Source organism: Pseudomonas sp. IT-P253, assembly GCF_949768125.1.
Taxonomy (GTDB): domain Bacteria; phylum Pseudomonadota; class Gammaproteobacteria; order Pseudomonadales; family Pseudomonadaceae; genus Aquipseudomonas.
In genome coordinates, this window is the sequence record NZ_CATKPT010000022.1 from 287,539 (window position 1) to 344,504 (window position 56,966).

Annotated in this window: 52 protein-coding genes and 2 pseudogenes (2 of these 54 only partly in view); 31 read left to right on the forward strand and 23 right to left on the reverse strand. The window is 54.7% G+C overall.

The features are described 5' to 3' along the window. From ACM6IR_RS14045 to ACM6IR_RS14055, 3 genes are all read left to right on the forward strand, one after another. Positions 1-474: the end of an aldehyde dehydrogenase family protein gene (locus ACM6IR_RS14045; protein ID WP_414908265.1), read on the forward strand. The gene continues 1,008 nt to the left of window position 1, outside the view; 474 of the gene's 1,482 nt are visible here — the last part of the coding sequence; the start codon falls outside the window, past its left edge; the stop codon is at positions 472-474. Positions 475-485: 11 nt separating this feature from the next. Beyond that, positions 486-1,508: a proline racemase family protein gene (locus tag ACM6IR_RS14050; RefSeq protein WP_414908266.1), complete on the forward strand. Its 1,023-nt coding sequence runs from the start codon at positions 486-488 to the stop codon at positions 1,506-1,508. Between the two features lie 72 nt (positions 1,509-1,580). Beyond that, positions 1,581-2,291, forward strand: a complete 711-nt coding sequence (locus ACM6IR_RS14055) for a GntR family transcriptional regulator (protein ID WP_414908267.1) — start codon at positions 1,581-1,583, stop codon at positions 2,289-2,291. A 110-nt stretch (positions 2,292-2,401) separates the two neighbouring features. Here the strand turns inward: ACM6IR_RS14055 and ACM6IR_RS14060 are convergent, their stop codons facing one another. The 4 genes from ACM6IR_RS14060 to potE all read right to left on the reverse strand — a co-directional run bounded on the left by ACM6IR_RS14060 (position 2,402) and on the right by potE (position 7,391). After that, positions 2,402-3,190: an SDR family oxidoreductase gene (locus tag ACM6IR_RS14060; protein WP_414908268.1), complete on the reverse strand. Its 789-nt coding sequence runs from the start codon at positions 3,188-3,190 to the stop codon at positions 2,402-2,404. A 341-nt stretch (positions 3,191-3,531) separates the two neighbouring features. Further along, positions 3,532-5,055: a DUF2252 domain-containing protein gene (locus tag ACM6IR_RS14065; RefSeq protein ID WP_414908269.1), complete on the reverse strand. Its 1,524-nt coding sequence runs from the start codon at positions 5,053-5,055 to the stop codon at positions 3,532-3,534. A 41-nt stretch (positions 5,056-5,096) separates the two neighbouring features. Then, positions 5,097-6,002 carry an amino acid ABC transporter substrate-binding protein gene (locus tag ACM6IR_RS14070; protein ID WP_414908270.1) on the reverse strand — a complete coding sequence of 302 codons (906 nt, stop codon included), beginning with the start codon at positions 6,000-6,002 and terminating at the stop codon, positions 5,097-5,099. A gap of 48 nt (positions 6,003-6,050) precedes the next feature. Continuing rightward, a complete protein-coding gene (gene potE, locus ACM6IR_RS14075) occupies positions 6,051-7,391 on the reverse strand; it encodes a putrescine-ornithine antiporter (RefSeq protein ID WP_414908271.1) in 1,341 nt (446 codons plus the stop codon). Between the two features lie 578 nt (positions 7,392-7,969). On the opposite strand from potE, the gene ACM6IR_RS14080 reads away from it, so the two are divergent. From ACM6IR_RS14080 to ACM6IR_RS14090, 3 genes are all read left to right on the forward strand, one after another. After that, positions 7,970-9,439, forward strand: a complete 1,470-nt coding sequence (locus ACM6IR_RS14080) for a DUF3300 domain-containing protein (RefSeq protein WP_414908272.1) — start codon at positions 7,970-7,972, stop codon at positions 9,437-9,439. A 26-nt stretch (positions 9,440-9,465) separates the two neighbouring features. Continuing rightward, complete coding sequence (locus ACM6IR_RS14085; RefSeq protein ID WP_414908273.1) at positions 9,466-10,359, forward strand: DUF2950 domain-containing protein; 894 nt, start codon at positions 9,466-9,468, stop codon at positions 10,357-10,359. A gap of 182 nt (positions 10,360-10,541) precedes the next feature. Further along, positions 10,542-11,216, forward strand: coding sequence for a MarC family NAAT transporter (locus ACM6IR_RS14090; protein ID WP_414908274.1), 675 nt, complete (start codon positions 10,542-10,544; stop codon positions 11,214-11,216). A 305-nt stretch (positions 11,217-11,521) separates the two neighbouring features. On the opposite strand, the gene ACM6IR_RS14095 is transcribed toward ACM6IR_RS14090, so the two are convergent. The 5 genes from ACM6IR_RS14095 to ACM6IR_RS14115 form a co-directional block, all read right to left on the reverse strand. After that, on the reverse strand, positions 11,522-12,313 hold the full coding sequence (locus tag ACM6IR_RS14095; protein WP_414908275.1) for an ABC transporter ATP-binding protein: 792 nt from the start codon (positions 12,311-12,313) through the stop codon (positions 11,522-11,524). A gap of 18 nt (positions 12,314-12,331) precedes the next feature. Next, positions 12,332-13,069 (reverse strand): ABC transporter permease, encoded by a 738-nt coding sequence (locus tag ACM6IR_RS14100; protein WP_414908276.1) that lies wholly within the window; start codon positions 13,067-13,069, stop codon positions 12,332-12,334. 21 nt (positions 13,070-13,090) lie between these two features. Beyond that, the gene (locus ACM6IR_RS14105; RefSeq protein ID WP_414908277.1) at positions 13,091-13,807 is read right to left on the reverse strand and encodes an ABC transporter permease; all 717 of its coding nucleotides are present in this window, start codon (positions 13,805-13,807) and stop codon (positions 13,091-13,093) included. 68 nt (positions 13,808-13,875) lie between these two features. Further along, positions 13,876-14,640 carry a transporter substrate-binding domain-containing protein gene (locus ACM6IR_RS14110; protein WP_414908364.1) on the reverse strand — a complete coding sequence of 255 codons (765 nt, stop codon included), beginning with the start codon at positions 14,638-14,640 and terminating at the stop codon, positions 13,876-13,878. Between the two features lie 862 nt (positions 14,641-15,502). Next, entirely contained in the window at positions 15,503-17,044 is a 1,542-nt protein-coding gene (locus ACM6IR_RS14115; RefSeq protein ID WP_414908278.1) for an HAL/PAL/TAL family ammonia-lyase, read from the reverse strand. 170 nt (positions 17,045-17,214) lie between these two features. Between ACM6IR_RS14115 and ACM6IR_RS14120 the strand changes: the two genes are divergently transcribed. The 9 genes and pseudogenes from ACM6IR_RS14120 (at position 17,215) to ACM6IR_RS14160 (ending at position 24,909) form a co-directional block, all read left to right on the forward strand. After that, positions 17,215-18,162, forward strand: a complete 948-nt coding sequence (locus ACM6IR_RS14120) for a LysR substrate-binding domain-containing protein (protein ID WP_414908279.1) — start codon at positions 17,215-17,217, stop codon at positions 18,160-18,162. A 260-nt stretch (positions 18,163-18,422) separates the two neighbouring features. Continuing rightward, a complete protein-coding gene (locus ACM6IR_RS14125) occupies positions 18,423-18,881 on the forward strand; it encodes a hemerythrin domain-containing protein (RefSeq protein ID WP_414908280.1) in 459 nt (152 codons plus the stop codon). A gap of 459 nt (positions 18,882-19,340) precedes the next feature. Continuing rightward, a complete protein-coding gene (wrbA, locus tag ACM6IR_RS14130; RefSeq protein WP_414908281.1) occupies positions 19,341-19,943 on the forward strand; it encodes an NAD(P)H:quinone oxidoreductase in 603 nt (200 codons plus the stop codon). Between the two features lie 600 nt (positions 19,944-20,543). After that, positions 20,544-21,272 carry a metallophosphoesterase family protein gene (locus ACM6IR_RS14135; RefSeq protein ID WP_414908282.1) on the forward strand — a complete coding sequence of 243 codons (729 nt, stop codon included), beginning with the start codon at positions 20,544-20,546 and terminating at the stop codon, positions 21,270-21,272. A 211-nt stretch (positions 21,273-21,483) separates the two neighbouring features. Beyond that, positions 21,484-22,617 (forward strand): alpha/beta hydrolase, encoded by a 1,134-nt coding sequence (locus ACM6IR_RS14140; RefSeq protein WP_414908283.1) that lies wholly within the window; start codon positions 21,484-21,486, stop codon positions 22,615-22,617. 124 nt (positions 22,618-22,741) lie between these two features. Continuing rightward, positions 22,742-22,957: a hypothetical protein gene (locus ACM6IR_RS14145; protein WP_414908284.1), complete on the forward strand. Its 216-nt coding sequence runs from the start codon at positions 22,742-22,744 to the stop codon at positions 22,955-22,957. A 60-nt stretch (positions 22,958-23,017) separates the two neighbouring features. Beyond that, positions 23,018-23,476, forward strand: coding sequence for a metallophosphoesterase family protein (locus ACM6IR_RS14150; RefSeq protein WP_414908285.1), 459 nt, complete (start codon positions 23,018-23,020; stop codon positions 23,474-23,476). 697 nt (positions 23,477-24,173) lie between these two features. Further along, positions 24,174-24,254: pseudogene (locus ACM6IR_RS14155) on the forward strand (hypothetical protein); the annotation flags it as partial. Positions 24,255-24,276: 22 nt separating this feature from the next. Continuing rightward, entirely contained in the window at positions 24,277-24,909 is a 633-nt protein-coding gene (locus ACM6IR_RS14160; protein ID WP_414908286.1) for a dTMP kinase, read from the forward strand. Positions 24,910-25,243: 334 nt separating this feature from the next. Here the strand turns inward: ACM6IR_RS14160 and ACM6IR_RS14165 are convergent, their stop codons facing one another. From ACM6IR_RS14165 to ACM6IR_RS14180, 4 genes are all read right to left on the reverse strand, one after another. Further along, entirely contained in the window at positions 25,244-26,242 is a 999-nt protein-coding gene (locus ACM6IR_RS14165) for an NADP-dependent oxidoreductase (RefSeq protein ID WP_414908287.1), read from the reverse strand. An 80-nt stretch (positions 26,243-26,322) separates the two neighbouring features. After that, the gene (locus tag ACM6IR_RS14170; protein WP_414908288.1) at positions 26,323-27,192 is read right to left on the reverse strand and encodes an alpha/beta fold hydrolase; all 870 of its coding nucleotides are present in this window, start codon (positions 27,190-27,192) and stop codon (positions 26,323-26,325) included. Between the two features lie 105 nt (positions 27,193-27,297). Next, complete coding sequence (locus ACM6IR_RS14175; RefSeq protein ID WP_414908289.1) at positions 27,298-28,086, reverse strand: SDR family NAD(P)-dependent oxidoreductase; 789 nt, start codon at positions 28,084-28,086, stop codon at positions 27,298-27,300. Between the two features lie 74 nt (positions 28,087-28,160). Then, complete coding sequence (locus ACM6IR_RS14180; protein WP_414908365.1) at positions 28,161-29,261, reverse strand: alkene reductase; 1,101 nt, start codon at positions 29,259-29,261, stop codon at positions 28,161-28,163. A gap of 167 nt (positions 29,262-29,428) precedes the next feature. On the opposite strand from ACM6IR_RS14180, the gene ACM6IR_RS14185 reads away from it, so the two are divergent. Next, complete coding sequence (locus ACM6IR_RS14185) at positions 29,429-30,028, forward strand: TetR/AcrR family transcriptional regulator (RefSeq protein WP_414908290.1); 600 nt, start codon at positions 29,429-29,431, stop codon at positions 30,026-30,028. Between the two features lie 319 nt (positions 30,029-30,347). Here the strand turns inward: ACM6IR_RS14185 and ACM6IR_RS14190 are convergent, their stop codons facing one another. From ACM6IR_RS14190 to ACM6IR_RS14220, 7 genes are all read right to left on the reverse strand, one after another. Further along, positions 30,348-30,935, reverse strand: coding sequence for a dimethylsulfonioproprionate lyase family protein (locus ACM6IR_RS14190; RefSeq protein WP_414908291.1), 588 nt, complete (start codon positions 30,933-30,935; stop codon positions 30,348-30,350). A 193-nt stretch (positions 30,936-31,128) separates the two neighbouring features. Beyond that, positions 31,129-32,280 carry an MFS transporter gene (locus ACM6IR_RS14195; protein WP_414908292.1) on the reverse strand — a complete coding sequence of 384 codons (1,152 nt, stop codon included), beginning with the start codon at positions 32,278-32,280 and terminating at the stop codon, positions 31,129-31,131. Positions 32,281-32,378: 98 nt separating this feature from the next. Beyond that, positions 32,379-33,413, reverse strand: coding sequence for a GlxA family transcriptional regulator (locus ACM6IR_RS14200; RefSeq protein WP_414908293.1), 1,035 nt, complete (start codon positions 33,411-33,413; stop codon positions 32,379-32,381). Positions 33,414-33,461: 48 nt separating this feature from the next. Then, positions 33,462-34,811 carry an MmgE/PrpD family protein gene (locus ACM6IR_RS14205; protein ID WP_414908366.1) on the reverse strand — a complete coding sequence of 450 codons (1,350 nt, stop codon included), beginning with the start codon at positions 34,809-34,811 and terminating at the stop codon, positions 33,462-33,464. Positions 34,812-34,898: 87 nt separating this feature from the next. Beyond that, positions 34,899-35,942, reverse strand: coding sequence for a glycine betaine/L-proline ABC transporter substrate-binding protein ProX (proX, locus tag ACM6IR_RS14210; RefSeq protein ID WP_414908294.1), 1,044 nt, complete (start codon positions 35,940-35,942; stop codon positions 34,899-34,901). A 69-nt stretch (positions 35,943-36,011) separates the two neighbouring features. Next, positions 36,012-36,977, reverse strand: a complete 966-nt coding sequence (proW, locus tag ACM6IR_RS14215) for a glycine betaine/L-proline ABC transporter permease ProW (RefSeq protein WP_414908295.1) — start codon at positions 36,975-36,977, stop codon at positions 36,012-36,014. 47 nt (positions 36,978-37,024) lie between these two features. Next, on the reverse strand, positions 37,025-38,062 hold the full coding sequence (locus ACM6IR_RS14220; protein WP_414908296.1) for a quaternary amine ABC transporter ATP-binding protein: 1,038 nt from the start codon (positions 38,060-38,062) through the stop codon (positions 37,025-37,027). 448 nt (positions 38,063-38,510) lie between these two features. On the opposite strand from ACM6IR_RS14220, the gene ACM6IR_RS14225 reads away from it, so the two are divergent. Beyond that, positions 38,511-39,464: a LysR family transcriptional regulator gene (locus tag ACM6IR_RS14225; protein ID WP_414908297.1), complete on the forward strand. Its 954-nt coding sequence runs from the start codon at positions 38,511-38,513 to the stop codon at positions 39,462-39,464. Positions 39,465-39,578: 114 nt separating this feature from the next. Here ACM6IR_RS14225 and ACM6IR_RS14230 read toward each other — a convergent pair whose 3' ends face one another. Further along, positions 39,579-40,814 carry an aromatic ring-hydroxylating oxygenase subunit alpha gene (locus tag ACM6IR_RS14230; RefSeq protein ID WP_414908298.1) on the reverse strand — a complete coding sequence of 412 codons (1,236 nt, stop codon included), beginning with the start codon at positions 40,812-40,814 and terminating at the stop codon, positions 39,579-39,581. Positions 40,815-41,458: 644 nt separating this feature from the next. Here ACM6IR_RS14230 and ACM6IR_RS14235 point away from each other — a divergent pair. From ACM6IR_RS14235 to ACM6IR_RS14300, 14 genes and pseudogenes are all read left to right on the forward strand, one after another. Next, positions 41,459-42,172 (forward strand): GntR family transcriptional regulator, encoded by a 714-nt coding sequence (locus tag ACM6IR_RS14235; RefSeq protein ID WP_414908299.1) that lies wholly within the window; start codon positions 41,459-41,461, stop codon positions 42,170-42,172. Next, the gene (locus ACM6IR_RS14240) at positions 42,169-43,080 is read left to right on the forward strand and encodes a dihydrodipicolinate synthase family protein (protein WP_414908300.1); all 912 of its coding nucleotides are present in this window, start codon (positions 42,169-42,171) and stop codon (positions 43,078-43,080) included. Before ACM6IR_RS14235 ends, ACM6IR_RS14240 begins: the two co-directional genes overlap by 4 nt. Then, positions 43,073-44,590 carry an aldehyde dehydrogenase gene (locus ACM6IR_RS14245; protein WP_414908301.1) on the forward strand — a complete coding sequence of 506 codons (1,518 nt, stop codon included), beginning with the start codon at positions 43,073-43,075 and terminating at the stop codon, positions 44,588-44,590. The genes ACM6IR_RS14240 and ACM6IR_RS14245 overlap by 8 nt, the downstream gene beginning before the upstream one ends. Next, positions 44,587-45,933, forward strand: a complete 1,347-nt coding sequence (locus tag ACM6IR_RS14250; RefSeq protein WP_414908302.1) for an NAD(P)/FAD-dependent oxidoreductase — start codon at positions 44,587-44,589, stop codon at positions 45,931-45,933. Before ACM6IR_RS14245 ends, ACM6IR_RS14250 begins: the two co-directional genes overlap by 4 nt. 68 nt (positions 45,934-46,001) lie before the next feature. Next, on the forward strand, positions 46,002-46,853 hold the full coding sequence (locus ACM6IR_RS14255) for a glycine betaine ABC transporter substrate-binding protein (RefSeq protein WP_414908303.1): 852 nt from the start codon (positions 46,002-46,004) through the stop codon (positions 46,851-46,853). 75 nt (positions 46,854-46,928) lie between these two features. After that, positions 46,929-48,047 (forward strand): quaternary amine ABC transporter ATP-binding protein, encoded by a 1,119-nt coding sequence (locus tag ACM6IR_RS14260; protein ID WP_414908304.1) that lies wholly within the window; start codon positions 46,929-46,931, stop codon positions 48,045-48,047. Beyond that, positions 48,044-48,892 carry an ABC transporter permease gene (locus ACM6IR_RS14265; RefSeq protein ID WP_414908305.1) on the forward strand — a complete coding sequence of 283 codons (849 nt, stop codon included), beginning with the start codon at positions 48,044-48,046 and terminating at the stop codon, positions 48,890-48,892. Before ACM6IR_RS14260 ends, ACM6IR_RS14265 begins: the two co-directional genes overlap by 4 nt. Further along, positions 48,889-49,737, forward strand: a complete 849-nt coding sequence (locus ACM6IR_RS14270) for an ABC transporter permease (protein WP_414908306.1) — start codon at positions 48,889-48,891, stop codon at positions 49,735-49,737. Before ACM6IR_RS14265 ends, ACM6IR_RS14270 begins: the two co-directional genes overlap by 4 nt. Before the next feature lie 12 nt (positions 49,738-49,749). Beyond that, on the forward strand, positions 49,750-50,748 hold the full coding sequence (locus ACM6IR_RS14275) for a 4-hydroxyproline epimerase (protein WP_414908307.1): 999 nt from the start codon (positions 49,750-49,752) through the stop codon (positions 50,746-50,748). Between the two features lie 102 nt (positions 50,749-50,850). Next, a complete protein-coding gene (locus ACM6IR_RS14280; protein WP_414908308.1) occupies positions 50,851-51,864 on the forward strand; it encodes a GlxA family transcriptional regulator in 1,014 nt (337 codons plus the stop codon). Positions 51,865-52,175: 311 nt separating this feature from the next. Beyond that, positions 52,176-53,108, forward strand: a pseudogene (locus ACM6IR_RS14285) (cache domain-containing protein); the annotation flags it as partial. A gap of 129 nt (positions 53,109-53,237) precedes the next feature. Beyond that, the gene (locus ACM6IR_RS14290; protein WP_414908367.1) at positions 53,238-53,966 is read left to right on the forward strand and encodes a methyl-accepting chemotaxis protein; all 729 of its coding nucleotides are present in this window, start codon (positions 53,238-53,240) and stop codon (positions 53,964-53,966) included. 27 nt (positions 53,967-53,993) lie between these two features. Beyond that, complete coding sequence (locus ACM6IR_RS14295) at positions 53,994-54,923, forward strand: DMT family transporter (RefSeq protein ID WP_414908309.1); 930 nt, start codon at positions 53,994-53,996, stop codon at positions 54,921-54,923. A 102-nt stretch (positions 54,924-55,025) separates the two neighbouring features. Continuing rightward, positions 55,026-55,805: an SDR family oxidoreductase gene (locus ACM6IR_RS14300; protein ID WP_414908310.1), complete on the forward strand. Its 780-nt coding sequence runs from the start codon at positions 55,026-55,028 to the stop codon at positions 55,803-55,805. 90 nt (positions 55,806-55,895) lie between these two features. Here ACM6IR_RS14300 and ACM6IR_RS14305 read toward each other — a convergent pair whose 3' ends face one another. After that, positions 55,896-56,651 carry an SDR family NAD(P)-dependent oxidoreductase gene (locus ACM6IR_RS14305; RefSeq protein ID WP_414908311.1) on the reverse strand — a complete coding sequence of 252 codons (756 nt, stop codon included), beginning with the start codon at positions 56,649-56,651 and terminating at the stop codon, positions 55,896-55,898. 12 nt (positions 56,652-56,663) lie between these two features. Beyond that, positions 56,664-56,966, reverse strand: partial view of an SDR family NAD(P)-dependent oxidoreductase gene (locus ACM6IR_RS14310; RefSeq protein WP_414908312.1) — the final stretch only. Its footprint extends 465 nt past the window's final position; only the last 303 of its 768 coding nucleotides appear in the window; its start codon lies off the right edge, out of view; its stop codon occupies positions 56,664-56,666.

Sequence of the window (56,966 nt, forward strand, 5' to 3'; positions counted from 1 at the left end):
GACAAAGTCCTGGAAGCTATCGCACGCGGGCGAGAGGAGGGCGCAACGCTGCTCACCGGTGGGACTCGCCCGGCGAACTGTGAGAAAGGCTACTTTCTGACACCGGCAATCTTTGCCGATGTGCCGGAGGACAGCTGGATCTGGAAAGAAGAAATTTTCGGCCCGGTGGTGTGTGTTCGTCCCTTCGACGATGAGTCTGAAGCGCTGCGCAGTGCCAATGACTCGCGCTTCGGCCTCGCCGCTGCCGTGATGTCGCGGGATCTGGAGCGGGCCGAGCGTGTTGCCCGTCGTCTACGGGCGGGTATTGTCTGGATCAATTGCTCGCAACCGACCTTTACCGAAGCCCCCTGGGGTGGTTACAAACAAAGCGGCATCGGGCGCGAGCTGGGGGAGTGGGGGTTGAGCAACTACCTGGAAACCAAGCAGATCACCCGCTATGACAGCGAGCAGCCGTGGGGCTGGTACATCAAGTAAAGGAGACCGCTATGCGCTGGAAAAAAACGCTGCAAATGGCGGATGTGCACTGCGAGGGAGAGATCGGCAAGGTCATCACCGGCGGTGTCATCGATATTCCTGGCAAGACCATGCTCGACAAGATGAACTACATCAATGAAGTCGACGACAGCCTGAGACGGCTGGTGATTCTTGAGCCGCGCGGTTGCCTGCAAATGTCGGTGAACCTGCTATTGCCACCGACCCGGCCTGAAGCCCAGGCCGGTTTTATCGTGCTGCAGGCGGACAAGGCTCATCCCATGTCCGGGAGCAACTGCATCTGCGTGGTGACCGCGTTGCTGGAACTGGGAATGCTACCGATGGTGGAGCCCGTTACCACGGTGGTGCTGGATACGCCTGCCGGTTTGGTGACCGCCCGTGCGGTATGCGAGGACGGGCGCTGCCGGAGTGTCTCGCTGGATATGGTGCCGTCCTTTGTCGAACAGCTGGATGCCCCCATCCAGACACCGGAGTTCGGCGCAATCAAGGCTGACATTGCGTTCGGCGGTGTGTATTACGCGCTGGTTGACGTTGATCAGGTCGGTTTGACCATCGCCCCGGAAAACGCCCGTGAACTGGCGACCCAGGGGGTTCGCCTGAAACGGCTGATCAACCAGCAAGTCAAGGTGAGTCACCCGCTGTTCAAAGAACTCGACGAAGTGGCTTATGTGATGTTCCGCAACCGTCTGGACAAGAGCACCTACCAGACCTGCACCACGTTGCCTCCCGGGCGGGTCGACCGTTCGCCTTGCGGGACGGGCAGCTCCGCCAATCTGGCGACCTTGAGCATGCGAGGCCTGGTCGAGGTGGGTGACAAGCTCACCTCTCGTTCCACCATTGGCGGTGAGTTTCAGGTCGAGCTGCTGGGTCTGACAGAAGTGGGCGGAAAACAGGCGGTGCTACCGAGAATCACCGGGCGCGCCTGGGTTTACGGCCTGCACCAGATCGGCGTCGATCCCGACGACCCATTGGCCGCAGGCTTCGTGCTGAGTGATACCTGGGGTGAGGGTTTCTAACTGGCCCAAGGCAGGTGTTAAAGTTGCAAGCTGGTCCAGATGACTGGCCGGCACTGCTGAGAACATGACCTTATGAGCAAAGAAACGACTGAGATCGCTAGTGGTGCGAAACGCCACGGCGGTCGCTATATCTATGAAGAGTTGCGCAAGCAGATTCTGACACTGAAGCTTAAGCCAGGCACGCCGCTGGACGAGGTGTCCTTAGCCGCCCAATTCGGTCTTTCCCGTTCACCGGTGCGTGACGCGCTTGCTCGTCTGATCAGCGAAGGTCTGGTCACTATTCTGCCTAACCGCACGCTGTTGGTGACGCCTTTCGAAATCGAAGAGTTCCCAAACTATATTTCTGCCCTGGATCTGATTCAGCGCGCGGTGACCAGGCTGGCGGCCCTGCAGCACACCGATGACGATTTGGTTCGTATACGCGAGGCCGACGCGGCCTATCTGGAAGCGGTCAGTACCGGGGACTTCCAGGCCATGTCCGAAACGAACAAGGCCTTTCACATGGCCATCGCCGAAGCCGGGAAAAATCCGTACTTCATCAGTTACTACGAAAAGCTGTTGGGTGAAGGCCAGCGCCTGCTGCATTTGCACTTTGACTACATCATCAGCGCGGCCAGCACCTCAACTCGATTAGGTCGAGACCACGATGAAATGGTGAATGCCATAGCCGCCCGCAAACCAGATGAAGCCGAGCACGCGGCGCATGAACATACGATGCTGTTTCAGCGCCGTTTTCTGGCTTACTTGCAGCAAAACCTTACTGAAAGGATGTCTGTTGTTTGAGGTTGGGAATAGAGGTTCTCGGGGTAACCGACAGTCCAACCCATCAGACACAGGAGGCGAATGGCGAAAGCATCTTTGGCATCCGCTCCACTTAATTGTGCCTGCGGGCTTTATTGGCTGGAACGAACGGCCCCGCCATCAATCAACAGGTTTTGCCCGGTCAGGTAGCCCGCATGACTGCTGCAAACGAAGGCGCAAAGCGCACCGAATTCCTCGGGTGAGCCGAAGCGCTTGGCAGGGATTTCGCTACGGCATTCGTCGAGGAATGCCTCACTGTCTTGCCCCGACTCCTGGGCAGCCTCGACCAGGTTGTCACGCAGGCGATCGGTGTCGAATGAGCCCGGTTGCAGGTTGTTGATCGTCACATTACGACTGGCAATGTTTTCTTGCCGGGCAAGCCCTGCGATAAACCCCGTCAGACCACTGCGCGCGCCATTGGACAGACCCAGGCTTTCGATCGGGGACTTCACGGCGCTCGACGTGATGTTGATGATTCGGCCAAATCCGCGTGTCGCCATACCGTCTACCGTTGCCTTGATCAACTCGATAGGGGTGAGCATGTTGGCATCCAGCGCCTTGAGCCAGACATCGCGGTTCCATTCGCGGAAATCCCCGGGAGGAGGGCCTCCTGCGTTGTTGATCAAAATATCGAAATGCTCATGGGCCATGAGGGCTGCCGCCCGACCCTCAGGCGTTGAAATGTCCCCGGCCACGGCGATGACCGTCACTTCAGGATTTATCGCCCTGAGCTGACGGGCTGTTTCATTCAGCGTCTGTTCGCCGCGGGCGGTGATCACCACGTTCACGCCTTCGCTGACGAGTGCCTGTGCGCAGGCTTTGCCCAGACCTTTGCTGGCGGCGCATACCAGCGCCCAGCGTCCAGCTATTCCAAGATTCATGCGTGTTTTCCTGAAAGAAGGAAGCTCAAAAAAAGTGGTTGCCTACTGCAGCACCATGCTCACGCATGATCCTCAGTCGTAGACAGGTTTGGCTATCGAGTACTGAGTCCCATAGAGCGCCGCACTCTCGATTCCGGCATCGCATCGTATGGTTTCAAGTGCAGCATCCAGTCGGATGGCGAATTCCATTTCATGGGTGACAATAACCATGGTCAGACCTTCACTACAAGGTCGCATATGACGTTCAGCACATCGCCCATCAGTGGCCAACGCACGATCGATTATCGGGCACTGCGATTAAAAGTGACTTGAAGATATGGGGGCACGCGGATATAGCCTGGCTAATCCTCCTCTCTCAGCGCTTTGATCTTCCCTGTTTTTTCTGCAGCCACCAGCGCCGCATGGTCCTTCGTATTTTGATCCGCATAGCGTGCTGAAAATTTTCCGATGGCCTGATCGAAGGTGTCCGATTTTCCCAAATAGCCACTGATCAGTGCGGCATCTCCGGATTTGGCGTGTGCGCGGGCCAGTGCGAGACCGCACAACTCGGCGTACATCTTCATTTGCGCGGCCGATGCGCCTTCAATAGGGGCGGACATTTTCATGTCCCGCAACTGGCGTACAAAGAAATGGCGATTTTTTTTGCCTTGCGTCCAGCCCAGAAAAATGTCGCTGGACGACTGCATCAACCGTTGCCCGGTGACCACGCGTTGCCCATGATTTTCGTAGACGCTTTTACCGGCATAAGGCGCCAGCACGGAAGGGCCGGCTTCCTTGAGCTGCAGGAGCAACGGATGATTTTCCGCAGAAAAAAACAGCCCGACAAAACAATAGGTACCGACGCTGCCGATGCCCACGGCTTTCACGGCAAAGTCTTCCAGGCGATAGCGATCGAAGAGCACGCGCCGCTCATCAGGCAGCGTCAATCGGTAGGCCTGCAACGCCAGCTGAACTCTGTGCTCGAAGCCCTTTTCGTAAATGTGAAAAAGTAAGGGCGGTTGATCGATCAGGCGCCGTCGCCCCGCGACCTCACTACTGATTGTTGGATATAGGTAGTCGCCGACACGAATCCTTGCCTTCGCCACAACTTGTTCACGGAATTTTTTGACACTGGCACTGGGGGCCATGTCGATGATTGTCTGGGTATCAAGGCGGTCATACCAGACGTGCAGCGGACTTTGTTTCGACAGTTGGCGCAACCGTTCACGATAAGCACGAACACATTCGACGGTGACCTCCCGAGCTTGCTTGTCGCTGAGTCGGTTATCTCGCGCGGCCACGGTAAAGCTGATCGCTAGACGTTTAACATCCCATTCCCATGGGGCCGGAAGCGTTTCGTCGAAATCATTGATGTCAAAAATCAGATTGCGTTCGGGCGTCGCAAACAGTCCGAAATTCAACAGGTGGCAGTCCCCGCAAGCCTGTACCCGAATCCCGGTATTCGGGGTGGTAGCCAAGTCGTGGGCCATTAACCCTGCAGCGCCGCGTAAAAAGGTGAAAGGGCTGCGCAGCATGCGACCGTAGCGCACCGGGATTAGATTGGGGAGTCGATACCGGTTTGACTCTTCGAGGAGGTCGATAGGGTCGCGGTGCTTGCGCGGTGGTTTCCATACAGCGTGAGACGAATGTGGCACGCTTTCGCATAATTGCTCACCTGCGCTCAAACGTTCTTTGCGCGAGCGAAAGATTGGCTCGTCCCCTATGACTTTCGCAGTTTTTGTCGAACCTCCGACCGTCGTTCTTTTGGCGGGCGACATTTCCTCTCCTTTGCTCAATAGACGTAAATCGCCATAACGAACAAGCTTTGCGCGAGCATCAATGTCCATCGACAAAGACCATTCTTCAAAGCGTAGCAGCTGAAGCATCGAGCGCTATTTTAGCCAGGCCCGATATTTCTGGCTTGTACCTAAGGTATCGCATAGATCTTGAACAGCTTTTTGGCCGTGCGGTCGGCGCCACCCAGGTATTTGTCGTATGCCTGCTCAATCTCGCCGGAGCGGTACATTTCGCTCAGCGCGGTGTCGACCAGCAAACGGAAATTCTCATCGTCTCTATCCACCGCCAATGCAGTCGGTGCGTACTCAAAAATAGGCTCCAGTAGAATCAAATTTCCTGCGGAGTAATGTGTACTGATGAGGTTCTTGAGCATCATGCGTTCAGCAAAGAAGGCATCGGCTTTGCCTTCGGCAACCATTTTAAGGCCAGCGTCAGTGTTCTCGACCGTGACCAGCGTGGCCACCACACCCAGTAATCGCATCTGCTGACGGATCCATGCCTCGGTGATTCCTCCAGTGATGGTGGCGTAGGTTTGGTTGGTCAGCCCATGATTGACAGTTGCTCGCCACGTTGGCCCGGTACGAGCGACTTTGCCATTAAGCACATTGCGCAACTCCTCTGATGCATCCGGGCGCACCACTGCCGAGAGGCCGGCCGTATAGATCGGCACCGAGTAGCTCACAGCCTTGCGTCCCGTCAGTGTGGGAGGGGTCGGCGTACAAAGAATGTCGATCTTGCCCGAGCTGACGGCACTCATCTCGTCGGTGATCATGACGGGCAGGTAGTGTATTTGCATCCCGGGTAAACCCAACTCGGTCTTGACCTTGTCGGCGATTTTCAGACAGAGATCGATGGCATAACCGCTGGCTTTATCGCCCGCCTGGACGCTAAAAGGTGAAAAATCCGGCAGGTAGCCGAGGGTGAAGGTATTGCTCGCCCGCACGCGTTCAAGGGTGTTGGCATTGGCCAGTACCGGTACCAGCGTGAGCAGGCAGGCGAGCAGCAGGTGCTTGGCTTTGGTCAGTTTTACGTTCATATCCTGGTTCCCCGAGTTCAGATGTCTGTGCAGTCCTGAAGACTACGGTTAAGGGTTGTCGGCCCGGATCTGAGCGGTTGGAGATGCCTCGACAAAACGTTTGGAGAGGAAGCCATAGAGCAGGTAGCCGAACGCAAGGACAATGAGGCCACCGAATACAGCATCCTTGCCGCAGGCATAAAGGGCGTACAACGAATAGGCCACGGCGATCAGTAATAGCGCCGTATTGCGGGTGTAGATTCCTCTACTGACGTTGGCTTTGTACATCATGACCAGCAGGCCTGTGGCGGCTGTCACGTAGGGGATCAGATTGGTCACTGCCGCCAGGCTGACGAGCTTTCCGAACTGGGCGTTGGCATTGGGCGAAATGGTCGACAGCGCCATCAAGGTCTGCAACACGCCGCAGACGAGCATGCCGACAATGGGTGCATCCAGCGCACTGACCTTGCTGAACAGTTTCGGGAACATACCTTGGTCAGCCGTCATTTTGGCCGTTTGCGCCAGGGTGAATTGCCAGCCCAGCAACGAACCAACACAGGCCATCACCGCCAGCGCCATGACGATGTTGCCGACTGTGGGGTTGAACATATGAGCATAGACGAGCGCGAAGGGCGCTGAAGAGTTGGCCAGTTCGGCATTGGGAATGATCCCCTGAATGACCGTCGTCGACAGCACATAGACCACTGCCGCACCCAGCGTGCCAAACAGGCAGGCCAACGGTACGTTGCGCTTGGGGTTTTCCACCGCATCGGAAGCCTGTGCCGCCGACTCCATGCCAAGAAAAGCCCACAGGGTCAGGGGAATGGCTTTGCTGATGGCTTCGGAGATGGGCAGGTCGTTCGGATTCCAGGCGGCAATCAGCACATCGGGCTTGAACCAGAACCAGCCAATGATGCTCAATCCGGCCACCGGGATGATCACACCCCATACGGTAATCGTACCGATCCTGCCAGTGATGCTGGGGCCACCGAAGTTAGCCACGGTGGTGAGCCAGAGCAGACCGATCGTACCAATGGACAAAGGAATGGCACCACTGCCCAGCCAGGGCACGAACGATGTCATGTACCCGACAGCGGAGATAGCGACGGCCACGTTGGCGATGCCCAGCGAGAGAAAGTACAGATACGAACAGAGGAAAAAGCCCGATTTGGCGTGCGCCTCTTCGGTGTAGGCTGACAACCCCCCTGAACGCAGACAGTAGATGCCGCACTGGGAAAAACAATACGCGATGGCCATGGAGCCTATGGCAGTGACGATCCATGACAGCAACGAAACGGCACCGAGTTGGGCCATGCTCGTCGGCAACAGGATGATGCCCGACCCCATCATGTTCACCGTCACCAGTGTGGTAAGCCCCATGAGGCTCATTTTCTTGTTTGAATCGGCCATCGAAAACTCCTTGATCTGCTCAACGCATTGACCCTGAGTCCGGCGCTTGACTACTTGTCGTCGGGAGAGGGGCTAAACCCCCGGTTTTTGACTGCATGAATCTTGTAGCTGCGAGTTGATCAAATCCTTGTGCATGGACTCATCAGTAAGCTAGCCCTCGGCTCAACCTTGCCCGAGCGGACAGGGATTATCGAGGCCAGTGAAAGCGTAGCCAGTAACTGGTGGATGGAGAGGGGGACGATATCGAATTTTCTGGAGCAGCCCCGGACGTCCTGGGATCTGGCAAAGGCGCGAAGCGGATGTGAACCGGACCAGCCTGACGACGCAGAGTTTGCGTTTCATCCACATTCGCTAGCTTCCTGTCAGGACTCCAGAGTTCTACCTATTGTTGTAGCCCATTTGCACTCGTTTGGTATTTACAGCACACCCGGATATCGGTAGCAGTGAAATATTGGCAAAGCTTGCTACCATTAAGGAGCGGCAACGAGGCAGAGCTCTGTGGCTTGCAGAATCGGCTTTTACTTCCCTGAAATTTATCCGCTCATTTCAAGCCTGCCTGACCAGATGGGGGGGCGGTAATGCGCATTCTATTGTTGTACGCAGTGTCAGCTGTGCTGCTTTTGAGCGGGTCGTCATGCATAGCGCAGACATTGGGTGCGACCGCTGCCGATATGGCTCCGGCCACGATGGCGGCCAAAGATGCGGTGTTTTCCCAGGAACAGCTGGATCAAATGCTGGCTCCCATTGCACTCTACCCGGACCCACTACTGGCACAGGTGCTGATGGCCACCACCTACCCTGGGGAAGTCGCCGAGGCGGTAACCTGGTCAAAAGCACACCCGGACGCCAAGGGTGATGATGCGGTCAGGCAAGTGGCGAGCCAGCCTTGGGATCCGAGCGTGCAGGCGCTGGTCGCTTTCCCTCAGGTCCTGGCAACGCTGGGACAAGATCCCGTCTGGGTACAACGCCTGGGTGACGCCTTTCTGGCGCAGCCCGACGATGTCATGGGAGGCGTGCAACGCTTGCGTCGCCAGGCGCAAGCAGCGGGTAATCTGCAGAGCAACCAATATCAGAACGTAACGGTTCAGACTGTTGCCGCACCCGCACCCGCACCCGCATCCACGTCCACAACTCCGGCTCCTTCCAGCAGCACCATCATCATCCAGCCTTCCGATCCGCAGGTGGTGTACGTCCCCAGTTACAACCCGACGACAACCTACGGCACCTGGCCCTATCCCGCGTCGCCTCCCGCCTATTATCCACCGCCGCCAGCCTATTACCCCGGTTCGGCTTTGATGGCCGGGCTGGCGTTTGGTACCGGTGTGGCTATCGTCGGCGCGCTGTGGGGTGAATGTAACTGGGGCAATAACGACGTCGACATCAACGTCGAACGTTACAACAACATCAATGGCAACAACCGGATCACCAATAATCAGACCAAGTGGCAACACAACTCCGCTCATCGCGAAGGCGTTCCCTATCGAGACAGCAGGAGCCGCGAACAGTACGGCCGACAACTTTCCGGAGCCAGTCAGCGTGAGGCCTATCGAGGGGATAATGCTCAGCGAGCCCAGGCACGTGAAAAAGCCCGGGGCTCAATGGACAAAGCCGGTATCGAACGACCCGCCACCAGTAACCGCGAGGCTCGTGATCAAGCGCGCAGAGCCCAATCTGGAAACACGGCCAGCAATCGTTTGCAGGCAGGTAACGATAGACCGAAGGCCTCTAATACGAGCAAGGGCACCGCCAGAAACACTCGGGAGAGTCAGCAACCCAGGAAACAAACCGCTCAGACGAGTCAGCGCGGGCAGGGCGGGCAGGGCGCCAAGCAGGCGCGCCAATCTGCGCCAGAACGGCCGTCCGCCAGTAAGGGCAGTGCTCGCAACAACGCATTCGCCGGCGCACGCTCACCGTCCCAGACCAATGCACAAGCCAGCCGTGGCCGGGCCAGCCAAGCGTCCGCGAATCGCCCCAGTGCCTCGCGTTCAGCTGGCCGTCAGGTCAGTCGGCCGTCCAATCCACCATCGCGAGGGGGGGGCCGTCGTTGAAAAACAATCATGGAGTGAATCCAATCATGGGCTTGCTCGCTCATGTCCTGGTGATAGCTGCCGGCTTGGCGTGGTCGTGCATTGTTACGGCACAGCAGGCATTTCCAACGCCAGAAAAGGCCACTCAAGCGTTCGTCGAAGCATTGGGTACGGAACACGCCGATCAGGCACGCCTGAGCGAGTTGCTGGGTAAAGAATGGCGCAGTTACATCCCGCGCGAAGGCGTGCAGCGCAAAGATGTGGATGCGTTTTTGAAGCAATACCGCGAGCAACATGCCATCGAAAAAACCACCGACCGTAAGGCGATCTTGTCGGTGGGCAGTGCACACTGGACACTGCCAATCCCCATGGTAAAAGTCGAGAACGGTTGGCGCTTCGACATCAAGGCCGGTAACGCCGAAGTCCGTGCGCGTCGAATTGGCCGCAACGAACTCGCCGCGTTGCAATCGGTGCTGACCTATCACGACGCCCAGATGGACTATGCGTCAATGGATCGTGACGGTGACGGAGCCCTTGAGTATGCGCAGAAAATCTTCAGCACTGCCGGCAAGCACGACGGACTCTATTGGGCGGACGACGATAGCGGTCAGATTAGCCCGTTGGGCCCCTTGTTCGGCAAAACTATTGCCGGCGAAGACTGGCATGGTTATCACTTCCGCATCCTTGAAGGCCAGGGTCCTTCGGCACCGGGTGGCGCCTACAGTTATTTGATCGGTGACAAGATGAGCCGTGGCTTTGCGCTGATCGCCTGGCCGACGAAATACGATGACACTGGGGTGATGAGTTTCATGATCAGTCATGAAGGTCAGGTGTTCGAGAAAGACTTGGGACCCGGTGGTGAAAAATTGGCTCAGTCGATGAAGCGCTTTGATCCAGATGACAGCTGGAAGATAGTTACTGCAGATGAAGAGAAGCAATAGTTCTCTCGTCCTTATCCACCCGCTACGGGTGAGTGGTAAAAATCCAGATCGCGCCTAAACTCTTTTGGAAGTCCAGTGCTGTTCCGAAGGATAATATCAGGTAGAAAAACAATGCCGGAACTGATTAAACTCCACAATTGCGTATCACTAAGTGTCTTCAGGTGCTTGCAGGATATACAGAGATGACTAGTTTGATTGATGCAATCGTACTCGGACTACTGGCATTGCTGCCATTGATCAATCCCCCTACGACAGTGGCACTTTTTCTAGCCTTATCCCAAGGGTTCAGTCGAGAGGAAAAAAATAAACAAGCATTCCTGACCGCATTTTACGTATTTACCATCATGATGTTCACCTATTACATTGGTGAATTTATTATGGGTGTTTTTAGTATATCCATCCCGGGCTTGCGGATTGCCGGCGGTGGAATTCTCATTGTGATCGGCTCAAGCATGTTATTCCCTCGGCCCCCAGAGACCTCTTCTTCTCACGATAGCGCGGCAAAACGAACCAGCTTTGCGTTCATACCTTTAGCCATGCCCAGTACCGCTGGCCCAGGGACTATCGCGATGATCATTAGCGCTTCTGCCAGCATTAAAAACAGCACATCTTTTCCGCCTTGGGTATTGTTGACAGCACCTCCGTTGATCTTTCTTTTAACCGCTTTAATACTGTGGTGTTGCTTGTACGCTTCAGACTTGATTATGAAAGCAACAGGAGAGTCAGGCATTGATGCGATTTCACGTTTGATGGGCTTTTTACTCGTTTGCATGGGGGTTCAATTTGCCATCAACGGGTCGGTTGAAGTTATCCAAACCATCATCAACAATAATGCTCAAATATTGCACTCTCCGTAGGTTCGTCTATCCCCTTCAAGGCTTCTCTAAAAACTACTGATCATGCTAATCAGGTCGCCGTTTGGAGATTCCTTGCAAAGTTCTATCAGGGACGATGCTTTGGCGTATGTGCAAAACGCTTACAGATGCCATTCCAGAATCAGAAACGGCGTATTGGCCTCGGTGCCAGTTGTGCTGGCAGAGTTGTTACCGAATTCGTTCTTCCAATGTTCACAACCCACCCCGGCAAAGAAGGTATCTTCCTTGCCGAAAGTGAGTTCACCCCCAGCGTAGCGCCGTGCCGGCGTCTCCCCTCAGGGCACTACTTACTCGGCACTTCTATCGTTATGGCTGGATACGAATTGGCGAAAGCGTTCGGTAGGCAAACCTTCGAAGAGTTCTGCTGACGTGCCTTGGGCATCGATCAGGCCGCCGTGCATGAACACCACCCGATTTGACACGTGCCGGGCAAAGCCCATCTCGTGCGTAACGACAAGCATGGTGCGGCCTTCTTCGGCCAGAGAGCGCATCACCCGCAACACCTCGCCAACGAGTTCAGGGTCAAGTGCCGAGGTGGGCTCATCGAACAGCATGACTTGTGGGTTCATCGCCAATGCACGGGCTATCGCAACGCGTTGCTGCTGGCCACCGGACAGGTGCGCCGGGTAATAGTCGCGGCGATCGTACAGTCCGACCTTGTGCAGCAGTGCCTCGGCTTCCTCGACACATTCGGCGCGGGAACGTTTGAGCACCCGCATCGGGCCTTCAATGACGTTTTGCAGCACCGTCATGTGCGACCAGAGGTTGAAACTTTGGAACACCATGCCCAGGCAACTACGCATCCGTTCAACCTGGCGGCCGTTGCTCGGGGTCTGGCGGCCGTCGGCATGCTGCTTCATTTCGATCACTTCACCATTGACGCTGATGATGCCTTGATCGGGCGTTTCCAGAAGGTTGATGCAACGCAGGAAAGTACTTTTACCGGATCCACTGGCGCCGAGGATCGAGATTACGTCGCCCTTGTGGGCTTCCAGGGAAATGCCCTTGAGGACATGTGCGTTGCCGAAGGACTTCTGAATGTTAGTGACCGACAAGGCTGAAGCGGGCTGAGTGCTCATGGCATGCTCCGTATAAAATCAGGAATGGGTAGTCAGCGAGGGGCTGACTTTTTTGATGGCGTCGGCTGGCCGCTCACGCAAGTGCGGCGAGAGGCGATACTCGAGCCAGGCGACAGCACGGACGACCAGGAAATTCAGCACCAGGTAGATCAAGGCCGCGCAAATGAATACCTCCATCGTGCGATAGGTGCGCTGGATGATCTGTTGCGCGACGCCAGTGACGTCCCAGACAGTCACCAGGCTGGCCAACGCAGTGGACTTGACCAGCAAAATGGCTTCGGTGGAGTAGGCCGGCAGGGCCTGGCGCAAGGTAACCGGCGCAATGATCCGGCGCAGCAGTTCCCAGGGCGACATGCCCACGGCCTTGCCCGCCTCGATCTGCCCCTTTGGCACGCTAAGCAGCCCACCGCGAATGATTTCGGCGGTATAACCGGCGGTACACAAGGCCAGTGAAACCACCGCGCAGCCATAGGGCGACTTGAGCAGTACCCAGGCGAAACTGTCGCGAATGGTAGGGAACTGGCCCAGCCCGTAGTAAATCAGGAACATTTGAATCAGCAGCGGCGTACCGCGAAACAACATGATGTAGAACCGCGCCGGATAGCTGAAAAACCACCAGCGGCTGACCCGCAGGCTGACAATGCCTACGGAGAGGGTAAGGCCGATCACCAATGAGCTGAAAAATAGCGTCAGCGTGGTGGGTAACGCTGCCAAAAGCTTGAGCATGGTGTCAGCGAGGAACGGAAAATCGAACATAAGTGGCGCTCCCGACTCGAACTAGACTGGGCTGCGTTGCTGCGTGCGACGCACGCGAGCCTCAGCCATATTGAAAAGCCGACCGGACAGGCCAGTGAGAATGAGGTACACGGCACCCCCGATGATATAGAACGTAAAATATTGACGCGTCGACCCGGCCGCGACCTGACTGGCACGCATCAATTCCACCAAGCCGATGACTGAAATCAGCGCGGAGTCTTTCAGGCTCATTTGCCAGACATTACCCAGCCCGGGCAGCGCGAATCGCAGTACCTGGGGGACCAGAATCCGTTTGAAGCGCATCGCACGGGTCATGCCAATGGCCAGCCCGGCTTCAAGTTCGCCTCTGGATACCGCGAGAAAAGCGCCACGGTAGACTTCTGCCTGATAGGAGCCCGAAATCAGCCCGACAGCCAATGCGCCGACCAGAAAAGGCGGCACGTCGATGTAGCCTTCACCGCCGAACCAATGGCCAACCGCTGTGACGACACTGGCGCCGCCAAAGTAGAACAGGTAGATCACCAGCAACTCGGGGATACCCCTGAACAGTATCGAATACAGATCCCCCAGCCAGCGCAAACTGCGCTGACGGGATAGCTTGGCAGCAGCAACCAGGCTGCCAAATACCGCACCCACCAGCAGGGCTGCCAGGGTCAATATCACGGTCATGCCCGCCGCTTTGAGCAACGCCATTCCCCAGCCTGAGTCACCGAAACTGAGTAGCTCCAAGAGGTTCATAGAGGGTCCCACTTATAAAAAGGTTTAAGCAGACCCGGCAACCTTTTAGGGTGCCGGGACATTCAGAATCATTGCTTAGGGGTAAGGTCTGCCTTGAACCACTTCTCGCTCAGTTTCTTGATCGTACCGTCAGCCATCGCTTCCTTGAGGGCAGCGTCGAACTTGGCCTTCAGGTCAGTATCTTTCTGACGGAAGCCCAGCGCTTCGCCTTCACCCCAGATCGGGCCTTTGATAACCGGGCCGGTAAAGACCAGCGGTTTGTTCTCAGGCTTGTCCATGACCGAGTTGAAGAAGGTCACGTCATCGAACGCTACGTCGATACGGCCGGCCAGCAGATCGAGAATGGCTTCGGCTGAGCTGCCGTACTCTCGAATGGTCGCCACATCCTTGAAGTTTTGATCAATGAATGATGTGTAAATCGTGCCCGAGGCGATACCAATGGTTTTGCCTTTGAGGGCCTTGCGCAGCTCTTCAACGCCGGCGCGTACTTCCTTGGCATCGGTACCCAGAGTAATGGCGGCATCAGCACCGGTTTTACCTGGCAACAGATCGGCTTTGAGCGCAACAAAACTGGCCGGTGTCTGGGCATAAGGTACCGAGAAGGCCATGACCTTCTGGCGTTCTTCGTTGATGACAATGGCGTCCATCAGCACGTCGAATTTACCGGCATTGAGACTGGCGATCATCCCGTCCCAGTTCTGTACGACGATATTGCACTTAAGCTTCATGCGCGGACAGATGACATCCATCAGCTCCGGTTCGAAGCCTCCGATTTTCCCACCCGGGAGTGTCAGGTTCCAGGGTTCATAGGCGCCCTCTGTTGCAATATTCACCGAGGTCCACTCTTTGGCCTGCAGTGCCGGAGCACACGCCAGGACCATTGCACTGAGCGCTACAGAACCCAACCAGCTTGATTTCTTCGACATCTTGTTACTTCCTGCCTAATCAATGGAGTGTTGCGAACTGATCCGGCTCAGGCCGAATCTCCAATATCTGTGCGCACAACTATTTTTGTGCACACAAGACAAAACCATAAAAGCCAACGGTCAGTTAAGCCGTTTATTTCGCACCCAAAATGGTTTCAGCCTGAACAGCTTCCCCATCTCCATGTGCCCTTGTCCGATGGATCAACCGGTGATCATCGGCAGGTTCTCGGCGACTTCCAGGTCGAGGTTGTTCATCAACATGCGCAGCGGGCAAGCGAGCCAATGCGCAAAATGTGCACGCCGGCGAATCAGTGGACGATGGTCGAGTTTCCGTGCTCATGCTCATACGTCTTTACTTGTACATACAAGCATATGCAATCAAGCGGCCAACTTATTGAATAGTCACTCAATAAAGTGCTGGATCTGCTGAAAAGCCCTAGGGACAACGGTTTGCCAGGCATCAAATTCTTTCGGAGGGTTTTTTGCGAAGGCGTGATGGTTGTAACTTGAATGTGATTTTGCGCCACGTTGGGGCGTTCGGTAACAAGTTGGTGCGCTTTGGAAACGGCTTAAAGCCAGGGGGGAAAGCGGGAGAGGTGATCGACTTTCCGCATTTGCTGCTTGATGAGCACGCGGAGGAGGGGGCCACATCGCTTGCGTAAGCGGTGATGCGGATCCAGGTTCGGCCCCAAGGCAATCCTTCAGTCGTCGAGATGTAGCGAAACGCTACCTTTTGACAGCCAAACGACAGCCTTGGAGTACAACACATTTACTTCAGGTTTTTCAGCACCGCGGTAAGCACTTCACCGCTACGTACCTGCTCGGTAACACTCACCATATCCAAATAGAATGCACGATCGTTGTCGGCGACCGGCACTCGGCTACGCACCAGATCATAAACCGCCTTGGTGACGCTAGACGCCTTGCGCACATCATGGAAGTCCAAGGCCTGGCAACCCACCAGCAGTTCAATCGCCAGCACCGACTCCAGTTTTTCGGAAACCTTATAAGCCTTGATGACGGCGTTATAGGCGAGGCTGACCAGATCCTCCTGATTGCCGCAGGTCGAGAAACTGTCTACAGAGGAAGGGAACGACAGCGTCTTCATTTCCGCATACAGGCCAGCGGCTGTGTATTGAAGGATCATGTACCCGCTGTTAAGGCCCGGATTGCGCACCAGAAAGGCCGGCATTTCACTGAAGTGGGAGTTGACCATACGGTCGATACGGCGCTCGGAAATCTTCGCCAGGTTGGCCAGCGCCACACACAACGAATCCGCTGACATGCCGATGTAGGTGCCGTCGAAGTTGGCGCCTGAGATGGCAATGCCATCGCCGTCGTCAAGCGGGTAAATGACCGGGTTATCGCCCGAGGAGTGAATTTCGTTCTCGATGTTTTCGCGGGCGTGATCAATGAATTTTTTCGACGCGCCATGCACCTGGGGAATGGAGCGCAGGCTGTAGGCATCCTGAAGCCGGTAATCAATGTTGTCGGCGATCAGTTGGCTGTCATGCAGCATCGCCTTTATATCCCTGGCAGTTTGCGCCTGCTCTTTGTGTGCTTTGACCGAGTGATAACGAGGGTCGAATGCGCGAATCGTGCCCTTTAACGCTTCAAGCGAAATAGCCGCAGCGACATCGGCAATAGAGGCTGTCTGCATGGCGTTGTAGAGTGCCAGAATAGCGATGGCGGTCACTGACGTGGTGCCATTGAGCAGGGCTAATCCTTCTTTGCACTGCAGGTCTGTCGGTTGCAGACCGACCTGTTCAAGCGCGGTGGCGCCATCCACCCATTCGCCGCCATTAACCCTGGCTTGACCTTCGCCAAGCAGCACTAATGCCAGATGCCCCTCGACTGCCAAATAGCCTACCGACCCCTCACCTGGCGCAAACGGCACTACTTCGTTGTTGAGCAGGCCGGCAATCAGCTCCAACAACTCCAGGCGCACCCCCGAAAAGCCTTTGCCAAGACTGACCAGAATCATCAACTGGATAGCACGAACCTGCTCACGCTTGAGCGGCTCGCCCACTGTGACGGCGTGGGAGCGCACGATGTTGACCTGGAGCTCCTTGGCATTCTGCGCAGAAATCACATGCCGAACGTTATCGCCAAACCCCGTGGTCACACCATAGACCAAGCGATTCTCATCGAGGAAACGCTCGACCAAACCACGGGACTTTTTCACGCGGTTCTTGTAGGCCTCGGAAAACGACACTCTGGCTGAATAACGGGCTACTGCTACGAACTCTTCGATGGAAGGTTCTCTATCGCCGAGGACGACCTGAGTGATTTGCTGAGGATGAGCTTTCATTGCGAACTCCCGAGAAACGAAATGATGGAGGGGCAGGGCGGACTGAGTCGTCAGCCCGATTGAGTGTGCGAGAAGACTAAAGCGATTTTATAATGAAGAAAATATGGTAATTTCTGTCAGTTTTACTAGATTTTCTAAACCTGAAATACTTTCGAGGCCTTCGCATCGCCATGAGTCGCTTACCGCCCTTACGAGCCCTCCAAATATTTGAAGCCGTCGGTCACTGCGGCAGTAATTCCCAAGCTGCAACGCGATTGAACATTTCCGTCGGCGCGGTGAGTCAGCAGATGAAGTTGCTTGAAGAGGCGCTGGGTATGAGCCTGACGGTCAAGGAGGGGCAGCGCTTGCGACTGAACGCCATTGGCCGCCGTTTTCATGCGCGGTGTTCTATAGCATTTGAAGAATTGAGAGCGGCCGTTTCCGAAGTAGAGCGGTCGAAAAATCCCAACAATTTATATGTCAGTGGCCTGCCTTCGCTCATGACCAAGTGGCTCGCGCCGCTCACCTACGAATGGCAGCATGAAGATGATGATCTCGACATCTATCTGGATGGCACGCTGGCGGATACTTCGGAGGAGGAAAACGCAGATTTTCGAATCGGCTATGGCGAACCTGGCCAATATGCCGGGCATAGCGTTGTGCTGTTCCGCGATTGTGTAGTGCCGGCATGCTCACCAACGCTATTAGGCGATCCCGGCAATGTGAAACATGCGAGTGACCTGCTCCAATACCCACTTATGCGTATCGATTCACGGCCGAAATTTGACTCCCCGCCCTCATGGGCCGAATGGTTTGAGCTGGAAGGCGCTGCTGTCGAGCATACGATTGCCATACGTCGCAATTTTTCTTCGTCCAGCATGGCCATTCAAGCCGCCATCGATCACCAGGGCATAGTGCTGGCGCAGTTTTCGATGATTTCCCGTGACATCGATGAAGGGCGCTTGATCATTCCTTGGCTGCGAGCCATGCCTCTTCCTTCGCCGTATTACCTGAGTTGGCACCCCAACACGCTGCAGAAAGCGCAATGTCGGGCATTTCAACGCTGGTTGATTGGCCGAGGGAAAGCACAAGAGGAAATTACTGATTCCTTGATAGCTGCGTCGCCTGGCAGCCATTAGTGAGTAGCAGCCATGCCCATTGCATCCTCCTGTAGATCAAATAGTGCATGAACATTCACTTGATATTTCAATTTTTTCCAAGGGTGGCAAATTTCCTGGGGTGAGAGCTTTTTTGCTCACCTATACTAAAAATTGTTAAACAGTGTTGGTGAGTGCGATTGCCAAGGTATTGAAAATTATTGAAATTTAAAGATATGGGTATCGTTGCTTGTTAAAAAACATTTTTCGGTGATGGCTTGCTGTCGTAACGAGGATTTTATATGAACGTCTTGTTAAAAGAACTTCAGGCCTACCATCATGAAGTGTCTATAAAAATTACTCAGATCAAAGAGTTGCTGAAGAAGCTGAGGCATGAGCCCGATGGTGCTGATGACTGCAAGCTGTTGTTCAAGATGCTGGAAGCCTTGCATGGTGATGCAGAACGACATCACCATGAAAATGAAGAACTTATTCGGCTGGCCTTACTAACGACTGAGGCACCGATCCACCAACGGGTGAAGGATATCGAGCGAGATCATCAGGCATTTGGGCGCATTGCTGGACAGCTGAAAATGTTGGAGGACACAACTCAGGAAACGAGAGTGATTGCTGACACTATCGATGACTTCATCAAAAAATATTACGACCATATGGAGTCGGAGGAAAATATTTTCTTTCCCTTGGCAGATAAGTGGCTGTCGGACAACCAGTGGCACGAAATAAAGCGTCAATGGCATTAATTGGAACTCACCGTATACCTTGAAATCCAGCTACTACTTAGTAGTTAGTAGGCGATCTCACTAAATAATTTACCCCGGGCTTCATCGACTCACCGGGGTGTCCGTATATCGACTGTTTTTCGTTGCAAGTTTTTGGAAAGGAGGTGCAAGAGGTGCAAGAGGTGCTCGGCATCTGGGCCTATCTTTTCGGCACGTCAAGATCGCTTCATCGATATTCAGATTCCGGCTTTCAGTCTGGGACGGGGAGGGGTAATAAAAGCGTCTCTGTCTGCCAGCAGGCAGCATACAAAGCTGCTAGTGTTAAGTCCGCGTGCCGTCAAAGTCTCTACAGTCGGGTGGGTGTGAACCGCAGTTTTGTTCGTGAGCAAAGCGCTACACCTGTCGCTGTTGTTCGTTGGCAGTGGTGTAATCCAAGATCTTCCTAATTCATCGAATGGCGCCTAATCCAGGAGAAAAATCATGGCGAAGGTACTGGTTCTCTATTACTCAATGTACGGTCACCTCGAAACGATGGCTGGTGCAGTGGCCGAAGGCGCACGATCCGTACCCGGCACCGACGTGACGCTCAAGCGTGTCGCTGAAACCATCCCGGCCGAACAGGCAGCAGCCATCGGCGTCAAACTTGACCAGAAGGCACCGGTGGCGACACCTGACGAGCTGGCCAATTACGATGCCATTATCTTTGGTACACCGACGCGCTTTGGCAATATGTCGGGACAGATGCGCACGTTTCTCGACCAGACCGGCGGACTGTGGATGAGCGGCGCGCTGGTCGGGAAAATCGGCAGTGTCTTTGCGTCTACCGGCACCCAGCACGGTGGTCAGGAAACCACTATTACGTCGTTCCACAGCACACTCCTGCATCAGGGAATGGTCATCGTGGGTGTGCCTTACACCTGCGCCGGGCTGACCAACATGAGCGAGATCACCGGCGGTACGCCCTATGGCGCGACCACCCTGGCAGGCGCCGACGGTAAACGGCAACCGTCACAAAATGAACTGGATATTGCCCGTTTCCAGGGTAAACACGTCGCAGAGCTTGCAATAAAGATCGCGGGCTAACGTAAGCACGTAAATGGGCACATGTTGCAGGACAGGAGTCGAGCTTCGCTGGCCAGTGTAACGTCGGGGCGGATTTGATCATCGCGATGCTTGTGCCTCCCAGGGAGGAATCAGCGACGCGTGATCGGTCCACCCCAAACACCCGTCCAGATCGAGGGGCCGGTTGATCAAAGACCGCCCAGTGAGGTGGAATGGAGCGTTAGCCCGGGAACTGATCTCCAAACATGGGGTACCCGCCCGCAGAGCTTTCACGCGTCGCCTCGTCCTCGATCACGTCCCAGTGCTCGACCATCACACCGTCCCAGAAGCGTTCCGCCGCAACCAAATCCTTGCGATTGAACAGGGTTGCAAAGCCTTCGAGGACGGTGGCCTTGTTCTCGGCGGGGTACGTGAAGTCATAGTCGGGATCCTGCTATAGATGTGAAGGGCAGGCGGCTGAAGAGCCCCCCAATGTCGGAAGTGCCGAAACATGGCATCACCCGCGAGAGGCTCTAGAGGTGTGCCAGTGGCTACCGGTAGGCGCTCGCCTCGCTATCACGTTCGCTTTCGCATTGTGAAGGCGATGGAATGTGCTGAGCGCTGCTCAGGGCGGATATTCCAATGAAGCTTCAAATCTATTCAGATTTGCACAACGAATTTGCTCGGTTCGATCCCGTCCCAAACGATGCTGACGTGGTCATCCTCGCGGGTGACATCGATCTGAGATCGCGCGGAGTGAACTGGGCGAACGAAACATTCCAGTGCCCAGTGATCTATGTGTGTGGAAATCACGAGTACTACGGTGGGCACCTCGAATACACGCTGCTCAAGATGAAGGAGGCGGCCTTACCGCATGTGCACGTGCTTGAAAATGAGGGGCTGATTTTGGATCAGACTCGTTTTCTGGTTACTACGGGGTGGACGGATTACACCTCGACTGGAGATGTCCAAGCCGCGATCCGCACCGCTTGGGAGTGGATGAACGATTTTCGCCTGATAAGGGCTGACGCGAGCTACCGCCTCTTGCGGCCTGCTGATCTGATCACCAAATCCAGGATTTCCTACAACTGGCTAGCTCAGGAATTAGGTACACCTTTCGACGGCAAAACCGTGGTGGTCACCCATCACGCGCCAGTAGCAGACTATCTCTCTGAAGACCATGCCGGCCACTTGGCGGCTGCCTATGCAAATGACTGGTCAGATTTGTTGGGCAAGACTGATCTGTGGGTATATGGCCATACTCACGTAGCAGCAAGCTTCACCAAAAATGGATGCCGGGTTGTTTCAAATCCGCGCGGTTATCCAGGGCAGCACACCGGTTTTGATCCTGATCTGATTATCGAGCTTTGAAAGCTGGCGATTTACCCGCGCTGGTGCCGCGCTTCTGCTGTTCGTTTTCCCCTGCTCATTTTTCCTCTGGTGTTCTGTAGTTTGCGGCACTCAGAGAGATCCCAGTCAGCATAATCACCCTTTACCCATTCTTTACCTGCCCCTGCGCCTCGTTCGCCAGCGGGTCGGTTAGGCTGCCAGCCATCTTGATCTGGACGACTTTGTGAATCGAATGAACCTTCAACCTCGGTACTGGCTAGCTGTGGGCGCCTTGGTGGGTAGTCTGGGATTGATCTCTGGTTGTGCGGGCGATCCGCCAGACCCGCGTACCAAATTCACCGAGCTGGTCAATAAAGAGCTGACCACCGCCTATCAACCGTCCTGCAACGAAACGGCTGGCTGGGGCGCTATCTGGCAACTCGATCAGCAATCGGTGGATGTTGCGTGGTTGGCGCCGGCTACCCATGAGCGCTTGCCGCTGATTATTTACCTGCCGGGATTGGGGGAGCCGGCCTCGGGCGGAGTCACGTGGCGCAAGGCTTGGGCGCAAGCTGGTTATGCGGTGCTGTCTGTTCAGGGGCACACCTATGATCATTCGATTTTTGCGTCGGCGCAGGCGTTGGATGGCGACTTCCGTGGGGTGGCGAGCAGTCATTACACCGCCACCGCCTTACGCGACAGGCTGTCTACATTGCAGAAAGTTCTGACCGAGGTTCGGGCACGGGCCGCGAAAGGAGACGCGCAACTGGCTGCCATTGACTGGAACCAAGTCGTGGTGGCCGGCTTTGATATTGGGGCGCAGAGCGCTGAGGCACTGGCCGGGGCGCTGGAACCTGGCGCTACGTCGGGCGTCGCGATTCAGCCCAAAGCGGTGTTGCTGCTCAGCCCTTATGTGGAAGCCGGTGCCGGGCGAGAAGTGTTCGCCCATATGTCGGCGCCCGTGCTGTCGATGACCGGTCAGGAGGATGAAGATCCGTTCAACTGGGTCAGTTCTTATCGCCAGCGACAAGTGTTGGGCGAGTCAGTTACGGTGGCGGGCAGTGTTCAGTTGGAACTGGACAACGCGACGCACAAGACCCTGTCCGGTACCGAGTTGTTCAACCGGCCGGTTAAAAAGACCGACAAGGGCAGCGATTCGTCCGGCGATACTTCCAAAGGTAGAGGGCACAAGCGCGGCGCCAAATCCGACGGCGGTTTGCATAGCCGGATGGTGGGCGAGCCGGCCCCGGATCCCAAGCAAGTTGCTGCGATTCAGGCAATTGGTGTGGCGTTTCTGGACAGCCGCATCAAACACAATCCCGCGGCGACCGAATGGTTGCAGAAAGGCGCGCGAGGTTGGCTGGATGGGGCGGGGCGGTTGAAGTAGTTTTGGGAAATCATGCACCTGCCCCACGAAACGAAGGCACCACAAAATCGATTCGTGCACTGAAACGTTGACGAAACATTCAGCCCCTATGATTAGCGTCACTGAAAACTCAGAGGTGCTATAGATGAATCGGCCATCAAGAAGCATGCGTAAACTGCTCGACGCCGTTGCCTCTCACAATGAGGCAGCGGCGCTTGATGTGATGCGTGCTGCTGAGCAGATCCAAGACGAAGTGCTGCGCCAACGGTTGCTCAACTTGATTCATCAGCTCAACCAGGATGCTAATGACTTACGAATGGCGCGCGATGATATCCAGGGTAGTGCCATCAAACTCGCGTGACCGGCCTTGATCGATTACTGGCGTACGATAGGGGCAATCTGAACCATATCTGGAGACAGCATGAAAGTCGGCGTGATTTCCGATACCCATGGTTTGCTCCGCCCCGAAGCTCAAGCTGCACTGGTGGGAAGTGAGCTGATCATTCACGCGGGTGACATTGGTAGCCCGCAGATTCTTGATCAACTGGCGACTATCGCGTCTCTGCACGTCGTACGCGGCAACAATGACCAAGACGCGCCATGGGCAGAAAATCTCCCTGATTTTCTACGTTTCGACGTCAACGGATGGCAGACGCTGTTGGTGCATGACATTGTCGATGTCCCGGTCGTGCTCGATCCTGGCATAAAGCTGGTGATCACCGGCCACTCCCACAAGCCATGCATAGAATGGCGTGGTGAGCAGCTTTACCTCAATCCTGGCAGTGCGGGACGACGACGCTTCAAGCTGCCAGTAACGCTGGCCCTGCTTGAGGTCTCTGCGACTTCAATTGAGCCCCAGTTGATTTATCTACTGGAGTGACTCGCGTCATCCACGGGGGGAGGTCGACCAGTTCACTCTCATTGAGTACGTGATGGTGTCCGCGGATTTGATGGAAACCATCGCCTCAAGCGTCGGACTCAGGAAAGGAGTGTTGCCCGGACGCATACGTCGCAAGCAGACTATCACCCGTTCAATCTCGCAAGGCCTTAGCAATTGCCGCTTTAAGCATAGGTTGGGCTGCATCATGCAAGAGCTCTCCGTGAGCGCCTACGATATGCTCGAAATCAAGCCTCAGAAGTCTCTCGAAGTCGGCGGCAAGGCTGCCCCCCTTCGGCGTGACGCGTTTCAGCCATGGGCCGCCAATCAGTAACGTCAGCTTGAAACCCATCCGCGGCGATGAGCAGTTTCAGATTCCGACCCTTAAGCCGCGCCTAGGGAAAAGCTTCCTCGTCTCCGAGTTTAAGGATCTGACAGTCGAAAGCACTGACTCCAATAAAAACATAAAGAGCGCCATAGGCTTTGGAATAGCTGGGGCTATGCTGCTTGTGCGTCTACTCCAGCTTCCTGCGTCACGCCGAGGTCGCTGCCGCCGGCAGTGAGTTCACGGTAACAAGGCAACTCCAACAGCCGACGAACAGCACAATGACAAAGTTGTAATGCAATCTGGTGTTCATAAGCGGCCGTAACCCTGGATTTTGAGACCGGTTAGCCAGAAACTAAGTTAGAGTGCTCATCAATCTCTGCTCATAAGGGTCCACCACTCGATTCGCGTAGTCGCGCCAAGCGGTTCCAGCGAACGAACCGGGCAAAAAAACCGTATATCAATCGATATTTGAAGAATGAATCGTCCGCTTTTTGTTTCTCTAGATGGGCCCAAAGGAACCGGCAAAACCACACTGTTGGAGGCCGTTACGAAAGTACTGAGGGCAGACAACAAAAAGGTGATCCGACTTTGCGAGAAAAAAAGCGATCCCTATAGGGGTGAAACAATGACCCTCGTTAACAAACTCGTCAGAAATCCCACCCGGGATTTGGAGTTGGGGGTTTGTGAGCGCTTTGCTGATAGCCGTACCTGGATTTCCCAGCACGTGCTGGCTAAACAGCCACCAGGCAGCATCATCTTGATCGATCGCTGGTACCCGTCTGATGCCGCGTTTCGCCGGATAGTCCCGTTTTCAGAGATTCTACAGTTGAACATTGATCGAAACGTGCGAGTGCCAGACCTGCATGTCGGGGTTGTTACCGCCCCTGATATTTCATGGGCGAGGGCAGCGGCACGACGGCGTGGGCTGAGCAGTACTGTGATCCATAAGCTGGAAGAACATGTCGCTTGTACCAAGGCGTTCGAGCGAGCGATTGCAGATCACGGCTGGGTTTTATGCCGTAATGAAGGAACGATTGAAGAAGCAACGATGCAGGTGGTTTCTGAGATCTATAGAGTCCTGCGATGCCCAGTAAGCAGGCTGCTTTAACACCCCGATCGCTTAATCGCATTGATCACGGTTTTTCAAGAAACCCTTACCCTGTTAGCAGGCGACGTAGCCGCTGCGAAAAAATGGAGGTCCTCGCTGATTCGCGGGCTTGGATCGAAGCCTCCACTGGACATGTTTGGGACAAGGGTGGAAACGAAAGTCGACGCTGCCCATTTGACCTTGAACTTGAGCTGATTCAGGCGGGCAGCACGGATTTACGTGTCTTCAAATTCTCGACAGTCATTACCCTATTTTCCTAACCTGCTCGCATACGTCTATCTGCAAACGATATGAACCCTCGTCCCGAGTTCCAGTTATCGAGTGTCAGTTGTAGTCATATGAGCTTGATGATCACCTTACCTTTGGCTCTGCCCCGTTCGACATAGCTCAATGCCTCAGCCGTTGACTCAAACGGGAAGGTTCGGTCGATTACAGGTGTGATAACTCCGGACTCGACAAGCGCAGTGATTTTCTTCAATTGAGTACCGCTCGCACGCATGAATACGAACGCATATCTGACGTCCTGTTTGCGGGCTTTTCTGCGTATGCCGCTGCTCAACAGACGCATGACCCAACCCAGTCCCCAGAACAGCTTTTGTTCTTTTGCGAACTCTGCCGTCGGTGGCCCAGAGATGGAGATAAGCTGGCCACCAGGCTTGAGAATGCTGAGTGATTTTTCCAGGTCGACAGGGCCTAGGCTGTTCAATACGACATCGTAGTCGCTCAAGACGTTTTCGAAGTTTTGCCGCTTGTAGTCGATGACAACGTCCGCCCCTAACGCCTTGACCCAATCCACGTTACTTGTGCTGGTCGTAGTGGCAACGAAAGCACCCAGATGCTTTGCAAGCTGGATGGCAATTGTGCCGACACCACCGGAACCCGCGTGGATAAAGACTTTTTGCCCCTTTTTCAACCGGGCTGTTTCAACCAGCACCTGCCAGGCGGTCAGCGCAACCAAGGGAAGAGAAGCAGCTTCTTGCATGGTGATATTTTTCGGTTTCAGCGCGAGGGCACTTTGCTCCACTGCAATCAGCTCTGCGAAGGCACCAATGCGCGATTCGGGTGGGCGGGCATAGACTTCGTCACCCGGCTTGAAGTGGCGCACGCCTGACCCCACGCGAACGACGACGCCGGCTAGGTCATTACCCATAATCAAAGGGAATGAATACGGCAGGATCAGCTTGAATTCACCTTTGCTGATCTTCGAATCCAGCACGTTGACGCTACTGGCATGCACTTCAACCAGGACGTCGTTGACTCCCAGTTCAGGTACCGGTACCTCGCCAATACGTCCATGAGTCTTGCCGTAACGGTCGATCAGGAAGGCTTTCATGATTCAGTTCTCATGGTCTCAATGGGATGGCAGCATGCACGCAACCTCGCATGCTGCTGTGCGGCGAGCTGAATAGACGTTCAGGCATTCAAGAAAGCAGTCGCTCTCATCACGAAATCAGCGTGATACTGGAAGATCCCGCCATGCCCCGCGTCGGGATAAATGATCAGTTGCGAATTTGGAATACGGTTCGCCAAATCGGCAGAGTTCACAGTGGGAACCATGATGTCGTTATCACCGTTTACGATCAGCGTGGGTATCTGGATGTGGCTGAGATCCTGTGGCTGTTGCCGGCCCCAGGAGTGAATCGCCTTCAGTTGCCGCATGAAGGCGCCAGGCGTTGGATTTTTGTCTCGATCTTTCTCACGCTCCTTCAGGCGATTTAAAAAATCCTTGGCAGCCTTTCGCCCATTGGCTGTAGCCGTGAAGAAAAGGTAAAACTTCGGGTCGCGCAATGTCAGGAGACCCTTAAGCATCAACGGCCACGACACAGACCACACCTTGTCGATACCTTGGCCGCCCGCCGGCCCGGTACCGGTCAGAATAAGTTTGCGCACCAGCTCAGGGGCTTTCAGCGCGATGTCCTGTGCAACAAATCCACCTAATGAAAAGCCCAGCAGGTCGACTTTTTCGAATCCCAGAGCGCGGATCACGGCGATGGCATCGTTCGCCATCTCACTGGCGGTCAACGGGGCGGTTCCACCAGATGCGCCGATTCCCCGATAGTCAGTGGCAATGATTCGCCGGGTGCGGGCCAGTCCATCGAGGATGCGTGGGTCGAAGTTATCCAGGACTGCGCCCCAATGATTCAACAGAACGAGCGGCAACCCGTCTCTCGGCCCCAAGTCCCGGTAGGCAAATGCTGTTCCTTCGACGGTCACCCGCTGGTTCGCCGCGCAGACGAACTGCGCTGGCGATCCAAGGTCACGATTTGTGGCTTCAACGATCATGTGCGCACCGTGCCCTGATGAGGGGCGTCCAGGTGAATATAAGAAAATCTGCAGCAAGCGCCTTTACATCAAGGAATGCCTAATCAGTAGCCTGCTGCGTGACAATTACGCCTTGGATTGATAGCGCTCAGCGACTGCAGATTGGCGGATCTCAGAAAGCAAACCTTGGCGTGCAGCCTGCAGAGCATCCCAACGAGCGGCGTCTTGTAACGGCGGAATGGTCACCGGTTCGCGACGATCAAAACCGACCAGCGCAGCATCGACCAGATCACCCACTTCCATGACGTCACTGAGGGTATTGATATCGATGCCCGCTCGCTCCCAGATTTCGGTGCGAGTGGCTGCCGGCAGAACGGCTTGCACGTAGACGCCTTTGGGCGACAGTTCCAGGCTCATGCCTTGAGAAAGAAACAGCACAAAAGCCTTGGTCGCGCCGTAGACCGTCATCCCGAACTCCGGTGCCAGGCCAACGACCGAGCCTATGTTGATAATCGCGCCGTTTCCGGCTTGTGCCAGGCGTGGGGCGATGGCGCTGGCAAGCCGTACCAGTGCGGTAGTGTTGAGCGTAACCAACTGAGCAACGCTGTTGGTGGATTGTTCGATAAAGCTGCCGGATTGTGCGGCGCCTGCATTGTTCACCAGGATGCCAATACTGGCGTCGTCGCGCAGGCGAGCCTCAACCGTGGTCAAATCGCTGATTTGGGTCAGGTCAGCCTGGAGAACATCAATGGTGATGTTGTGTTTCTCACGCAGCCGCGCTGCAAGAGCATCCAGCCGCTCTTTGTCGCGGGCAACCAGTACGAGGTCGTGCCCGCGCTGTGCAAAGCGCTCGGCATAGGTAGCGCCGATGCCAGTGGAGGCGCCGGTAATGAGAACGGTGGTAGGGATGCTCATGAATTGATCCTCAGTTTCGGATATCGATAGGCGAGTCATGCGTGGTGTCCGGAGGACGTGCGCAGACGTGATTTTTAGCGGTGCCGGGTACTGGATTCAGCAAGGGTTGGATAGTCGATGTAGCCTTCAGCACCGCCGCCATACAAGGTCGCAGGATCGAATGCCGACAAAGAGGCAGCGGTTTTAAGGCGCTCCACCAAGTCCGGGTTACCTATGAAGGGACGTCCAAAGGCGATCAAGTCAGCCTTGTCATCGTTGAGTTGAGAGGTGGCCAAATTCACGTCGTAGCCATTGTTCGCGATGTAGGTGTTTTTGAAGCGTTGGCGCAAAGAACCAAAGTCGAAGGGCGCAATATCGCGCGGCCCGCCAGTCGCGCCTTCGACCACATGGAGGTACACAATGCCCAAGGCATCGAGTTGGTCGACAATGTAGTCAAACTGGGCCTGCGGTTCGCTGCTGGAGACACCATTGGCTGGCGAAACTGGCGATATACGTATGCCTGTGCGTTCTGCTCCGACCTCGTTTACTACCGCTGCCGTCACTTCCAGCAGTAGGCGAGCGCGGTTTTCAATCGAGCCACCATAGGCATCGGTGCGGATATTGGCACCGTCCTTGACAAACTGATCCAGCAAATAGCCGTTTGCGCCGTGGATCTCTACGCCATCGAATCCCGCAGCGGTGGCATTTGCCGCCGCTTGGCGAAAATCATTAACGATCCCAGGAAGCTCGCTGATATCAAGCGCTCGCGGCTCTGAAACGTCCACGAAGCTATTATTGACGAACACCTTGGTCGCGGGACGGAGAGCGGAGGGTGCTACCGGAGCGGCACCGTTCTCCTGCAGGTCAACGTGCGATACGCGTCCGACATGCCACAGTTGCAGGAAAATTCGTCCGCCTTTTGCGTGGACGGCATCGGTGACCTTGCGCCAGCCATCAATCTGCGCCTGCGTGTAGATACCGGGCGTATCCTGGTAGCCCTGTCCCTGCTGCGAGATCTGCGAGGCTTCGGAGATCAACAGGCCTGTAGAGGCTCTCTGGCTGTAATAGGTTGCAGCGAACTCGCTCGGGACAAAGCCTTCTCCCGCACGGTTACGCGTCAGCGGAGCCATCACGATTCTGTTGGAAAGTGTCAGCGAGCCGAGCGGGTACGGCTCAAATAACGTCTTATCGTTCATATCGTTTCCATACTCGTTGATTAATGAAGGCGACATGCGCCGTGCCAGGGAATATTCGCGTTGGCGCATTTATGATGTCGATCACACTCAAAACTGTCAACGCTTTTGATTATGATCGACATCAGAGTATGATGAGGGCATTGCTTTGAGATGCAGAGGCGCAGGAAATGAAGATCACCAAGGCGCAATCACTCGCCAATAGAATTCACATTGTTGAGACGGCTTCAGAGCTGTTTCGCGAGCGAGGCTACGATGGCGTGGGGGTGGCCGAACTCATGGCAGCAGCCGGATTTACGCAAGGCGGTTTCTACAAGCACTTCGGCTCCAAGGCTGATTTGATGGCTGAAGCGGCAGCGAACAGTCTTTCGCATTCGCTGACCAGTTCCGAAGGTCTCGAAGTTGCTGAGTTCATTGATTTGTATGTGTCGAGGGATCACCGAGACGGCAGGGGCAGCGGTTGCACCATGGCGGCCCTTTGTGGAGACGCTGCGCGTCAATCAGATGAGTTGAAAGCCACCTTTGCCAGCGGGGTAGAAAGCACGCTGGCAGCGCTCGAAGAAAAGTACAAAGCGAGGCAAGACGCACCGCAGGATGGGGTACGGGCAAAAATGATCGACATGCTGGCGCATGCAATCGGTGCGGTCATGTTGTCGCGCGCCTGCCCGGATGATTCTTCTCTGGCTGATGAAATACTCGAGGTTTGCCACGCTGAGATAATTGCATCATTGCCGTTGTCACCAGTCAGTGAGCCGCAGGGGAACACATAGATTGTTGACGCCGGCGCCGAATTGACCCACGAGTTGAAGCAAGACTGACCCACCTCTAAATCTGCACAAATCCCGCATAGGCAATGGTTCGAGAGGAACAGACTGGGTCCGTGACATCTCGGCATCGGTGCCAACAATTAGGGCTCTTGCGGGCGAAACACATGCTTTCAGGCGCTAACTAAATGGCGAGCGACAGTTATTTATCCGGGTCCGATTGCCAGAAGCCTCGATGTGCCAGGCGAGCGCTGGACGCTTTTGGCCATGGGCGAAATCGGCACATAAGCTTGGGTAGTCGAGCAATCTGCTGATTGTCGGTGCATCAATCCACTGCATGACAAAGTCCCCAAAGTGCCAGCAACGGCTTGTCGGTTGACCTCATGGAATGGACAGCCGATGGTGGGTTGAACACCACGCCGCCCGGACCGGGATTCCACCAGCCGACATCTTCTCGGTACCAGTAACCTTCCGATAAAACGACATAAAACTCTGCCGGAGGATGCTTGTGGTACGGATAGCAAAGATCGGGCTCCATTACCGCCAACCCCACTGTCATAGTCGAACATTCAAGCAGTGCGCCCTTGCCGAGAATCAGCGCATGTCGGTGCTTTTCTTCGAAAGCATCATCGTCCCCTTCTGCAGCGGATCGCTTTATCCAGCGACTACTGGACAGCAGGGCCTCAAGAGCCGAAAGCAGAATCTTGAAGTCCCGTTCCGTTCGGGGAGCATCCGTCAATGCCCGCGCAATCGTGGGTTCCAGGCTCTCGGGCAGGGGAGTGCCCGAGAAAGGAGGCAAGCCGATGTCCAGGCGCGCATTGCTCAAGGAGCGAACACAGATTTCTGTATCCACGCCATCAACCCCAATCACTTGAGAAGGCCGGGCAAGGATTCGCAGGAGTGCCTCCCGCATCACCACTCCCTGTAGCAGGAGTCTTTGTTCCGACGTCAGTGGGTACGACTGCATGACCTTTTACCTCTTGAACATACTTGGCAGGTCCCTTTGATAATTCAGCAATACATCCATCGTGATGTCTCCCGGTTTTCTGAACGATTGAGCTCGATTCGCAATGCCCAATGCTGAAATCGCGTCTGAAAAAATCAGGTTAGTTTCGAAGTAATCGAGCTGTCGTACTGACAAAAACCAGCAAAAAACTTACGCAGCCAAGAGCGAATGACAAGGTGCTCAGATGGGCGACCGCCCCGATAAATACGGGCCCTATCAGAATTCCCGCGTAGCCCATCGAGATGACAGCGGGGATGGCTACCGCCTGTGGCATCCGTTGCTGGCGGCCTACAGCAGTAAAGAGCACAGGGACAATGTTTGAGCATCCAGCACCGACCAGAGCGTAGCCAATCAAGGACGCGGCCCAGCCATCGATTCCAAGCGACACGATCATGCCTGCGGCTGCGCAGAGTCCGCCAAGCGCAACGACGCGCACGCCGCCTAGTTTGCTGACGATGGCATCTCCTGTCAGGCGGCCCACTGTCATCGCAGCGGCGAAGGATGCATAGCCCAAGCCTGCGATACTCGGCTCTAACCCTCGGCTCGAGACAAGGAAAACCGCGCTCCAGTCGAGGATTGCGCCTTCAGTGAGGAAGACGATGAAACAGAGCGCACCTAAAAACAGCACGATACCCTTGGGCACCGCGAACATTGGTCCGCCCCGTTCAGTGCCATAAGTCAGCAAAGCAGGAGCTGCCTTGTAAAGCGCTCCCAAAACTGTGGCAACGATGCAGAGCGCAGCAATTAACGGATGCAGGCCCAAGGTCAGCAGAGCGGTCATCGCCCCGGCGCCCAATATGCCTCCGACGCTGTAAAGGCCATGGAAGCCGGACTGAAGTGCCTGCCCGCTGTTTTTCTCGACGATGACTGACTGTATGTTCATGGCGCAATCAAGCATGCCCATGCTGGCACCGAAGATAATGACAGCAATGACCATACCCGGCAGCCACATCAAGGTGCTCAACAGCGGAAGAACGGCACACAAGACAATCGTCGCCCAGATTACGACCTGGCGGCATCCATAGTGTGCAGTGAGATAACCAGCGAAGGGCATGGCCACAATTGAACCACCGCCCAGGCCAAGCAGCAGCAACCCCAGGCCACCATCGTCCAAGCCAGCGCGGGCTTTAACCAATGGGACCAGAGGCGCCCATGCGGACATGAGTAAACCCGCGATAAGGAAGGCCATGCGTGTAGACATCCGCTCGCTGTGGTTAGCCGTGGGTACCAACACCGGCGATGGGGCATTCATAATTCTCGGTAATCCTTATCGATAATCCTAGCCATCGTTTACTCGGCTTAGACAGTGTGGGTTTCGTATGTTTTTCGCGTGCCTTGGTTACGGAAAACTTAGCGCCTGCGCTCATATGTCGCTCTATAACTACTCGGCGCGACGCCAAAGAAGTCACGAAATCGCATATGAAAATTGGCAAAACTACAAAAGCCGGTCGCAATAGCGATATCAGTGATGGGCCGATTGCTCTGCAGAATAAGCTGACGCGCACGCGTCAAACGCAGCTCAAGGTAGTAGCGTGTGGGCGTGGCACCCACGAAACGGCAGAAGCGACGCTCTAATTGTCGTCGGGAAATGTTCACACACTCAGCCAGCTCGTCGATCGATAACGGCTCTTCTATGTTCTTTTGCATCAGTTCTAAAGCGAGCTTCAGGGTTTGTGGCAAGGTGGGGTCAGAGTCAACTATGACAGTCGATATCCCAGAGACTTCAGTGGTTTGATCACAACTGAGTATTTCCTCGACAGCATGGGTCAGCGACACGCCTTGTTTAGCGGTGATGAGCTCCAGCATCATGCGTAACGAGCTGCTGGCGCCAGCGCACGTGATACGGTTTCTGTCTATTACGTGAGTTCGACAAGAGACCAGGACTTTGGGGAAAACATCCTCCATCATCGCTCGCCCATCTGGATGGAAGGCGCACTCGACACCGTCCATTAGCTGAGCTTCCGCCAGGAAAAATGCACCGTTCCACAAACCTCCCATGGTCGCGCCAAGAGAGGCGACGTTACGTAGCTTGCGCCGTAATAGCGGGTCGCTGATCAGCTTCACTCGCAAACCACCGGCAACGATGAGAACGTCGATACGATCCGGTAGTTGTGGTAGCTCCAGGTCTGCTGAAATCGCAATTCCCAGATCGCTCATTACCAGACGGCTCTTGATGCCAACAGTCAACACCTCAAACGCTGGTGTTTCGCTAATCAGGTTGGCGGTCACCAGCGCATCGATAGCGCCGGTGAACGACATCATCGAGAAATTGTTCAAAAGCACGAAAGCTACACGAGTCACCGCCTGCGGCTTTGTTGGTTTCTCCGCCGTATAGGAGTACCCCATGTTTTTTTCCTTGAGCACACTCTCGAATACGAATGGCATAAATCCTCTTTGACACCTGAACGAATAGCTGAGAACACTTTGCGGAATCTAGGCGGCGGTATTTGGAGCGGACAGCAACAAATCAAAGAATGCTTGGCAGTTATCACTACCGGGCAATGCTTCAACACTGTTCTTGATGGCATTGCTGAGAGTGGTTCCCAAGCTGTCATCAGCCAGTAAATGGTATTTAGCGGTGAGTTCGTCACTCGACATAGGGTTGCCGGGATCGCCCTTGGCCGTCGCGGTTGGGCTCGTAAGTCGCGTGCCGTCTTTCAGGGTAACCGTGACGCGGGACAGAATTTCCTCCGGGAACCTGGCGGACAGGTCAGGCGCCTCATGTAGGGTTATTTTCTCGCTGATGCTCAAGATGTCTGGCGCATGAATGGAATCCCCGGTGACCTCTTTTGGCCCCAGCTTCCCGCGAACGATCAAGGCAGCCAGCGGGAACGCCAGCGCATACTGCGCTTCGTCCGCATTCTTCGGAAAATGCCCCTGCAAGCACACAGACTCATGGAATGTTTCGACATCTATGGTCTCGATCAACTCCGCAGTGATGACTGGATGTGCTCGCATCAAATCGGTCATGGCCGTGAGTGCCGGTTGCGCCCAGCGACATACCGGCCAAGGCTTGAAATATTGCTCATCGATTTCCCAACGGGTTCCGATGTCCTGCCAGAAAGTGGAAATCTCCAAAGGTTCAACGGTGGCGGCTGGAGCGCCAGTGACACCTATCTGTGCCATCAGTAGTGCGTTCAGTCCGGCATACGCCCCGGCACCGTGGGCATCACGCAACATCGTTGGAAAGCTCACCAGGCGCATCATCGGACACCTCGGGCCAAAGTATTCCGCGATCCCCAGCGCATGACGGAACGTCGTTTCATCAAGCTTCAGCAGGCGGGCGCCGGCGCAAACGACCCCGATCCCGGAAAAGGCACCTGAGGCATGATATTCAGGGGCAGTGGCCATCAATGCCTGACCGGCCCGCAAGGCGGTCTCGTAACCGATGCACAGTGCGCTGAGGAACTCTTCGCCGCTGATGTCTTTGCCCTGACTGCGATACGCGTCTACCAATGCAACAATGGCCGGGACAACGGTTGCACCCGCATGCCCCTTGGATGTGAAGTGACCTTCGTGTGCATCCAGGCTATCAACGCAGAAACCGCCTGCGTACGCGGCACCCAATGGATGTACGGCTCTGCCGTCGAACCAAAGGCGGCTGGACAGCTTGTTGGCAGCGTAGTGGGTGTCAGCGTAGGTTTTGAGCATTGCGCTGGTTTGATTGTCGCGAGCACCGGCGGCCACACCAATGATGTCGAGCAGGCAAGTTTTAACCAACTCGCGTGTATGCAGGGGCGCGTCCTGGTAACTGAAATTCTGGACGAATGAATACAACTGCATTTCATGATTCCTGAATGATGAACGCCGAAACGGATGAGAAAGTTGCCCGTGGAAGAGCAACTTTTTATGCAGATTTAAATAAAGGGACTATTTTTTTGCGGTGGCGGTATTAGCCGCTGCTCGTGCGTCTGCCAGCCAGCTGTCGTATTTCGCGCGATGAGCCGCGATCCATTCTTTAGCGTGGCGAGTGATATCAGCTGCACTTTTTTCACCATTGTGCATTTTGAGATTTTGCGCGCTTTCATCGTCGGTAGTGATCTGCATTTCAGACAGATACTTCACGGCTGCCGGGTTTTTCTCTGCGAACTCTTTGTTGATGACCGCTTTGACACTGTCTACCGCGAAACCAAGGTTTTTACCATTGAAGGTAGTGTTGACATCGTTTTTGCCACCAGGGAGATCCGTACGCGGCACGGTTAACCAAACCACGTCTTTACCTTCGACCAGAACACCGGAGATCCACTGAGGTACCCAGGTGTAATAGAGAACCGGCTTGCCTTCTTTGTAACGAGCAATGGTGTCAGCCATCAGGGCAAAATAGGAGCCCTGGTTATTGGAAACGGTCTTTTCCAAGCCATAGGCTTTCATATGGTGGGCAATGATCAGCTCACAGCCCCAGCCGGGGTTGCAACCTGTCAGGTCCGCTTTACCGTCGCCATTACTATCGAACAGCTTGGCAATCTCTGGCTTTTTCAAATCATCGATAGAGGTGATGTGATACTCGTCAGCCGTTTTCTTATCGATCATGTAGCCCTGTAATACGCCCGGCATAATATTGCCGGTTTTCACCATCGTGTCATCGCCGCCGGCCTTCTCGTAGAAAGATTTGTGTAGCTCCTCCCACAGATGAACCGAGAAATCAGCGTCACCATTGGCAATCGCAATCATCATGGTGGAGTATTCGGTTTCCTTCGGAGTCTGAACGTCGTAGCCCAATTCCTTGAGCCCCGCCATTGCAATCTCTCCGCGAAATCGCTCTTCGGCAATTGACGGGAAAATTGGGGTGATCGATACCCCTTTTCCGGGCTCCTGCGCCGTGGCGGCTGATGCGAAAACAGGGGAAACCGCTAGTACTAAAAGCGCCACAGAGTGAATAAATTTCTGTTTTATTCCGAAGGTTGTGAAGTTCATTATCGTTTGCCTTGGCTGGATTAAAGAAGTTGGCATTTCTTTTGGTTCACGACGCGCCGCTTAGCGGAGTTAGCTCTCTTTGGGACTGACTTCTATTTTCGTAACAGCGTTTTTTCTCTTCAGGCGATAAATGACACCCGCCGGGCCTGTCTGGTACCAGTGCTCACCTTTGGTTGCCCTGTTACTGCGTTCGCCCATTGCCTGGGTCAGTCGGTCGAGGAAAATCGCCAGCAATACCAGCCCCAATCCACCGACTGTTGCCAAGCCCATATCAAGGCGGCCAATCCCGCGAAGTACCATCATCCCCAACCCGCCAACCGAAATCATTGATGCGATCACCACCATGGAAAGTGACAACATTAATGCCTGATTCAGACCCGCCATGATCGTCGGTGCAGCTAAAGGAAGTTGGACCCGCCTCAGCATTTGGCGCGGGGTGCATCCGAAAGCCCGGGCTGCTTCGACCTTGTCCTCGGGTACCTGGCGAATTCCCAGATTGGTGAGCCTGACCAGTGGTGCTACTGAAAAGATGATTGTGACCAGTACTCCCGGTACGTTGCCGATGCCAAACAGCATCACCACGGGTACCAGATAAACAAATGCAGGCAGTGTTTGCATTGCATCGAGTACCGGCCGCAGAAGCATCTCCAGTCGGTCACTCCGGGCACACAGGACGCCCAGCGGAATGCCAATAACTGCACAAAAAAACAGTGAAGTGAGTACCAGGGCGAGGGTGATCATGGCGTCATTCCATACGCCGATCACTCCTAAGAGGGTGAGGGTGACGAAACAAAGTATCCCTATCTTTTTCCCTCCTATCTGCCAGCCGAAAAGCGTTGCAATAATAATGAATATTGACGGAGGAATAGCCAACAATCCGAACTGAATACCATTAAGTACTTGGTCGATTGGCCATCTTATCGAGCGGAAAACCTCGCGGAAATTATGAACCAGAAAATTCAGGGCAACTTCTACCCATTGGCCCAAAGGTACGTTGAAGGATTGAAATGGGTCTAGAAAATTGAATTCGTTCATGTAATCACCTGAATGTCCTTGCCTGGCAAGCCAGCAAATAGAGCCTATTAGTGTCGGCTCATTGTCTGAAGCAGTAGGCTCTTGGAGATCGTGCCTTTGAACACACCCTGGCGATCCAGCACGGCCACTGGATTAACGGCATCAGCAACGATGTGAAAGACGTCCTGCAGGAGTACATCGTCGCGCAGCGTAGGAGTGGATTGATCCATGGCATACGGATGCTCTGCGCAGATTTTGGCAACATCCCCAGCCTTGAGGATCTTCGAGGCATCAAAGCCTTTGAAGAAAGCTCTGACGTAATCGTTCGCGGGGTTGCACAGCAGCTCTTGCGGGGTACCGATCTGTACTACCCGGCCACCCTCCATGATCGCAATGCGATGGCCGATGCGAATCGCCTCGTCAATGTCATGGGAGATGAAGATGATGGTGCGATGCTGTTCTGCCTGCAGGCGGATCAGTTCGCCCTGCATTTCGTGGCGAATCAACGGGTCGAGTGCCGAGAAGGCTTCGTCCATCAGCAGGATGGCGGGGTCGTTGGCCAGCGCTCGGGCCAGGCCTACCCGCTGTTGCATACCGCCGGAAAGTTGGTGCGGATAGCTGTAGGCGTGGCCATCGAGTCCCACCTGTTTGAGTGCCTCGAGTGCACGTTTATGCCGTTCACTTTCCGCGACACCCGAGATTTCCAGGCCGAAAGCAACGTTGTCGATCACACTCATGTGGGGCATAAGGGCAAACGACTGAAACACCATGCTCATATCTTTGCGCCGAACGCTGAGAAGATCAGCATCCGACAGACCGGTGATTTCCTGGCCGTTGAGATGGATTGTGCCGGAGGTCGGTTCGATCAGTCGGTTGAACAGCCGAACCATCGTCGACTTTCCAGAACCGGAAAGCCCCATGATGACGAAAATCTCACCGCGTTTTACGGAGAAACTGGCATCGAAAACGCCAACGACTTGACCGGTTTTGCTGAAAATTTCATTTTTGTCAGCACCACGGGCCAGCATCTCCATCGCGAGCTTTGGCTGCGCGCCAAAGACTTTGTAAATGTTTTTTACCGAGAGTATCTCGTCACCAAGACTCATAACCCCTCCTGCTGCAATTACGACGTAAGATCAAGAATTTAGGTGTACGTGTCTTGATCAGTTAAGGCGGTGCTTGTGGGGGCAGTCAAGCTGGGAGAAAGGTTGGGAATTAGTCATTGTGACCATCCTCTTTATTATGTGATGTTTATTATTTTTGTTTTATCAGCGCTGAATTAAGCAGTACCTTGAGAACCAAGTTATTACCTAATAGAGTCAGCGTCTAACAACATTTCTTCCAACCAATCAATAACGCCATGTTATCAATCATTTGGTTGTGTCAATTTGCGACAGCGGCAGTGCTAGTTGCGAAGACGAATGCCGCTGGCACTGTCTTAGCCCCTCTGTTTCAGCTACTCTCCAGCGTAGGCTCTAAGTGGAACCCTCTCGCCGATCTCGTCCCTAACGGCCCTCCAAAGGGCCCCGAACCGGATATTCAATACTCTAGGTTATGGTTAAGCACATCGATCCAGACATGACGCTGCTGAAAATGCCGTCTCTGAAAGCAGTGAAGTCATTCGTAGCAGCCGCCAAATATCAGAGCTTTACGCGTGCGGCAGAAGCACTGTGCGTTACTCAAGCGGCAATCAGCCGTCAGATTCGGGAGCTTGAGGCGTACCTTGGGGTGGATCTTTTCAAGAGGGTGGGGCGAGCAGTCGAGTTGACGGAAGCCGGATCCATTTTTTTTGATGCTGCACAGATATCTTTCGTCAACATTTCCCAGGCGGCGGAGCGCATTCGCACCAACAATGCAGGCAAGCGAACGTTGACACTTTGCTGTTCTCCTGCGTTTTCAGCCCTCTGGCTCGCAGCGAAGCTACCGGGGTTTTTTACCAAGAACGCAGACATCGACCTCAATCTGGTAACCACTCAAAACTTCTTGTCGATGGAGCCGGGTGTAACTCCGGACATTTTCATCACAAAAATGGCCAGGATTCAGGATGGCTACCGCAGTTATCCGTTGTTTCATGACGTCATCTACCCGGTGTGCACACCTCGTTACAAAGAGGAGCACCCTGAGCTGTCCAGCCTGGAAGGATTGCGCGATGGGGTTTTGCTAAACCTCAGTCCCTATGGCAGATCCCAGGTAGCGGAGCACGTTGACTGGGGCGTTTGGCTGGCTTATCACGATGTTGATATTGAAAAACGACCCCACGACAGCCCTCACGTTTTCAACGCGAATGACTACAACCTGGTAATCAGCATGGTGTTGACACACCAGGGTGTAGCGCTGGGATGGAATCACCTGGTCGAAAACCTGATCGAAAACGGCACGCTGATTCGGCCGATCGAAGAGGAAGTGGTTCTCCATGAAAGTCAGCACTATCTGACATTTCGTGAAGACCGGATCAATGATGACGCGTGTTGTCGACTAAGAGACTGGATTCTCGCCCAGTTTTCCTGAGCTGTTTAGAAGACAGGAGCACTGGCTGAGCAGTGACTCGGGGTGCGAGGAGAAGAGAGGTTTGGGTGTGCCGGTGGTGATCATTCGTGGTTCTCACCACCGGCAGTTTTGTACTTAGCCTACAGATCTTAACGGGATCGTGTCATTGAGCTGCTCAAGCATCATTTTGCAGTACCAATCATCAAACTGGCACACACCAATTTCGCTGGCCACCGACAATGGGCCTGGCTCGTAAGCAGGAGAGCTGACACCTACCTGTGCGCCTTCAACCAAGGTGCGATCCTGGTCATTGGTTGCAAGCCAAACCTTGGTCAGGCGATCGATGTCGTAGTCGACACCTTCCTGCGCGTCCTTCTTGACGAGCCATTTTGTAGTGACCAACGTCTCGCCCGGACCGAGGGGCAGTACGCGGAAGCTCAGCGCGTGATCGCCCAGAAAGTGGTTCCATGTTGATGGGTAGTTGAAATAAAGCAGCGCTCCAATGTTGGCTTCACCGGAGCTGTCCAACCGCCCAGCGACCGCAGGCTTGCCATCCATTGTGTAGCTGACGGCCCCGGAAAACAGGGGTATGCGTGTCATTCGGAAGCGCCCCTCATCGTCCATCACCAATCGGCTAGGCAGCCCTGCCGCCTCGCAGCGATCCCAGTGCTCTTTGAGTTCGAGATCTTCATCGCCGCCGGCGCCGCCCACTGATGGGTTGTCCACGAATGAGTGCATCAATTCCGGGTGAGTACAATCGCAGTGGTAACACTCGCGGTTGTTCTCGAAAACCAGTTTCCAGTTGCCTTTTTCGATGATGTTCGACTCAAACGCGACCTTGCAGTCGTCCAGATTATGAGGCGCAACGAAAGGAGTAACGGATTTTCTGAAAGAGGAAAAGTCTGGGGCGACGTCAGCGACGCATACATAGATGTACGTTTCGACCACCTCACAATGCACGGACTTCAACCCATGCTGAGACTTGTCGAAATCGTCCCCCATGTTCCCGGCGAAAAGCAGTCTGCCGTCCAGCTCGAATGTCCATTTGTGGTACGGGCACACCAGTTTGGCTACCTTACCGCTGGCTTCCGGGCACACCTTGGAACCGCGATGACGGCAGGAGTTGTGGAAGGCCCGAATCTGTTTGTCTGCGCCACGGACGATCGCGACGGGGTAGTCGCCGATTTGCAGCGACAGGTACTGACCCGACTTCTCCAGCTCAAATGTGTGCCCTGCGAAGATCCAGCTTTTGTGCCAGATCTGTTCCAGATCCTGTCTGTAAACGTCTGGATCGCTATAAAGGGCACCTGGCAGCGCGTGGTCAGGTTTGCGCTGCGCGATTAGATTTGAAACTGCCGATTTAGTGCTCACGGTCAACACACTCCAAAATACCAAGGGGGCGACACATTCAGCCTGCTCAGCGAGGTGAGGCCAAACGGTCTTGAGTTCGCAGTACCGTCTGTGGATGCAAGCCCATCAAACCGTGCTGCTTCTATCCGCGAACCGGAACGCTTTGCCACGTCCAGGAAGCGTCTTACGAAAAATGTGCCTTCTTGGATGGTGGTGCCATCCGTGCACTCATTTCGTTCGAGTCCTTACTAATGCAGACATTTCTGTAATGCCGATGTTTGCATCAATAGCATTTTTTCTACCGCTCCTTATTCGAGCTTGGGCAAACAGATACTAACTAATGGAACGAATGTACGAGAAAGTCTCTTATCCAATTCGTCGGTAGAATATCGCTGTTGTAAGGCTACGACGGCAATCATGCATCAACAAGAAACATTTACTCTTATCAATGCATAAACAAATGTTATCGATTGACGTCGCAGCTCTGATGAGGAAAATTCAAATCATTGAAAACAAAGGAGAAATTATTTTTCAGGACAAATGAAGCACCCATCTAGAAATGTATACGCCAGAAATACACTCTATTGACCGACTTCTTGGCCCATGCCAGTCTGGATTCAACAGTTAACCGTACTAGTCGGCAAAACAACCCTTGGAGGTCATTTGTGAAAGGCAGCAAAAGTGCTCTTTACGAAGACTTGAAGCGTCAGATTCTGACAATGGAACTTGATCCGGATGAAGCGCTGGACGAGGTTGTTATTAGTGAGCGTTATGGTCTATCGCGAACGCCTGTTCGTGAAGTGTTCAGACGTTTGGCTGGCGAAGGTTATATAGACATTCAAGAAAATCGAGGCGCGCGGGTCATTCCCATGAATTATGCGACTCTTCGAAACTTCTTTCTGGTAGCGCCAATGATCTATGCAGCCATTGGCCGCCTGGCGGTACAAAATTTCAAGCCACGCCAATTGATTGATTTAAAAGAAACCCAGAAACGCTTTCGCAAAGCCACTGTTTCAAAAGATGCACTTGTGATGGTTGTTGAGAACAATCGGTTTCACGCCATCATCGGTGAAATGGCTTGCAATCATTACCTGGAACCTAGCCTGGGAAGATTGCTTATTGATCATGCTCGTATCGGCAATACGTTTTTTCGCCCTCAAAACGGGGACATGGAGAAACGACTCGAGCAATCTGCCGGACATCATGACGCTTTTATTGAAGCCATTGAACGGCGTGATGAAAGTGCCGTAGTTGATCTCGTGTTTGAGCATTGGGAACTGTCCCGTGAAAACATGGAGATTTTTATCGCGCCTCAAGGCATCCAAGCTGACGCGCTCGTTTATCTTCCACCTAACTCGCATTCGGAGCATTTATCTTGAAATTTGAAGGTATTTATACGCCAGCAGTAACTCCTTATAACTCGGACGGGGAGATTGACTGGAATGTGTACTCGGAAGTTTTGGAGTCGCTGATTGAGGCGAAGGTGCACGGCATTATTATCGGCGGGTCGACCGGCGAGTATTATGCGCAGACTTCCGAAGAACGCACCGAGTTGGCGGCCTACGCCAAAGATGTGATCGGCACTCGGGTGCAACTGATCGTCAGCACCGGGGCGATTCGTACCGAAGATGCGGTTCAGTACGCCAAGGATGCCAAATCGATCAAAGCGGACGCCATTCTCGTCACGTCCCCGCCTTACGCGCTGCCAACCTCGCAGGAAAACGCGATTCACGCGCTCACTATCGATCGCGCAGCGAACTTGCCGATCATGCTTTACAACTATCCGGGACGCATGTGCGTTTCGATGGACGAAGAATATTTCACGCGTGTCAGCCAATCGAAAAACGTCGTCGCCATCAAGGAAAGTTCCGGCGACATGGGCCAGGTGCATATGCTGGCCCGGCAGTTCCCGAACATCGCCTTGTCCTGCGGATGGGACGACCAGGCCCTCGAGTTTTTTGCCTGGGGCGCCCGCAGTTGGGTGTGCGCAGGTTCCAACTTCCTGCCAAAAGAACACGTGGCGCTTTATGAAGCCTGCGTGATCGAAAAGAACTTCGACAAAGGCCGTCAAATCATGTCGGCAATGATGCCGCTGATGAATGCCCTGGACGGTGGCAAGTTCGTGCAGTCGATCAAGTACGGCTGCGAAGTTGCCGGATTGAAAGTCGGTAACGTGCGCCTGCCATTACAGCCACTTGAAGTGGACGAAAAGCAGAGTTTCGCGTCAGTCATTACTGAACTCAAACGTAACGTAGCCAACATTTCTTCGGGAGCGAGCCATGGGTGATCTTCTGAGCAAGGCCGAATATGCTGCTCTGGCCAAAGACATTTCGTTGCCATCCGAGGCGTTCATCAATGGCGCGTTTAAACCCGCGATCTCTGGCAAAACCTTCGCCACGAACAATCCGGCGACCGGTGACTTTTTAACCGACGTCGCAGCTTGTTCGTCCGAAGATGTCGACTTCGCGGTGAGCAATGCCAAGGAGGCCTTTGAGGATGGACGCTGGAGATCTATTTCTCCTCGGGAGCGCAAAGCGGTTCTGTTGAAGTTTGCAAACCTGCTTGAAAGCCATCAACACGAACTGGCCGTCCTCGAGAGTCTCGATAGCGGCAAACCGGTCAGTGAATGTCAGTTGGTCGACATCCCGGACACCATCCACACGATCCGCTGGCACGCAGAACTGATTGACAAGATTTATGACAACACCGCACCGGTGGGCAGCGACGCGCTGACCATGGTAGTTCGGGAGCCGATCGGCGTGGTGGGCTGCGTATTGCCCTGGAACTTCCCGCTGCTGATGCTGGCCTGGAAAATCGGCCCGGCGCTCGCTGCGGGCTGTTCGGTCATCGTCAAACCTGCCGAACAAACATCGTTGACCACGTTGCGCGTTGCTCAGTTGGCGTTTGAAGCCGGTATACCCGCCGGTGTACTCAACATTGTGACCGGCACGGGCAAAGACGTCGGTGAGCCCATTGGCTTGCATAACGATGTCGACATGGTGAGCTTCACCGGCTCCACCGCGACCGGCCGCCGTTTCCTGCATTACGCCGCCGATTCGAACCTGAAACGCATCGTCCTTGAGTGCGGCGGAAAAAATCCGGCCGTGGTGATGGACGATGCCCAAGACCTGGATCTGGTCGCTCAGCATGTCGTCAATGGCGCGTTCTGGAACATGGGCGAAAACTGCTCCGCGACTTCTCGTCTGATCGTCCACGCGTCTGTTAAAGACGAGCTGCTAGAGCGCATGGGCGCCTACATTCACGAATGGAAAATGGGTGACCCTCTCGATCCGGAAAACCGCGTAGGGTCGCTGGTCAGCCCTGAGCATTTTGCCAAAGTGAAGTCGTACCTTGAGCACGCTGCCGCCGGAAAGCTTGAGGTGGTTTACGGTGGTGCGACCAAAGATGGTGCCTTTGTAGAGCCAACAGTGATTGACGGTGTTGGTCGAGACAACAGGCTGTTCCAGGAAGAGATCTTCGGCCCGATTCTGTCCGTCACCACCTTCAACACGATTTGCGAAGCCATTGCGCTGGCCAATGACACGGTCTACGGCCTGGCCGCCTCGGTATATACCGGCAGCCTGCGCCGAGCAATCAAGTTGTCGCGGGAAATTCGCGCGGGCATCGTCACCGTGAACTGCTTTGGTGAGGGCGACGCATCGACACCATTCGGTGGCTACAAGGAGTCGGGCTTCGGCGGTCGGGATAAATCCATTTTTGCCCATGACCAGTACACCGAAATCAAAACAATCTGGATCGATGTGTCTGATCGGTCGGATGAAGAGACCGAAAAATGAGCACCCATACCATCAAGCGCCTGCCGGTAGATACCGGGGTTTCAGGTTGGGAGGCGATTTCCGCACGCACTGCGCCTGTCCGCATGCTTGATGGAAACGTGACGGCGGACTGGCTGATTATCGGTGCCGGTTTTGCCGGCCTGTCCGCCGCTCGCAGACTTTTACAGCTGCACCCGGGTGACAGCATTGTTGTGGTCGATGCGCATGAAGTCGCCAAGGGGCCGTCGGGCAGAAACTCTGGTTTCATGATCGATGTGCCGCACAGTCTGTCGTCCGGGGAATATTCCGTGGCGAGTGAGTCTGCAACGGCGCTGGAAATCACGCAAAATCGTTTTGCAATTGCTTTTGCCGCTGAAGCCGCACGCGAGTACGGCATGTCCCCAGACACCTTCGACCCTTCAGGGAAGATCAACGCGGCCGCCACTGAGCGGGGATTGAAGCTGAACGTCAATTACGCCAAATCCCTTGAGCGCATTGGCGAAAAGTTCGAGATGTTTGATGCCGCGCAGATGCGTGAAATCACCGGGTCCACCTATTACCACGGTGGGATCTATACCCCCGGCGCAGTGTTGATTCAACCTGCACAATACATTCGAGACCTGGCAGCAGGGCTCGAAGGGAAAATCACGCTGTTCGAACGCTCTCCGATTATTGAATTGACCAAGCAGGGAAGCGGTTGGTGCGCTCGATCTCATAACGGGACGGTGCACGCACCCAAGGTCATTCTGGGGGTTAACGGGCACATTGAAGACTTTGGCCATTATCAAGGACGCCTGTTGCACGTCTTCACTTACGCCTCCATGACGGCAGCGTACAGTGACGATGCATTCAGGAAAGAGGTGCCGGGCAAAGCCAGGTGGGCGTTGCTGCCGGCGGATCCAATGGGCGCGACCGTTCGCAAGATCTCTTCAGACGGCCTCTCGCGAATTGTCATTCGTACAAAGTTCACCTATGACCCGAGTATCCAGGTCACTCCAGAGCGGGTAGCTGCGGTGGCCAAAGAACAGCGACATTCCTTGGATGCCCGCTTTCCCGAATTGAAATCCACTGCGTTGGAATTCAGTTGGGCCGGCCGTCTGTGTCTGAGTCGTAACAGCGCCGCTGCATTTGGCGAAATTGAAGAAAACCTGTACTCGGCTTGCTGCGAAAATGGACTGGGTACTGTGAAAAGCACCCTGGCAGGGGTGATGGCTGCGGAGTTGGCATCGGGTGTGCGTTCTGAGTTTCTCGATAGCTTCAGTCACGCACCAGGCCCCAGCAAGCTACCCCCCAAGATAATAACGAAACTGGGCGTCAGTTCGGTTATTCGCTGGCATGAGTTTTGGGCCGGGCGAGAAGGTTAACAAGTTTAAGTCGTCGGCTTTTCCAATAAAGGCCGTTTAACAAGTAACTAATAAGAACGGAATAATCCATGCGAAATATCTGGAAGGCATTCTGCGCGCTCGCGCTTGTGGGCATGATGAGTTTGCAGGCACACGCTGAAGAAAAAAATATAGTAATGGGCACGATGTCTTGGGAGGACTTGGTGCCTATCAGCGGCATTACCAAGAAGGTACTCGAGAACGCTGGATATACCGTAAAAGTGGTGGAGTTTTCCGAGTGGGGTATCGCCTACGCTGCACTCAGCAAAGGGGACATTCAAGTGTTGGCATCCCAGACTGATTACGCCGCAGCCGATTACTGGAAAAAGAACAAAAACAAAATCGAGAAGCTGTCACCGGTCTCCTATGGTCTTTATCAGGGCATGGCAGTACCCAGTTACGTGGACATCGACTCAATCGAACAGCTGAACGCAAACGCGGACAAGTTGGGTAACAGAATCATAGGCATCGAGCCTGGTTCGGGTTTGATGAGTGACGCGAACAATGTTGTCAAAGCGTACGACATCAAGCTCAAGCTGGTCGAAGGCAGTACTTCTGCCATGACCGCGGCTTTAAAGTCGGCAGTCGACCGCAAAGAATGGGTGGCGGTAACCGTCTGGGATCCATCGTGGATGACCAAGAAATTTGATCTCAAATTCTTGAAAGATCCAAAAGGGGTCTTCCCACCATTGCAGGGTTATTACTGGATCGGACACAAAGGTTTCACTGAAGCCAATCCGCGTGCGCGTGAACTAATGGCCAGCGTGTATGTGCCTATCACGGACATCACCGCGATGAATGCTGAAGTCAAGGATGGCAAGACCATGGACGAGGCGATCAAGGGTTGGACTGATAGTCATACAGATCTTGTAAATCGTTGGGGAAATATCAAGAACTATTAAGTTTTGTTTGTTTGCCACTGCCGCCCTTTGATTAATTAAAGAAACCAGCAAACAACTGGTTCGATGGATTGCGAAATGACAATGGCCACAATTAATACTGACGAAGTGCTAGTAGATTGCCAGTCGGTTTGGAAAATCTTCGGTAAAAGTGCACCGGCAGCCATGGATGCGGTTGTCCAGCAGGGTCTTTCAAAGACCCAAATCCTGCAAAACTACGGCTGCGTGGTCGGGGTTTCCGATGTCAGTCTCCAGGTTCGCCGGGGGGAAATCTTTTGCATCATGGGTTTGTCCGGCAGTGGCAAATCCACCCTTATAAGGTTGCTGAACAAGCTGATCACCCCTAGCTCGGGTAAGGTGCTGGTCAAAGGCAAAGACGTTTCATCCTTGTCGCCGGCACAGTTGCGAGAGGTGAGGGCGCGTCACATCGGTATGGTCTTTCAAAGCGTTGCCTTGCTACCTAACCGTACGGTTCTTGAGAACACCGCGTTTGGCCTGGAAGTGCAGGGTGTGGGCAAGGCCGAACGTTACAAAGTGGCCGAGCAGGCGTTGGCGAAGGTTGGATTGAGCGAGTGGACTTCGCGTTATCCCAGCGAGCTGTCCGGGGGCATGCAACAACGGGTCGGCCTGGCGCGCGCACTGACTGCCGATCCAGAAGTGATTTTGATGGATGAGCCGTTCAGCGCGCTTGATCCGCTGATTCGCCGACAGTTGCAGGATGAGTTCCGCCAGCTGACCAAGGAACTGGGCAAGTCCGCGGTGTTTATTACACACGACTTGGACGAGGCCATCCGCATTGGTGATCGCATTGCGATCATGAAGGATGGCGCCATCATTCAGGTCGGCACCGCCGAGGAGATAGTACTCAACCCGGCTGACGACTACGTGGCTGAGTTTGTCGCCGGCATTTCCCGACTGCATCTGGTAAAGGCTCACTCGGTCATGACGTCGCCCCAGGCCTACAAGGCAGCACACCCGACATGCGATATATCCAGGCTCACCAAAACCTCGCTTGACGTCGATATCAATGAACTCATCGGATTAACGATGAAGTCCGAGCGTGACGCGCTCGCCGTCGTCGATAACGGAGCAGTGGTGGGAATCATTACCCCGCGTGATCTGCTGCGAGGCGTGCAAGGTATTCCCAATGAATTGGCGCCCGTAGCAACTGCCAATGCGATGGAGGCGTCCGCATGAGCACGCCGGATTTTTCCAGTCAGTTCGATGCATCCATTGATACGGGGCTGGAATGGCTTTCAGATAATGGCGAGTTCGTGTTCGATGCCGTCAATGCGGTGCTGAATGGCATTTACGAAGGTGTGCTGTGGTGCATCGCTTATCCAGCGCATTACGTCGTGGCGATTGTCCTGGCGTTGATTGGCTGGCGTGTGGTCGGCGTCCGCTTCGCGATTCTCTCAGGTCTGGCATTGTTTCTGTGCGACCTCATCGGTTTGTGGCCAGAGACAGTCAGTACCCTTGCACTGGTGCTCACTGCGACTGTGTTGGCACTGGCGGTCGCCATTCCGCTGGGAGTCGTCGCGGGTCTGGCGCCGGCCTTTGATCGTGTGGTTGATCCTTGTCTTGATTTGATTCAGACGATGCCGCCCTACATCTACCTGCTACCGGCCATTGCGCTGCTCGGCTACGGCCCCGCCACGGCGCTGTTGGCGACTTTTATCGTCGCGCTTCCCCCAGCTCTACGACTGACCTCCCTGGGTATTCGCATGACGCCCAAGGAGTTCATCGAATTGGGAGATGCCAGCGGCGTGACGGGAATGCAGATGTTTTTCAAGATCCGCTTACCGTTCGCGATGCCCAGCATCATGGCTGGCGTTAACCAAAGCCTGATGATGGCATTCGGCATGGTTGTCATAGCCGGCATTGTAGGTTCGGGCGGTTTGGGCGAGGCAATTTACGGGTCCGTTCGTACACTGGATATCGCCAAGTCGATCAACGCAGCCATCGCTATCGTCATTCTGACAATGATTCTGGATCGTTTGGCGCAGAGTGCTGCACGGACGCAAGTGGGGGCTTCTCAATGACAACGCACATTCAATTTTCTCCGGGCGATTACCTGGCGCCTGCCGTTGATTGGCTGAACACGAATTTACATGGCTTGTTCAAAGGGATCAGTCAGGTCGTTGAGGCGGTACTCGGTGCAGTGGAGGGAGCGCTGCTTGCTCCCCATCCGTATTTATTCATCAGTATTGTTGTCGTCGCGGCGTTCTTCTTTGCCAATAAGCGGGTCGCTGTTTTCGCTGCGGTGATGTTGGCTTTCTGTATGTTCGCTGGCCTGTGGATCGCGTCCATCCAGACGATCGCGCTCGTCAGTGTGGCGGTCCTGATCTCGGTGGCCATCGCTTTCCCGCTGGGGGTTCTGGCTGCCCGGGTGAAGCGAGTAGATGAAGCGTTGCTGCCGATTCTGAACATCATGCAAACCGTGCCGCCCTGGGTTTACCTGATCCCCGCAGTGATGCTGTTCAGCTTGGGACGGGTGCCCGCGATCATTGCAACGATTGTTTACGGCATCCCGCCGATGCTCAGGCTGACCACTCTGGCGTTCAAACAGTTGCCGAAAGATTTGCTGGAACTGGGGCAGGCATCCGGTGCTTCACCTAAAGACATTCTGTTCAAAATTGAACTACCGACGGCTGCACCCACGCTGTTGGTAGGCCTGAACCAATGCATCCTCATGTCGCTGGCGATGGTGGTGCTGGCCGGTCTGGTGGGGGCAGGCGGTCTGGGGGCTGAAGTCACCCGCGGCCTATCCAGGATGGAGATGGGCTTGGGACTTCGAGCGGGCCTGGCCATTGTCGCTATTGCGCTGCTGTTGGATCGACTGTCACGGGGTGCGTTGCAGCGTCACTCTCCCAGCAAACTCCTTTGAAAGGGCATCAGTATGAGACGCAGCTTTTTTTGCATTGATTCGCACGCGTGCGGTAACCCGGTTCGGGTCGTAGCGGGCGGAGCACCGCTGATGCCTTCCGTATCGATGGCGGAGCGGCGCGATATTTTCGTGCGCGACCACGACTGGGTGCGCACCGCATTGATGTTCGAGCCTCGGGGACACAACATCATGTCCGGCGTCATCATCTATCCATCGGTACGTGATGACTGCGACTTCGGTGCGTTGTTTATCGAAGTCAGCGGCTGCTTGCCGATGTGTGGAGCGGGCACCATCGGATTATCGACCGTGGTCATTGAAGAGGGCTTGGTGACACCTCGTGAGCCGGGAAAACTGGCCATTGAAACACCGGCGGGACGGGTCGATGTCGAATACACCATGGGCGGCGAATTTGTTGAGTCGATTCGCTTGTTCAACGTATCCAGCTACCTGCACAGCGCCGATGTGGTGGTGGAAGTACCTGGGATTGGTACGTTTACGGTGGACATCGCCTACGGCGGGAATTTCTACGCGGTGGTCGAACCACAGGAGTGCTGGACTGGATTCGAAGGGCAGACGACGGCTGACATCGTGGGGTTGAGCCAGAAGCTGCGCGCAGCACTCTCGGGCATTTGTGACCCAGTGCATCCAGAGAACAGCAGAATCAGTGGTGTTCACCACATCATCTGGTGTGACAAACCACAGAGCAGAACCGTGCACGGACGCTGTGCCGTGTTCTACGGTGATAAAGCTATTGATCGTTCTCCCGGCGGTACCGGTACCTCGGCCCGTATGGCACAGCTCTTCGGAAAGGGTCGGCTGAACGTCGGCGACGTTTATCGACTCGAAAGTCTGATCGGCACGATCTACGAAGGAAAGGTTGAGGCGTCGGTAAAAGTCGGAACCTTTGACGGCATGAATCCAAGTGTCAGCGGCTGGGCTGAAGTGATAGGTCACAACACCATTTTCGTTGATGACAAAGACCCTCTAGCCCACGGTTTCCAGCTCGCATAAAGAGTTTGGTCACGGCGCCAACGGTTGATTCTTCGGATGCGCAGATTCAACCGTGGTTTGCACAATGGCTGCGTTCGTCAGTGTAAAGAAACGAGGCGTAAAGTGATCGAACGACGAGATTTCAGCGGGTGTATGAAAGGTAAAAACCTGCGCTATCTGGAGGAGACTCGGAGTGAGCCGACGGCTCATGCTCGGGCAGGATTTTTAATGCTCGAGCACTTCTCGTTGCCTGCATTTACGCAAGCGCTCGATACGATTGTCACTGCTAACCTGCTGCGTCCCTCGTTGTTCTCTTCGCGAACCTTCGGGTTGCAGGACGGAGAGGTCACCAGCGACCTTGGCCTGGTCATTCGACCGGACGCGCGTTTAGACGTCGCAGCACTAAAACACCTTAATTTGTTGGTCATATGCGGCGGCTATCGCACCGAACTCAAAGTCAATCACGAGCTGATCAACATCCTCAAAACGGCATCAGAACTGGGTATCACCCTGGCCGGGCTGTGGAATGGGGCGTGGTTTTTGGGTGTATCAGGTTTGCTCGAAGGGTATCGTTGTGCGATTCACCCCGAGCACCGACCCGCGCTCGCAGAGATTTCAAAAGTCACGCAGGTCACCAGTGAAGCATTTGTCATGGATCGCGACCGGCTCACGGCTTCGAGTCCGGCGGGTGCTTTTCACATGGCCCTGGAGTGGATCAAGGGGCTGCACGGCAAGGCGCTTGTCGAGGGCATCGAAGACATTCTGTCTTTCGAAGAGTCGCGGTATCGGCGTATCAAACCGACACAGAACATCTCGTTGAGCGCCCCCCTTAAAGAGGTGGTCAAGCTGATGGACGCCAACCTTGAGGAGCCGTTGCAAATGGACCAACTGGCGGTCTATGCCGGACGTTCCCGTCGACAAATAGAGCGCTTGTTCAAAGAACAACTGGGTACCACGCCACAGCGGTATTACCTGGAATTACGTATTACCGAAGCACGGCGATTGCTGCAGCACACAGAGCTGTCTCAGGTTGATGTGCTGGTCGCCTGTGGCTTCGTTTCACCGAGCCATTTCAGCAAATGCTACAGCTCGTATTTTGGTTACCGGCCTTCGAGAGAAACGCGGCTGGTGAAATAAGGAACGCCTGATCAGTCCTTTGTGACTGGCGGTCAATGACGCCGCCATTTTAAAGCGCGCAGTGATCAAAGTATTTCCGCAAGGTGATGGAGCGAGTCGCTCCATCGTTGCGTGCTTGCCGTTTGTGCATGACCTTCTTTAGCCTTGGAGCCCCGATGAACATCAAACAAAAACTGACTTGGGCTTTTGCAGTCATTGCTTCCTTGCCGGTCATTCTGGTCGCGGCAATGGTCATCGTTAATCTGCGAAACGACGCTGAAAGCAGTTTCGTCGACAGTAGCGGTCGGGAAATTCGCCAAGTGGCAAACGCGATGCATCTATTCTTCGACGGCATCAGCCAGAACGTCGAGTATGTTGCTGCTAACCCGGTGATTACTGAAGCCGGTCATAACGTGAAAAGCTTCATGAATGCCCAGTCGGCAGCCAGCCCAGCGTCTGATACGGACAAACAGATTCTCGCGTTTTTCACCGGGCTTGCCCTGAGCCATCCGTCGTATACCTACGTCTCCTATGGCTTGAGTAACGGGTCCTATGCAACCTGGCCAGGCGATCAGAAGTTTACAAACTATGATCCGCGTCCGCGTCCCTGGTACAAACTCGCTCTGGACAATCCCGGCAAAACCCTGCGCACCGAAGCTTATTACTGGGCCGGTGACGACGCCGTCCTAGTGAGCACGGTTCGCACTGTCGACAATGCTTTGGGCAATGCTGGGGGCGTGGTCAATATTGACGTTTCGCTGAATCAACTCACGGCCATGGTCAAACAGATCAAGCTCGGTGAAAGCGGTTATTTAATGCTGATCGAAAACAGTGGAACGGTGCTGGTTGATCCGAAAAGTCCAGAGCACAACTTCAAGAAGTTGAGCGACTTAGGCCAAGGTTTCAGCGAATTGGCGAAGGCGGGCTCCGGCTTGGTCAAGGTGAACATCGATGGCGAGCAGTTCATGGCTAACGTGTTCCCTTCGGATCAGTTGGGTTGGCGTTTCATCGGGCTGATCAAGCAAGACGAGGTCATGGCATCGGCCACTCGTTTGACTTGGCTGATTGGTGTAATTGCCACAGTGTTGGCCGTGATCTTCGCGATGCTGGGTTCCAGCTTCGCAACGCTTATCGTGCGCCCGATCCGGGGAGTGTCCAGCGGGCTTGAAGGCATTGCTCAAGGCGATGGTGACTTGACGAAAAACCTGGCAATTCGCGGCAAGGACGAAACTGCGCAGTTGGCCAGCTGGTTCAACCAGTTTCTCGAAGCGATTCGTAGCCTGATACAGCACATTGGTCTGGCGGCAACCAGGATCCTCAACAGTTCCACCAGCTCGACTCAAGTGTCGAACGATATGGCTGAAGCCGCCGGGCGTCAGCGTGAAGCGGTAGACATGGTCTCTACTGCATTCCACGAAATGCTCGCTACAGCCAATGAAGTGGCGCGCTCTTGCAGTCAGGCTGCCGAGTCTGCAGATAGCGGACAGCGTCAGGCTCGTGAAGGTCAACAACAAATCGATGCAGCAGTTCAAAGCGTTGACCGATTGAGTGCTGAGATCACCCGCTCGGCCATGGACATGATGCAGCTGGAGAAAGACAGTAACGACATTCAGTCGATCCTCGATACCATTCGCTCGATTGCGGAGCAAACGAACCTGCTGGCGCTCAACGCTGCGATTGAAGCAGCACGAGCCGGGGAGCAAGGACGTGGCTTTGCTGTTGTGGCAGACGAAGTCCGTGCGCTGGCCAAACGCACAGCCGACTCGACCGCCGAGATCGATACTTTGCTGGGGAATCTGGCGAAGCGCACAGCCGCGGTTGCTCACCAGATGCACGCCAGTCTGGACGTGTCGAATCAATCCGTGACCAGAATCGGCCAAGCGCGCAGCAGCTTTGGTCTGATCCGAGAGTCGGTGGATGTCATTCGTGACATGAACACTCAGATTGCCACTGCAGCAGAGGAACAGCATCAGGTCGCTGAAGACATCAATCGTCACATCAGCCAGATCCATGGCGACGCACAATTGGTCGCAGAGCTGGCCAACTCAGCGCGTGGGGATTCGAAGAACCTGGCGTCTTTGTCGCTTGAGTTGGATGCGTTAGTGAAACGCTTCAAAACCTGATGTTGCTGACACGCTAAGGAGGAGGGCATGACCGAGGTACGATTGAAGATCGATCAAACAAAAAACACGGCGTACTTAACTACGCCCACCGTTTCCGCTAGTCCTGGGGTCGCAAGGCCCCAACTCGGGATTTTTTTATGCCTGCTTTCAATGCTTATCTTTGCGAGCCAGGACGGAATAACCAAGGTGCTTGTCAAAGACTTCCCGGTTGCCCAACTGGTCATGGTGCGTTATTGGGTGTTTGTCATTTTTGCTCTCGGATATGCCGCCTACCAAGGTAGGGTAAAAGCGTCGTTTCGCAGTAAGCACCCCTGGCTCCAAATCATTCGAGCGTTGTTAGCCGTGGGTGAAACCATACTGTTCGCAGTGGGGCTACGATATTTGGGCCTGGCAGAAATGCACGCGCTCTATGCCGTATTCCCGCTGATGACACTGGCATTGGCGGGGACCGTGCTTGGGGAGTTTATAGGTCTGCGGCGCTGGATTGCTGCGGCCATAGGGTTCAGCGGGACATTGATCATCCTTAGACCAGGCGCGGGCGTTTTTGAACTCGCGGCACTGATTCCCCTGCTGGCTGCTTTGGGGTTCGCCGTGTTCAACGTACTGACGCGACGGATCAGCCAGCACGACTCCTTTGCTACGAATATGCTGTTTATGTCATGTGTGGGGGCCCTGACAATCACATTTGTGGGGCTGCCCGCCTGGGTTGCTCCGACTCCCGCCCAGGGTCTTTTGATGGGTATCCTTTCATTGACGGGAGTAGTCGCTCAGATACTGCTTATTCAAGCTCTGAAATATGCGACCGCATCTACCTTGCAGCCTTTCAACTATGCGCTTCTGGTGTTCGCAACTTTGATTGGTGTAATCGTTTTTGCCGAGCGCCCTGATACCTGGGCAGTTGTCGGAGCAGCGTTGGTGATTATCGGCGGTCTGTATGCGATTAAAGCGAAGGCGTGAACATTCAACCGTTCCTTTCGAGACTTATTGGCTCAGCTGATTTCTCTCCCCTAGACTGCCATGGGCTCAGGGACTAATCCCGGACGACAGGAGCAAAATGCAATGGTTGCGGACTGGAGTGGTCAGGTAGCGCTTGTCAGTGGCGCCGGTAGTGAACGTGGAATTGGCTTTGCGATTGCGAAGCGTCTGGGTGGCCTCGGCGTGCGGTTGATCGTCACTGGCAGCAGCGCTCGCATTCTTGATCGAGTGGAGGAGTTGCGTGCCACAGGGATTGAAGCTCAAGGGCGTGCAGCTGACCTGAGCGAAGAAGATCAAGTCCTTGAGTTGACCACTTGGGCCGAATCGGTATGGGGGCGAATTGATATTCTTGTGAACAATGCCGGCATGGCCGCACAGGGGCATCCGGAGCCTTTTGCCGATCTGGCGGACATGAGTGTCGATAGCTGGAATCTTTCGATTGCTCGAAATCTGACAACTGCCTTTCTATTGACCCGTGGAATTTTGCCGGGGATGCGTAATCGACGCTACGGCCGTATCGTCAATGTCAGCTCCACGACTGGCACTCGAGCCGGTAATCGGGGAGAGGCGGCCTATGCCGCGGCAAAAGCCGGAATGGTTGGTATGAACATGAGCCTGGCCCTTGAGGTCGCGGGCTATGGAATCACTGTGAATTCGGTCGCGCCGGGTTGGATCGCAACAGGGTCAAGCACTCCAGAGGAAGAGAATGCAGCGAAGTATGTCCCGGTTGGCAGGGCTGGTCGCCCGGAAGAAGTGGCTGCTGCCGTTACATTCCTGGCCTCACCTGAGTCCAGCTACATTACCGGCGAGTTGCTGGTGATCGATGGTGGCAATTGCCTGATAGAGAACAAAGCCCCCAAGTAATCAATGCGTACCCGGTCAGAGTCCGGCTCCGTGCGACTTGCAACGGAGGTAGGTAACTGACTCCCTCCGTCGCAGGTAAGGCTGCATCGATCAAAACGGCAGTGGTAGTTTCGCTGTGCGCCCCCCATCCAACACCAGCACCTGCCCGGTGATGAAGGCCGACGATTCGGAGGCCAGGAAAACGACTGTCCCGCCAACATCCGCCGGCAATCCAGTACGCCCGACCGGGTGAAGGCGAAGGAGTGCCTGGCGCGCCGCACACGGATCAGCTTGAGAGGAGAGGTATGCATCACTCAGCTCGGAATTTATCCACCCCGGAGCAATGGCATTGCAGCGAATGCCGTCTCGGCCGAGATCGATTGCCAAGGCTCGGGTCAGCCCATGGATGCCCGCCTTGGAGGCACAGTACGCGGCATGTTCAGGGTTGGCGCCTATCCCTTCGATTGACCCGATGTTGATGATGCTGCCACCGCCTCGCTGACGCATCTGAGGCACCAACGCCTTACACAAGAATGCTGGCGCCCGCAGATTGACAGCCATCATGCGATCCCAGTCTTGTTCGGTCATATCATCAATGGATTTCTCGAACATAAACCCGGCGTTGTTAACCAATACATCAATTCCGCCAAGCTGCTCCTGGGCGAACTGTGCGATTAAATTGGGTGACTCCATCGAAGCGAGATCAGCCTCGACGAAATAGACTTCAGGGTGATTTTGCAAGTCGGCGTCCAGTGCCTGGCGCTGAGCGATCAATACAGAAGCTCCTGCCTCAAGCAATTGTTCGGTGATGCCTCGGCCAATCCCTCTGCCGCCCCCGGTCACCACTACATTTTTACCTTTGAGCATCGCTACCTCTCCTTAGCCGGATACCGGCTTGGCGCCTGTGACTTCTACCGTTTCTGCGGCGATGTACCTGGCCTCGTCGGACGCCAGAAATGCGATGACATCCGCAATGTCCTCAGGCTCGGCGATACGGCCTAATGGCACGCTCTTGTTCAGTTCTTGCACGGCTTTGTCCGGATCCAGGCCGCGACGCTCAAAGCCGCTGCGTATCATCGGGGTATTGATTTCGTGCGGGCACACCGCGTTGACACGGATGCCCAAAGGGGCGCAATCGCGGCCCAGATTTTTGGTTAAAGCCGCGACAGCCCCCTTGCTTGT

What these genes read in the sequence shown, in the direction of transcription:
- ACM6IR_RS14050 (WP_414908266.1), top strand. Translation starts at nt 486, where the DNA reads ATGCGCTGGAAAAAAACGCTGCAAATGGCGGATGTGCACTGCGAGGGA.
- ACM6IR_RS14055 (WP_414908267.1), top strand. Translation starts at nt 1,581, where the DNA reads ATGAGCAAAGAAACGACTGAGATCGCTAGTGGTGCGAAACGCCACGGC.
- ACM6IR_RS14060 (WP_414908268.1), bottom strand. Translation starts at nt 3,190, where the DNA reads ATGAATCTTGGAATAGCTGGACGCTGGGCGCTGGTATGCGCCGCCAGC.
- ACM6IR_RS14065 (WP_414908269.1), bottom strand. Translation starts at nt 5,055, where the DNA reads ATGCTTCAGCTGCTACGCTTTGAAGAATGGTCTTTGTCGATGGACATT.
- ACM6IR_RS14070 (WP_414908270.1), bottom strand. Translation starts at nt 6,002, where the DNA reads ATGAACGTAAAACTGACCAAAGCCAAGCACCTGCTGCTCGCCTGCCTG.
- potE (WP_414908271.1), bottom strand. Translation starts at nt 7,391, where the DNA reads ATGGCCGATTCAAACAAGAAAATGAGCCTCATGGGGCTTACCACACTG.
- ACM6IR_RS14080 (WP_414908272.1), top strand. Translation starts at nt 7,970, where the DNA reads ATGCGCATTCTATTGTTGTACGCAGTGTCAGCTGTGCTGCTTTTGAGC.
- ACM6IR_RS14085 (WP_414908273.1), top strand. Translation starts at nt 9,466, where the DNA reads ATGGGCTTGCTCGCTCATGTCCTGGTGATAGCTGCCGGCTTGGCGTGG.
- ACM6IR_RS14090 (WP_414908274.1), top strand. Translation starts at nt 10,542, where the DNA reads ATGACTAGTTTGATTGATGCAATCGTACTCGGACTACTGGCATTGCTG.
- ACM6IR_RS14095 (WP_414908275.1), bottom strand. Translation starts at nt 12,313, where the DNA reads ATGAGCACTCAGCCCGCTTCAGCCTTGTCGGTCACTAACATTCAGAAG.
- ACM6IR_RS14100 (WP_414908276.1), bottom strand. Translation starts at nt 13,069, where the DNA reads ATGTTCGATTTTCCGTTCCTCGCTGACACCATGCTCAAGCTTTTGGCA.
- ACM6IR_RS14105 (WP_414908277.1), bottom strand. Translation starts at nt 13,807, where the DNA reads ATGAACCTCTTGGAGCTACTCAGTTTCGGTGACTCAGGCTGGGGAATG.
- ACM6IR_RS14115 (WP_414908278.1), bottom strand. Translation starts at nt 17,044, where the DNA reads ATGAAAGCTCATCCTCAGCAAATCACTCAGGTCGTCCTCGGCGATAGA.
- ACM6IR_RS14120 (WP_414908279.1), top strand. Translation starts at nt 17,215, where the DNA reads ATGAGTCGCTTACCGCCCTTACGAGCCCTCCAAATATTTGAAGCCGTC.
- ACM6IR_RS14125 (WP_414908280.1), top strand. Translation starts at nt 18,423, where the DNA reads ATGAACGTCTTGTTAAAAGAACTTCAGGCCTACCATCATGAAGTGTCT.
- wrbA (WP_414908281.1), top strand. Translation starts at nt 19,341, where the DNA reads ATGGCGAAGGTACTGGTTCTCTATTACTCAATGTACGGTCACCTCGAA.
- ACM6IR_RS14135 (WP_414908282.1), top strand. Translation starts at nt 20,544, where the DNA reads ATGAAGCTTCAAATCTATTCAGATTTGCACAACGAATTTGCTCGGTTC.
- ACM6IR_RS14140 (WP_414908283.1), top strand. Translation starts at nt 21,484, where the DNA reads ATGAACCTTCAACCTCGGTACTGGCTAGCTGTGGGCGCCTTGGTGGGT.
- ACM6IR_RS14145 (WP_414908284.1), top strand. Translation starts at nt 22,742, where the DNA reads ATGAATCGGCCATCAAGAAGCATGCGTAAACTGCTCGACGCCGTTGCC.
- ACM6IR_RS14150 (WP_414908285.1), top strand. Translation starts at nt 23,018, where the DNA reads ATGAAAGTCGGCGTGATTTCCGATACCCATGGTTTGCTCCGCCCCGAA.
- ACM6IR_RS14160 (WP_414908286.1), top strand. Translation starts at nt 24,277, where the DNA reads ATGAATCGTCCGCTTTTTGTTTCTCTAGATGGGCCCAAAGGAACCGGC.
- ACM6IR_RS14165 (WP_414908287.1), bottom strand. Translation starts at nt 26,242, where the DNA reads ATGAAAGCCTTCCTGATCGACCGTTACGGCAAGACTCATGGACGTATT.
- ACM6IR_RS14170 (WP_414908288.1), bottom strand. Translation starts at nt 27,192, where the DNA reads ATGATCGTTGAAGCCACAAATCGTGACCTTGGATCGCCAGCGCAGTTC.
- ACM6IR_RS14175 (WP_414908289.1), bottom strand. Translation starts at nt 28,086, where the DNA reads ATGAGCATCCCTACCACCGTTCTCATTACCGGCGCCTCCACTGGCATC.
- ACM6IR_RS14180 (WP_414908365.1), bottom strand. Translation starts at nt 29,261, where the DNA reads ATGAACGATAAGACGTTATTTGAGCCGTACCCGCTCGGCTCGCTGACA.
- ACM6IR_RS14185 (WP_414908290.1), top strand. Translation starts at nt 29,429, where the DNA reads ATGAAGATCACCAAGGCGCAATCACTCGCCAATAGAATTCACATTGTT.
- ACM6IR_RS14190 (WP_414908291.1), bottom strand. Translation starts at nt 30,935, where the DNA reads ATGCGGGAGGCACTCCTGCGAATCCTTGCCCGGCCTTCTCAAGTGATT.
- ACM6IR_RS14195 (WP_414908292.1), bottom strand. Translation starts at nt 32,280, where the DNA reads ATGAATGCCCCATCGCCGGTGTTGGTACCCACGGCTAACCACAGCGAG.
- ACM6IR_RS14200 (WP_414908293.1), bottom strand. Translation starts at nt 33,413, where the DNA reads ATGCCATTCGTATTCGAGAGTGTGCTCAAGGAAAAAAACATGGGGTAC.
- ACM6IR_RS14205 (WP_414908366.1), bottom strand. Translation starts at nt 34,811, where the DNA reads ATGCAGTTGTATTCATTCGTCCAGAATTTCAGTTACCAGGACGCGCCC.
- proX (WP_414908294.1), bottom strand. Translation starts at nt 35,942, where the DNA reads ATGAACTTCACAACCTTCGGAATAAAACAGAAATTTATTCACTCTGTG.
- proW (WP_414908295.1), bottom strand. Translation starts at nt 36,977, where the DNA reads ATGAACGAATTCAATTTTCTAGACCCATTTCAATCCTTCAACGTACCT.
- ACM6IR_RS14220 (WP_414908296.1), bottom strand. Translation starts at nt 38,062, where the DNA reads ATGAGTCTTGGTGACGAGATACTCTCGGTAAAAAACATTTACAAAGTC.
- ACM6IR_RS14225 (WP_414908297.1), top strand. Translation starts at nt 38,511, where the DNA reads ATGGTTAAGCACATCGATCCAGACATGACGCTGCTGAAAATGCCGTCT.
- ACM6IR_RS14245 (WP_414908301.1), top strand. Translation starts at nt 43,073, where the DNA reads ATGGGTGATCTTCTGAGCAAGGCCGAATATGCTGCTCTGGCCAAAGAC.
- ACM6IR_RS14250 (WP_414908302.1), top strand. Translation starts at nt 44,587, where the DNA reads ATGAGCACCCATACCATCAAGCGCCTGCCGGTAGATACCGGGGTTTCA.
- ACM6IR_RS14255 (WP_414908303.1), top strand. Translation starts at nt 46,002, where the DNA reads ATGCGAAATATCTGGAAGGCATTCTGCGCGCTCGCGCTTGTGGGCATG.
- ACM6IR_RS14260 (WP_414908304.1), top strand. Translation starts at nt 46,929, where the DNA reads ATGACAATGGCCACAATTAATACTGACGAAGTGCTAGTAGATTGCCAG.
- ACM6IR_RS14265 (WP_414908305.1), top strand. Translation starts at nt 48,044, where the DNA reads ATGAGCACGCCGGATTTTTCCAGTCAGTTCGATGCATCCATTGATACG.
- ACM6IR_RS14270 (WP_414908306.1), top strand. Translation starts at nt 48,889, where the DNA reads ATGACAACGCACATTCAATTTTCTCCGGGCGATTACCTGGCGCCTGCC.
- ACM6IR_RS14275 (WP_414908307.1), top strand. Translation starts at nt 49,750, where the DNA reads ATGAGACGCAGCTTTTTTTGCATTGATTCGCACGCGTGCGGTAACCCG.
- ACM6IR_RS14290 (WP_414908367.1), top strand. Translation starts at nt 53,238, where the DNA reads ATGGTCTCTACTGCATTCCACGAAATGCTCGCTACAGCCAATGAAGTG.
- ACM6IR_RS14295 (WP_414908309.1), top strand. Translation starts at nt 53,994, where the DNA reads ATGACCGAGGTACGATTGAAGATCGATCAAACAAAAAACACGGCGTAC.
- ACM6IR_RS14300 (WP_414908310.1), top strand. Translation starts at nt 55,026, where the DNA reads ATGGTTGCGGACTGGAGTGGTCAGGTAGCGCTTGTCAGTGGCGCCGGT.
- ACM6IR_RS14305 (WP_414908311.1), bottom strand. Translation starts at nt 56,651, where the DNA reads ATGCTCAAAGGTAAAAATGTAGTGGTGACCGGGGGCGGCAGAGGGATT.